At 61.4% G+C, this 57,441-nt stretch carries 47 protein-coding genes (2 of these 47 cut by a window edge); 17 read left to right on the top strand and 30 right to left on the bottom strand.

Features of this window, described 5'->3' with window-relative positions:
* Positions 1-1,392 carry the 5' portion of a cardiolipin synthase gene (gene cls / locus J5M57_RS15300; protein ID WP_207848648.1) on the bottom strand. The gene continues 48 nt to the left of window position 1, outside the view, so 1,392 of the gene's 1,440 nt are visible here — the first part of the coding sequence; it begins with the start codon at positions 1,390-1,392; the stop codon falls past the left edge of the window.
* 131 nt (positions 1,393-1,523) lie between these two features.
* Between cls and J5M57_RS15295 the strand changes: the two genes are divergently transcribed.
* Complete coding sequence (locus tag J5M57_RS15295) at positions 1,524-2,042, top strand: DUF3617 domain-containing protein (RefSeq protein ID WP_083367491.1); 519 nt, start codon at positions 1,524-1,526, stop codon at positions 2,040-2,042.
* Between the two features lie 81 nt (positions 2,043-2,123).
* Here J5M57_RS15295 and J5M57_RS15290 read toward each other — a convergent pair whose 3' ends face one another.
* From J5M57_RS15290 to folE2, 6 genes are read right to left on the bottom strand one after another with little or no spacing between them, the layout of a single operon-like run.
* Positions 2,124-3,455 carry a dihydroorotase gene (locus tag J5M57_RS15290; protein WP_207848647.1) on the bottom strand — a complete coding sequence of 444 codons (1,332 nt, stop codon included), beginning with the start codon at positions 3,453-3,455 and terminating at the stop codon, positions 2,124-2,126.
* Positions 3,456-3,458: 3 nt separating this feature from the next.
* Positions 3,459-4,019, bottom strand: a complete 561-nt coding sequence (locus J5M57_RS15285; RefSeq protein WP_025112617.1) for a carbonate dehydratase — start codon at positions 4,017-4,019, stop codon at positions 3,459-3,461.
* On the bottom strand, positions 4,016-4,891 hold the full coding sequence (locus J5M57_RS15280) for a metal ABC transporter substrate-binding protein (RefSeq protein WP_207848646.1): 876 nt from the start codon (positions 4,889-4,891) through the stop codon (positions 4,016-4,018). The genes J5M57_RS15285 and J5M57_RS15280 overlap by 4 nt, the downstream gene beginning before the upstream one ends.
* Before the next feature lie 11 nt (positions 4,892-4,902).
* Positions 4,903-5,769 carry a metal ABC transporter permease gene (locus tag J5M57_RS15275; RefSeq protein ID WP_207848645.1) on the bottom strand — a complete coding sequence of 289 codons (867 nt, stop codon included), beginning with the start codon at positions 5,767-5,769 and terminating at the stop codon, positions 4,903-4,905.
* On the bottom strand, positions 5,769-6,437 hold the full coding sequence (locus J5M57_RS15270; protein ID WP_207848644.1) for an ATP-binding cassette domain-containing protein: 669 nt from the start codon (positions 6,435-6,437) through the stop codon (positions 5,769-5,771). The genes J5M57_RS15275 and J5M57_RS15270 overlap by 1 nt, the downstream gene beginning before the upstream one ends.
* Positions 6,434-7,330, bottom strand: a complete 897-nt coding sequence (gene folE2 / locus J5M57_RS15265) for a GTP cyclohydrolase FolE2 (protein WP_207848643.1) — start codon at positions 7,328-7,330, stop codon at positions 6,434-6,436. Before folE2 ends, J5M57_RS15270 begins: the two co-directional genes overlap by 4 nt.
* Before the next feature lie 84 nt (positions 7,331-7,414).
* Between folE2 and J5M57_RS15260 the strand changes: the two genes are divergently transcribed.
* Entirely contained in the window at positions 7,415-8,617 is a 1,203-nt protein-coding gene (locus J5M57_RS15260) for an N-acetylmuramoyl-L-alanine amidase (protein ID WP_207848642.1), read from the top strand.
* Here J5M57_RS15260 and J5M57_RS15255 read toward each other — a convergent pair.
* On the bottom strand, positions 8,614-8,988 hold the full coding sequence (locus J5M57_RS15255) for a glutamine synthetase (RefSeq protein WP_207848641.1): 375 nt from the start codon (positions 8,986-8,988) through the stop codon (positions 8,614-8,616). The genes J5M57_RS15260 and J5M57_RS15255 overlap by 4 nt on opposite strands.
* A gap of 234 nt (positions 8,989-9,222) precedes the next feature.
* On the opposite strand from J5M57_RS15255, the gene zigA reads away from it, so the two are divergent.
* Entirely contained in the window at positions 9,223-10,428 is a 1,206-nt protein-coding gene (gene zigA, locus J5M57_RS15250; protein WP_207848640.1) for a zinc metallochaperone GTPase ZigA, read from the top strand.
* Positions 10,428-11,078, top strand: coding sequence for a DUF1826 domain-containing protein (locus tag J5M57_RS15245; protein ID WP_207848639.1), 651 nt, complete (start codon positions 10,428-10,430; stop codon positions 11,076-11,078). The genes zigA and J5M57_RS15245 overlap by 1 nt, the downstream gene beginning before the upstream one ends.
* Positions 11,079-11,089: 11 nt before the next feature.
* Here J5M57_RS15245 and J5M57_RS15240 read toward each other — a convergent pair whose 3' ends face one another.
* On the bottom strand, positions 11,090-11,446 hold the full coding sequence (locus J5M57_RS15240; RefSeq protein ID WP_207848638.1) for an NADH:ubiquinone oxidoreductase: 357 nt from the start codon (positions 11,444-11,446) through the stop codon (positions 11,090-11,092).
* Positions 11,447-11,474: 28 nt separating this feature from the next.
* Here J5M57_RS15240 and J5M57_RS15235 point away from each other — a divergent pair, with 28 nt between their 5' ends.
* Positions 11,475-12,446 carry a CobW-like GTP-binding protein gene (locus J5M57_RS15235; protein WP_207848637.1) on the top strand — a complete coding sequence of 324 codons (972 nt, stop codon included), beginning with the start codon at positions 11,475-11,477 and terminating at the stop codon, positions 12,444-12,446.
* Between the two features lies 1 nt (position 12,447).
* Here the strand turns inward: J5M57_RS15235 and J5M57_RS15230 are convergent, their stop codons facing one another.
* Positions 12,448-12,861: a DUF3301 domain-containing protein gene (locus J5M57_RS15230; RefSeq protein ID WP_064589885.1), complete on the bottom strand. Its 414-nt coding sequence runs from the start codon at positions 12,859-12,861 to the stop codon at positions 12,448-12,450.
* Positions 12,862-12,978: 117 nt separating this feature from the next.
* Between J5M57_RS15230 and pdxY the strand changes: the two genes are divergently transcribed.
* Positions 12,979-13,851, top strand: coding sequence for a pyridoxal kinase PdxY (gene pdxY, locus J5M57_RS15225; protein WP_064589884.1), 873 nt, complete (start codon positions 12,979-12,981; stop codon positions 13,849-13,851).
* A 93-nt stretch (positions 13,852-13,944) separates the two neighbouring features.
* On the opposite strand, the gene J5M57_RS15220 is transcribed toward pdxY, so the two are convergent.
* Complete coding sequence (locus tag J5M57_RS15220) at positions 13,945-14,427, bottom strand: acyl-CoA thioesterase (protein WP_003229693.1); 483 nt, start codon at positions 14,425-14,427, stop codon at positions 13,945-13,947.
* Positions 14,428-14,711: 284 nt separating this feature from the next.
* Between J5M57_RS15220 and J5M57_RS15215 the strand changes: the two genes are divergently transcribed.
* The gene (locus tag J5M57_RS15215; RefSeq protein ID WP_064589883.1) at positions 14,712-16,475 is read left to right on the top strand and encodes a cation:proton antiporter; all 1,764 of its coding nucleotides are present in this window, start codon (positions 14,712-14,714) and stop codon (positions 16,473-16,475) included.
* 21 nt (positions 16,476-16,496) lie between these two features.
* On the opposite strand, the gene J5M57_RS15210 is transcribed toward J5M57_RS15215, so the two are convergent.
* The 4 genes from J5M57_RS15210 to uvrD all read right to left on the bottom strand — a co-directional run bounded on the left by J5M57_RS15210 (position 16,497) and on the right by uvrD (position 20,856).
* Positions 16,497-16,904, bottom strand: a complete 408-nt coding sequence (locus J5M57_RS15210) for an SMI1/KNR4 family protein (RefSeq protein WP_047596914.1) — start codon at positions 16,902-16,904, stop codon at positions 16,497-16,499.
* Between the two features lie 135 nt (positions 16,905-17,039).
* Positions 17,040-17,915 (bottom strand): Tim44 domain-containing protein, encoded by an 876-nt coding sequence (locus tag J5M57_RS15205; protein WP_064589882.1) that lies wholly within the window; start codon positions 17,913-17,915, stop codon positions 17,040-17,042.
* A 175-nt stretch (positions 17,916-18,090) separates the two neighbouring features.
* Positions 18,091-18,531 carry an EamA family transporter gene (locus J5M57_RS15200; protein WP_064589881.1) on the bottom strand — a complete coding sequence of 147 codons (441 nt, stop codon included), beginning with the start codon at positions 18,529-18,531 and terminating at the stop codon, positions 18,091-18,093.
* Positions 18,532-18,672: 141 nt separating this feature from the next.
* Positions 18,673-20,856: a DNA helicase II gene (gene uvrD / locus J5M57_RS15195; RefSeq protein ID WP_003229685.1), complete on the bottom strand. Its 2,184-nt coding sequence runs from the start codon at positions 20,854-20,856 to the stop codon at positions 18,673-18,675.
* 201 nt (positions 20,857-21,057) lie between these two features.
* On the opposite strand from uvrD, the gene J5M57_RS15190 reads away from it, so the two are divergent.
* The 3 genes from J5M57_RS15190 to J5M57_RS15180 all read left to right on the top strand — a co-directional run bounded on the left by J5M57_RS15190 (position 21,058) and on the right by J5M57_RS15180 (position 25,407).
* Positions 21,058-23,988 carry a GGDEF domain-containing phosphodiesterase gene (locus tag J5M57_RS15190; protein WP_207848636.1) on the top strand — a complete coding sequence of 977 codons (2,931 nt, stop codon included), beginning with the start codon at positions 21,058-21,060 and terminating at the stop codon, positions 23,986-23,988.
* Positions 23,989-24,115: 127 nt separating this feature from the next.
* Positions 24,116-24,982, top strand: coding sequence for a transcriptional regulator HexR (hexR, locus tag J5M57_RS15185; protein ID WP_007962240.1), 867 nt, complete (start codon positions 24,116-24,118; stop codon positions 24,980-24,982).
* 212 nt (positions 24,983-25,194) lie between these two features.
* Positions 25,195-25,407 carry a hypothetical protein gene (locus J5M57_RS15180; RefSeq protein WP_207848635.1) on the top strand — a complete coding sequence of 71 codons (213 nt, stop codon included), beginning with the start codon at positions 25,195-25,197 and terminating at the stop codon, positions 25,405-25,407.
* Here the strand turns inward: J5M57_RS15180 and J5M57_RS15175 are convergent.
* Positions 25,349-26,311 carry a LysR family transcriptional regulator gene (locus J5M57_RS15175; protein ID WP_207848634.1) on the bottom strand — a complete coding sequence of 321 codons (963 nt, stop codon included), beginning with the start codon at positions 26,309-26,311 and terminating at the stop codon, positions 25,349-25,351. The genes J5M57_RS15180 and J5M57_RS15175 overlap by 59 nt on opposite strands.
* Positions 26,312-26,501: 190 nt before the next feature.
* Here J5M57_RS15175 and J5M57_RS15170 point away from each other — a divergent pair, with 190 nt between their 5' ends.
* Positions 26,502-27,917 (top strand): acetyl-CoA carboxylase biotin carboxylase subunit, encoded by a 1,416-nt coding sequence (locus J5M57_RS15170; RefSeq protein WP_025112637.1) that lies wholly within the window; start codon positions 26,502-26,504, stop codon positions 27,915-27,917.
* A gap of 11 nt (positions 27,918-27,928) precedes the next feature.
* Positions 27,929-29,737: a sodium-extruding oxaloacetate decarboxylase subunit alpha gene (gene oadA / locus J5M57_RS15165; protein ID WP_169842892.1), complete on the top strand. Its 1,809-nt coding sequence runs from the start codon at positions 27,929-27,931 to the stop codon at positions 29,735-29,737.
* 180 nt (positions 29,738-29,917) lie between these two features.
* Here the strand turns inward: oadA and J5M57_RS15160 are convergent, their stop codons facing one another.
* The 3 genes from J5M57_RS15160 to J5M57_RS15150 all read right to left on the bottom strand — a co-directional run bounded on the left by J5M57_RS15160 (position 29,918) and on the right by J5M57_RS15150 (position 33,389).
* On the bottom strand, positions 29,918-31,483 hold the full coding sequence (locus J5M57_RS15160) for an autotransporter outer membrane beta-barrel domain-containing protein (RefSeq protein ID WP_207848633.1): 1,566 nt from the start codon (positions 31,481-31,483) through the stop codon (positions 29,918-29,920).
* 251 nt (positions 31,484-31,734) lie between these two features.
* Complete coding sequence (locus tag J5M57_RS15155; RefSeq protein ID WP_169842894.1) at positions 31,735-32,571, bottom strand: amino acid ABC transporter permease; 837 nt, start codon at positions 32,569-32,571, stop codon at positions 31,735-31,737.
* A complete protein-coding gene (locus J5M57_RS15150; protein ID WP_064589875.1) occupies positions 32,568-33,389 on the bottom strand; it encodes an ABC transporter substrate-binding protein in 822 nt (273 codons plus the stop codon). The genes J5M57_RS15155 and J5M57_RS15150 overlap by 4 nt, the downstream gene beginning before the upstream one ends.
* Before the next feature lie 112 nt (positions 33,390-33,501).
* Here J5M57_RS15150 and J5M57_RS15145 point away from each other — a divergent pair, with 112 nt between their 5' ends.
* Positions 33,502-34,401 carry a homocysteine S-methyltransferase family protein gene (locus tag J5M57_RS15145; protein ID WP_169842895.1) on the top strand — a complete coding sequence of 300 codons (900 nt, stop codon included), beginning with the start codon at positions 33,502-33,504 and terminating at the stop codon, positions 34,399-34,401.
* A 98-nt stretch (positions 34,402-34,499) separates the two neighbouring features.
* Here J5M57_RS15145 and J5M57_RS15140 read toward each other — a convergent pair whose 3' ends face one another.
* The 3 genes from J5M57_RS15140 to J5M57_RS15130 are packed head-to-tail and all read right to left on the bottom strand — an operon-like array spanning position 34,500 to position 36,263.
* Positions 34,500-35,171 (bottom strand): GNAT family protein, encoded by a 672-nt coding sequence (locus J5M57_RS15140; protein ID WP_169842896.1) that lies wholly within the window; start codon positions 35,169-35,171, stop codon positions 34,500-34,502.
* 12 nt (positions 35,172-35,183) lie between these two features.
* Entirely contained in the window at positions 35,184-35,630 is a 447-nt protein-coding gene (locus J5M57_RS15135) for a GNAT family N-acetyltransferase (protein WP_207848632.1), read from the bottom strand.
* 9 nt (positions 35,631-35,639) lie between these two features.
* Positions 35,640-36,263 carry an FMN-binding negative transcriptional regulator gene (locus tag J5M57_RS15130; protein WP_207848631.1) on the bottom strand — a complete coding sequence of 208 codons (624 nt, stop codon included), beginning with the start codon at positions 36,261-36,263 and terminating at the stop codon, positions 35,640-35,642.
* 92 nt (positions 36,264-36,355) lie between these two features.
* Between J5M57_RS15130 and J5M57_RS15125 the strand changes: the two genes are divergently transcribed.
* Entirely contained in the window at positions 36,356-37,912 is a 1,557-nt protein-coding gene (locus J5M57_RS15125) for a PLP-dependent aminotransferase family protein (protein ID WP_207848630.1), read from the top strand.
* Positions 37,913-37,944: 32 nt separating this feature from the next.
* Here J5M57_RS15125 and J5M57_RS15120 read toward each other — a convergent pair whose 3' ends face one another.
* The 8 genes from J5M57_RS15120 to aspA form a co-directional block, all read right to left on the bottom strand.
* The gene (locus J5M57_RS15120; protein ID WP_207848629.1) at positions 37,945-42,486 is read right to left on the bottom strand and encodes a hypothetical protein; all 4,542 of its coding nucleotides are present in this window, start codon (positions 42,484-42,486) and stop codon (positions 37,945-37,947) included.
* A 28-nt stretch (positions 42,487-42,514) separates the two neighbouring features.
* Positions 42,515-47,119: a DUF6543 domain-containing protein gene (locus tag J5M57_RS15115; RefSeq protein WP_207848628.1), complete on the bottom strand. Its 4,605-nt coding sequence runs from the start codon at positions 47,117-47,119 to the stop codon at positions 42,515-42,517.
* Between the two features lie 151 nt (positions 47,120-47,270).
* On the bottom strand, positions 47,271-48,371 hold the full coding sequence (locus J5M57_RS15110) for a polyamine ABC transporter substrate-binding protein (RefSeq protein WP_169842902.1): 1,101 nt from the start codon (positions 48,369-48,371) through the stop codon (positions 47,271-47,273).
* The gene (locus J5M57_RS15105) at positions 48,368-49,393 is read right to left on the bottom strand and encodes a histone deacetylase family protein (RefSeq protein WP_064589866.1); all 1,026 of its coding nucleotides are present in this window, start codon (positions 49,391-49,393) and stop codon (positions 48,368-48,370) included. The genes J5M57_RS15110 and J5M57_RS15105 overlap by 4 nt, the downstream gene beginning before the upstream one ends.
* 269 nt (positions 49,394-49,662) lie before the next feature.
* Entirely contained in the window at positions 49,663-50,658 is a 996-nt protein-coding gene (locus J5M57_RS15100; RefSeq protein WP_207848627.1) for an AraC family transcriptional regulator, read from the bottom strand.
* A 203-nt stretch (positions 50,659-50,861) separates the two neighbouring features.
* Positions 50,862-51,866, bottom strand: a complete 1,005-nt coding sequence (locus tag J5M57_RS15095; RefSeq protein ID WP_207848626.1) for an asparaginase — start codon at positions 51,864-51,866, stop codon at positions 50,862-50,864.
* Between the two features lie 170 nt (positions 51,867-52,036).
* Complete coding sequence (locus J5M57_RS15090) at positions 52,037-53,482, bottom strand: alanine/glycine:cation symporter family protein (protein WP_064589863.1); 1,446 nt, start codon at positions 53,480-53,482, stop codon at positions 52,037-52,039.
* Between the two features lie 486 nt (positions 53,483-53,968).
* Positions 53,969-55,393: an aspartate ammonia-lyase gene (aspA, locus tag J5M57_RS15085; RefSeq protein ID WP_003229645.1), complete on the bottom strand. Its 1,425-nt coding sequence runs from the start codon at positions 55,391-55,393 to the stop codon at positions 53,969-53,971.
* Positions 55,394-55,573: 180 nt separating this feature from the next.
* Between aspA and J5M57_RS15080 the strand changes: the two genes are divergently transcribed.
* From J5M57_RS15080 to J5M57_RS15070, 3 genes are all read left to right on the top strand, one after another.
* Positions 55,574-56,482, top strand: coding sequence for a LysR substrate-binding domain-containing protein (locus tag J5M57_RS15080; protein WP_064589862.1), 909 nt, complete (start codon positions 55,574-55,576; stop codon positions 56,480-56,482).
* Between the two features lie 332 nt (positions 56,483-56,814).
* Positions 56,815-57,306, top strand: coding sequence for a 5-(carboxyamino)imidazole ribonucleotide mutase (gene purE / locus J5M57_RS15075; protein ID WP_003229641.1), 492 nt, complete (start codon positions 56,815-56,817; stop codon positions 57,304-57,306).
* Positions 57,307-57,316: 10 nt separating this feature from the next.
* A protein-coding gene (locus tag J5M57_RS15070) for a 5-(carboxyamino)imidazole ribonucleotide synthase (RefSeq protein ID WP_207848625.1) crosses the window boundary here: on the top strand, positions 57,317-57,441 show its 5' end (the start). 958 nt of this gene lie beyond the right edge of the window; 125 of the gene's 1,083 nt are visible here — the first part of the coding sequence; its start codon is at positions 57,317-57,319; its stop codon lies off the right edge, out of view.

Raw genomic sequence — 57,441 nt, 5'->3', positions numbered from 1 at the left:
CAGGCGGTGGATCTCCCGGCTTTCTTCTTTGGCGACTTCGTAAGCCTGTTCGAAGTCCTCGTTGAGCATGTGTTCCACGTGGGCGGCGAACTCGCTGTCTACCGTCAGCAGCATCACTTCGAAATTCAGCCGGAACGACCGGTTGTCCAGATTGGCGCTGCCGATGGCACTGATCTCGCTGTCGATCAACACCACTTTCTGATGCAGGAACCCCGGTTCGTAGCGGAACACTCGTACCCCGGCGCGCACCGCTTCGAACGCGTAGAGGCTGGAGGCGGCGTAGACGATGCGATGATCGGGACGCGAGGGCAGCAGCAGGCGCACATCGACGCCGCGTAGCACCGCCAGGCGCAACGCGGCGAATACTGCCTCATCGGGAATGAAATACGGGCTGGTGATCCACACCCGTTCCGTCGCCGCGTGGATGGCTTCGACGAAGAACAGTGAACAGGTTTCGTAGGCATCCGCCGGGCCGCTCGCCAGCAATTGGCAGAGCACGCCATCTTCCGGGTAGACATCCGGCAGGATCAGCGGTGGCAACGTGCGGGCAGCCCAGAACCAGTCCTCGGCAAACGACTCCTGCATGCAGGCCACCACCGGGCCACGCACCTGAACATGGGTATCGCGCCATGGTGCCAGTGGCGGCTTTTCGCCCAGGTATTCATCACCGACGTTGTGCCCGCCGACAAAGCCAAGCACACCATCGACCACGACGATTTTGCGATGATTGCGGAAATTTACCTGGAAGCGATTGAGCCATCCGCCGCGCGTGGCGAAGGCTTTGACCTCGACACCGCCATCGCGCAGCGCCTGCACGTAGCTGTGGGGCAGGGCGTGGCTGCCGATGCGGTCGTAGAGCAGATGAATCGCCACGCCTTCGGCGGCTTTTCTCAGCAGCAGATCGCGCAGGCTTTGACCGAGCCGGTCGTCATGGATGATGAAGAACTGAATCAGCACGGCTTCACGCGCCTGCTCGATGGCCTGGAAAATAGCCGCGAAGGTCGCGTGACCATTCACCAGCAATTGCACTTCGTTGTTCGCCAGACACGGCATGCGCCCCAGCTTGGGCATGGCGCGCAGCGAGGCGTAGGCATTCGAAGCGCGGGCGGTGAGGGCCTCTTCAACCCACGGCCGCCAGTTCAACTCGGAAATCGCCTGGCGCATCTGTTCGTTGGCCTGACGCCGCGCCTTGATGTAACCGTCGAACGTGCTGCGGCCAAAGACCAGGTAAGGGATGAGTGTCAGGTAGGGGATGAAAATGAGCGACAATGCCCAGGCGATCGAGCCTTGCGCGGTGCGTACGGTCAGCACCGCGTGGATAGCGGCGATCAAGCCGAGGCTGTGTATCAGGGCGATCAGATAACCGAAAATGTGCGGTCCAAAATAATCCATGGGGCAGCCTTGCTCCTGAAGATTCAATGCGTAACAGACCATGTTCCGGCGCGATTGTCGCTATTTAATTGGCCCATGAACCGAAGCCTTTGGCCGACGTCTAACGGCCACTACTGATCAGGAGTTTTTCGATGAACGTTCGTCTGCTGGGTTTGGCGCTGGGCCTGGGTTTGGCAATGCCGGTGGTTGCGCAGGCGCAAATGCTGCAGCCGGGTTTGTGGGAAATGACTTCGAGCAACGTCAAGGTCGATGACCAGCCGATGGATGTGCAATCGATCCTCGGCCAACTGCAAGGCCAGATGACCCCGCAGCAGCGGGCAGCGCTGGAGAAGAACGGGATCAACATCGGCGGCAAGGGCATTCGTGCCTGCCTGACGCCGCAGCAGGTCGCAACCAACGATATCCCGCTGGCCGATCCGCAATCGGGCTGCAAGCAGCAGATCACCGAGCGCACCGGCAACCAGTGGAAATTCCGCTTCAGTTGCCCGAAAGCGCAAGGCACCGGTGTGGCCACCTTCGTCAGTGATCGTGAGTTCACCACTGTAGCCAATGGTACGTTCAATGCCATCGGGATCAACCAGAAAGGCAGTCTGGAAACCCGCGCGGTGTGGTTGGGTCAGGATTGCGGCACGGTTAAGCCAAGAGCTTGAAACTTCGCGAGCAGGCTCGCTCCCACAGTTGGAATGCATGTCCAATGTGGGGCGAGCCTGCTCGCGAAAGCGTCTTGCTGATCAGCGCATGAACCGCAACGGCAAGCCCTGACACCCCTCATTCACCCGCCCGCCATCCCAGGCAATCTGTCCCGACACCAGTGTCGTATTCACCCGATATCGGAACGTCTTGTGAGCAAACGGCGTCCAGCCGCACTGTGACAGGATCGGTTGCCGAGACACTTCCAGCGCCGCTGGCTCCACCAGCACCAGATCCGCCCAATACCCTTCACGCAAATAACCCCGATCCGGAATCGCAAACAGATCCGCCACGCGATGGCTGGTCTTCGCCACCAGTGTGGTGATTGGCAGCACGCCATCGGCCACCAGTTCCAACAGCGCTGGCAACGCCTGTTGCACCAGCGGCAAACCGGAGGGCGCCTCGGCATACGGTCGCTGCTTTTCCGCCCAGGTGTGCGGTGCATGATCACTGCCGATCACATCCAGTCGATTGCTCAACAAGGCCTGACGGAGCGCGTCCCGGTCCGCCTGGGTCTTGATCGCCGGGTTGCATTTGATCAGGTTGCCGAGGGCTGGATAGTCACGGTCATCGAACAGCAGATGATGCAGGCAGACTTCGGCCGTGATGTGTTTCTGTGCGAGCGGCTTGTCTTCGAACAACGCCAACTCGCGGGCGGTGGTCAGGTGCAAGACATGCAGGCGGGTGCCATGCCGTTTCGCCAGTTCTACGGCCAGTGATGAAGAGCGGTAGCAAGCCTCGGCATCGCGCACCAGCGCATGAATATTCGCCGGCAGGTATTCGCCCAGTTGCTCGCGCAGACGGGCAGCGTTGGCCTCGATGCTCGGCGTGTGTTCGCAATGGGCCAGCAGAATAGTCGGCACGTCGGCGAACAGGCGCTCGAGAATCTGCGGATCATCCACCAGCAGGTTACCGGTGGAGGCGCCCATGAACACTTTGACCCCGGCCACTTCGTAGGGGTTGAGTGCGGCGACGGTGTCGAGGTTGTCCCGACTCACACCGAAGTGGAAGCCATAGTTGGCCACGGAGTTGATCGCCGCCCGGCGCTTTTTATCGGCCAGCGCTTCGAGGGTGAGTGTGGCCGGTTGGGTATTGGGCATGTCCATGAAACTGGTGATGCCACCCGCCACTGCCGCTCGAGACTCGGTGTGAATGCTGCCCTTGGCCGGCGCGCCCGGCTCGCGAAAATGCACTTGGTCGTCAATCATGCCCGGCAACAGCCACCGGCCACGGGCGTCGATTTCCACCCGGGCGTTTTCGCCATCGATGCTGCGCGCGATCTTGACGATGCGGCCATGGCTGACCAGCAGATCGCCGTCGTACTCGCGCCCTTCGTTGACCAGTCTGGCGTTGCGAATCAGCACGCTGCTCATGGTTCAGAACTCGTTCTGCAAGGCTTTGTAGCCGCGCACCAGATCGACATTGGTGCGTGCCACGTCTTCGGAAAACTCCGAAGCACTGACACTCACCGGCGGGAACTGCGAGAGGTCGGTGTTGGGGCCGATGCGGGTGGTGGAGGGCACGTAGAACGCGTCCGGCAAATCGCGGCCATCAACCACCGAGTTATGCCGCACCACGCAGCCGTCTCCGACCACGCAATTGAACAGCACACTGTTGAAGCCGATGAACACCCGGTCGCCGACCACGCACGGACCGTGCACGATCGATCGGTGAGCGATCGAGGTGAATTCGCCGATGGTCACGGCAGCACCGGATTTGGAATGGATCACCACGCCGTCCTGGATGTTCGAATTGGCGCCGATGGTGATCGGCTCCATAGCACCGGAGGCGTCCACCTCATCCGCGCGAATCACGGCATAGGGACCGACGAACACGTTCTCGCCGATGACCACCTTGCCGCAGATGATCGCGGTTTTATCGACGTAGGCCGACTCGGCAATTTGCGGCAGATCGCCTGAAGGATTCTTGCGGATCATGGTTGGCTCAGCGCGTTGTAAAGGGTGTTGAGGTTGTATTCGAACAGCCCGGCAAAGGTACTGGCCGGACCACTGGCGGCGAGGGCATCGGAGTACAACGTGCCGCCGATGTGCGCGCCGCTCTCCTCGGCGATCTGCTTGAGCAGGCGCGCGTCCTTGATGTTTTCCATGAACACCGCTTTGACCTTGGCCTGACGGATCTGCGTGATCAGTGCGGCGACTTCGGCGGCCGAAGGTTCACGCTCGGTGGACAGGCCTTGGGGCGCCATGAAGTCAATGCCGTAGGCCTGACCGAGATAACCGAAGGCATCGTGGCTGGTGACGATCTTGCGATTACCCGGCGGTAGCGAACCGAGCTTGGCCTTGGCTTCGGCGAGCAGGGCGTAGATCTGTTTCAGGTAGACCTGACTGTTGCGTTGGTAGTCGGCCTTGTTCGCCGGATCGGCAGCAATCAGCGCCTTGGTGATGTTGGCGATGTACAACTCGGTGTTGGCCAAGTTGTGCCAGGCGTGCGGGTCGGGAATGGTTTCGCCGTCTTCATCGAGCGAACGCGGAATCACACCGTGGCTGGCACTGATGAGTGGAGCCTGGGTGCCGGTGCTGGTCACCAGGCGGTCGAGCCATGGTTCGAAACCGAGGCCGTTCTTGATGATCAACTTGGCCTTGAGCAGTGCTTTGGCATCGTCCGGTGTCGGTTCATAGGTGTGCGCATCGGCGTCCGGACCAACCATGTTGGTGATCTGGATATGCTCACCGCCGACCTGATGGACCATGTCGGCAAGGATGCTGAAGCTGGTGACCACCGGCAATTTCTCCGCCGCCGACAACGACATCGACAGCAGCAAGCTGAACAGCACGAGTAGAGCGCGCATCGGAAAACACCTCATTGGGATGTGAGCGAAGGTGGGCGGCGCAGCAGACCGTGGACCGGTCCGAACACCACGGACAGCAGATAGGCGAAACCGGCGACCAGAGCGATGGCCGGGCCGCTGGGCAGCGAGTAGTCGAACGACAGCAGCAAGCCGACCCACACCGACAGGCAGCCGATAAACGCCGCAATGGCGATCAGCGCCGGCAGACGTCGGCTCCAGAAACGGGCAGCGGCGGCTGGCAACATCATCAGGCCGACCACCATCAATGCACCGATGGCCTGGAAGCCGATCACCAGATTGAGCACCACAAGGGTCAGGAACACGCCGTGGGCGAGAGGGCCGAGACGACTCAAGGTTTGCAGGAATAGAGGGTCGAGGGTGTCGAGCAGCAGTGGTTTGTAGATCACCGCCATGGCGATCAGGCTGAAGGCCGAGACCCATAACATGCCGTGAAGAGTAGGGCCGTCAACCGCCAGTGCCGATCCGAACAACAGGTGCAGCAGGTCGAGGCGTTTGCCGGCGATCCCGAGAATCAGCACGCCGCTGGCGAGAGAGATCGGGTAGATGGCGGCGAGGCTGGCGTCTTCGCGCAATCCGGTGCGACGGGTAATCCAGGCGGCCAGTCCCGCCATGCTCAGGCCGGCACCGAGACCTCCGAGGGTTAACGCGGGCAGACTCAGACCGGCGAACCAGAAGCCCAATGCTGCGCCGGGAAGAATGCCGTGGGCGACGGCGTCACCGATCAGGCTCATGCGCCGCAGGATCAGAAACACGCTAAGTGGCGCTGTGCTGCAGGCCAATACCAATCCGCCGATCAGCGCTCGGCGCATGAACACGAATTCGTTGAACGGTTGCCAGAGGTGGGCGACGGTGAGCATTAGGCCACCTGCGTATGGGGTGTTTGCTGGATCAGATCAGCGCTGGCGCCAAACGCGCACTCACGGTCTTTGATCAACAACGTCTGCGGGATGTGTTGGCGGACGGCGGCGAGGTCGTGGCAGACCACCAGCAGAGTTCGGCCTTCGGCGTGCCAAGCGTGGATGTGTTGCCACAGTAGTTGCTGGCCCAGCTCATCAAGCGCGGCGTGGGGTTCGTCGAGAAGCAGTAATGGCGCGTCAGCCAGACTCAAACGGGCGAGCAACGCGCGTTGCAGTTCGCCACCGGAGAGGGCCATCAGCGGGCGCTTCTCGAGGCCGCTCAGGTGCCAGTGATCGAGTGCATTGGCGAGGCGTTGCGCGCGCAGTTGTGTCGACAATCTTCGGCCCCAGAAACCGGCGGCCACCAGCTCTTGCAGGCTGATGGGGAACTGCCGGTCGAGGTGTTGCTGTTGCGGCAGGAACGACAGGCCCCCTTGGCGTGGAACCCCTAAGGCAACTTTTCCGGATAACGGTTTCTGCAATCCGGCGATGACTTTCAGCAGGCTGCTTTTACCGCAGCCGTTGGCGCCGATGATGGCGGTCAGGCTGCCGCTGTCCAGCGCGATGGTCAGTGGTGAGGTCAGCGGTTGGCCCGGGGCGCCCCAGCTCAGGGTATGGCAGCGGATCATGCGAGCTCCCGGTGCCAATGACTCTCGGCGACGGCATCGTGGGCGTGCAGGCTTTCGGCGTGAATCACCCGCAGGTGGAATCCGCTGACACCGGGAGAGCGGCGCAGGGCCAGGTTGAGTCGGCGGGCGGCATCTTCGCAGAACATCAGGTTCTGCCCATTGGCCAGCGCGAAGGCTTGTTCGTCGGCGCGCTTCACCGCGGTTTGCACGGCAGTGCCGAGCGCGGCTTCGGCGTCGTTGATGATCACGCTCAGGGGCAGTTCATCGATGAACTCATCCAGATGCATGTGCAGTTGTGCGGTGCTGCGTTGGCTGTGCGGAGTGGCGACGATGCCGTGACTTGATCCGAGCCAGGCCAGAACCTCGGCGTGCTGTAGTGGCTTGTTGGCAAAGTCATCGATGAATTGCTGCTGGATCAACTGCCGCGCTAATGCCGCTGAGCATGGGCAAGTTGAGGAGTAGGGCACTTCGAGTTTCAGTTCCACGTGGAACACTTTGTTTTTCAGGCTCGCGGAAATGCTCACTGGATAGCTTTTCCACCCGGCCAGCGGACTGACCAACGCGGGTCTTTTCAGCAGCACTTCGCTATGGATATTCAGGTAGGCATTGCTGGATAAACCATCGTGGCTCTCCAGGAAATCATCCAGTACCTGACGCAAAACCCAAGGAGAAAGGTTCTGCTGCTCAAGTGTCGCCAAGGCCAGATACAACCGTGACATGTGAATGCCGCGTGCTTCGCCATCATCGAGGCTGACGCCCGCGTCAGCCTTGGCGCTCAGGCGTTGTCCCTCCAATAAAACGGGCAAAGCGATTCCGCGCATTCCCACCCACTCGAGCGGTAGTGCTTGGCGAGCGGCTTGAGCGGCGATATCCGGAAGTGTCAGCGAATTCATGTTCAGGACCATCGTGTTGATTGAATTGAATGTTACATTATAACAATTCAAACCACGATGCCTTTTTCATGAACGGGTTTTCATATGCACAGACGCCACTTGCTCAATTTGTTCCTGGCCAGCGCAGCTTTCGCTTTGCCGTTCAGTGTTTCGGCTACCCAAGTACGTAATGCGCGACTCTGGCGTTCGGATGAAAAGCTGCGATTGGTCTTCGATTTGAGCGGTCCGGTGCGTTACAAAACCTTTGCTCTGAGTGCACCGGAGCGCTTGATCATTGATCTCTCCGGGGCGAGTTTGAGCGGTGACTTCAGTCAGTTGGTATTGGCGGATACGGCAATTCGCTCCATCCGATCCGGACATTTCGGTCAGGGTGATACGCGGATTGTTCTCGATCTGAACAATCCAGTGCTATTGAACAGCTTTCTGTTGGCGCCTCAGGATGGCCAAGGCCACCGCTTGGTGCTGGATCTGGTGAATGCCGAACAGGCCTCAAACACGGCAATGGTTCCACGTGAAACACCTTCTAGTAAGGCTCACGCCAAACGCGACATCGTTGTCGTAGTCGACCCAGGACATGGCGGTAAGGACCCCGGCGCGGTCGGTGCCAAGGGTGAGCGGGAAAAAGATGTGGTGTTGTCCATCGCACAATTGCTCGCCAAACGCCTGAAAAGGGAGAAGGGGTTCGACGTGAAGCTGGTGCGCAACGACGACTTTTTCGTGCCCCTTCGCAAGCGTGTGGATATCGCCCGTCAGCACAAAGCCGACATGTTTATCTCTGTGCATGCCGATGCGGCGCCGCGTCTGACGGCGTCAGGCGCATCGGTGTATTGCCTGTCCGAAGGCGGCGCGACGTCAGCAACCGCGCGCTTTATGGCGCAGCGCGAGAACGGCGCGGATCTGCTCGGCGCGACCAGCCTGCTCAATCTCAAGGACAAGGACCCGATGCTCGCCGGCGTGATCCTCGATATGTCGATGAACGCCACCATCGCCGCCAGCCTGCAACTCGGCAGTACCATACTTGGTAGTTTGGAAGGCATTACCACGCTGCATCAGAAGCGCGTGGAGCAGGCGGGATTTGCCGTATTGAAGTCGCCGGATGTGCCGTCGATTTTGGTGGAAACCGGCTTCATTTCCAATGCGCGTGACAGCCAGCGACTGGTCACCGCCCGGCACCAGCAGGCTATCGCCAACGGATTATTTGAAGGATTGCAGCGCTATTTTCAGAAGAATCCGCCGATCGACAGCTATATCGCCTGGCAGCAGGAGCAGCAAAAGACACAGGTTTAGCAGCCAGTGATGCGGCTGCAGGTGAACTTCGCACTGCTGCCTCCCGAGCTGGAAAAGCGATTGATCGTCGTCCAGCCGACTCGACGGGTGTAGCCGACCCAGGCTTCCCCGTCAGAGGCGATCCCGGTGAAGAATGTCAGTTGGCCGAAACGGCTATTGGTCTGCGCCCAGTAACGTTTGTCATCCTTTTCAAAGCCCCGCAGGTAAATCGTGCTGCCCACGGTGTTCACGCTGTAGGCATTGCCTTGCGCATCGACGCAGGCCAGCAGATTGGCGCTGCGTGTGCAGTGGGCGAGCGTTGGCGTTTGTCCCCAGGCGGCACCCGACAGCAATGCAAGGCTCAACAACGAGCATTTCAGGGCAATTTTCATCACGGTTCTCGATGGCTGCATGCATGCAGCTTCCGGCTCTTTATCGGCTTGGGCAAGGGCGGGGCTGGCTTATTTGTATTGTTATACTATAACATAAAATTGAATTGAGCCTGCCCTCGCCGATTTCTGGCGTCTGCTTCCACGACAACATTGTTTTGAAGCCTAAGAACGCGGTGCGTTACGCCAATACCCGGCGTAAACACCCATCGGCCACTCCCTGAAGAGGATTATCCAATGTCATCGCCACTTCCCGTGACCGTTCTTTCGGGCTTTCTCGGTGCCGGAAAAAGTACACTTTTGAATTACGTACTACGTAATCGAGAGGGCTTGCGCGTCGCGGTCATCGTTAACGATATGAGCGAAATCAATATTGATGGCAGCGAAGTTCAGCGCGATGTCAGCCTGAACCGTGCTGAAGAAAAACTGGTGGAGATGAGCAACGGTTGTATCTGCTGTACGTTACGCGAGGACCTGCTGGAAGAAGTCAGCAAACTGGCCCGCGAAGGCCGTTTCGATTATCTGCTCATCGAATCCACCGGCATTTCCGAACCGCTGCCGGTCGCGGAAACATTCACCTTCCGCGATGAACAGGGCCAGAGCCTCGCTGACGTTGCGCGCCTCGACACCATGGTGACGGTAGTCGATGGGATGAACTTCCTCCTCGACTACCAGGCGGCCGAGAGCCTCGCTTCCCGGGGAGAGACCTTGGGAGAGGAAGACGAACGCTCGATTACCGACCTGTTGATCGAGCAAATCGAGTTCGCCGACGTCCTGCTGATCAGCAAGATCGACCTTATCAGCCGCCAGGACCGTGACGAGCTGACAGCAATCCTCAAGCGCCTTAATGCCCAAGCGGAAATCATTCCGATGGTGATGGGCGAAGTACCGCTGGAGAAGATCCTCAACACCGGCCGTTTCGATTTCGACAAGGCCGCTCAGGCTCCGGGCTGGCTGCAGGAGTTGCGCGGTGAACATGTGCCGGAAACTACCGAGTACGGCATTGCTTCCACGGCTTACCGCGCCCGCCGACCGTTCCACCCGCAGCGCTTCTACCACTTCATCGACCGCCCATGGACGAACGGTAAATTGCTGCGCTCCAAAGGTTTCTTCTGGCTCGCCAGCAAGGCCACGGAGGCGGGCAGTTGGTCGCAGGCTGGCGGCCTGATGCGCCACGGTTTCGCAGGGCGCTGGTGGCGTTTCGTCCCGAAAGACCAATGGCCGCAGGATCAGGAAAGTACGGCAGCGATCATGAAAAACTGGACACCGAGCGTCGGAGATTGCCGTCAGGAACTGGTGTTCATTGGTCAGAACATCGATTTCCTACAGCTCACTGCCGAGCTCGACTCCTGCTTGCTGACAGATGCGGAAATGGCCGTCGGCGCCGAAGGCTGGCGCATGCTGCCGGACCCCTTCGGCCCTTGGCACGATGAGGCTGCCTGATGCTTGCGCTCAAACTCCAGCAAAACCGCGTGCGCAATCAGTACCAGGGTGTGACACCGAAAACGCTGACGCGAATCCTTGAGGACGACGTCAACCTCGCGGTCTGGCAGCGCCAATTGCCCTTGCACATCGCTGATTTCGCAGAGTTGCTGCTGTCGCTCAATGATCCCCTGGCGGAATCGCTCTGCATCGAATTGCCGGATGAAGACGCCGATCCCGACCTCGGCGCACTGGCTGCCGGGTTTCGTGATCTGGAAGGCTACGAAGGCTTTATCGCCGATCTGCAATGGCTGGTCAGTGCCTTCGCTTGCCTGTTGGGCGCGCGCCGCGTTGGCCTGCGTCTGCGGGTACTGGATAAGGCCATGTGCCCGCGTTTTCATGTCGATCATGTGCCGGTGCGCTTGATCACAACCTACGGCGGGATCGGCAGTCAGTGGCTCAAGGAAGGGGTGATGGATCGCGAGCAATTGGGTCAGGCAAACGCCGAACCACGGGACATGGCGAACATCCAGCAACTGCAGAGCGGTGACGTGGCGCTATTGAAAGGTGAGAAGTGGCACGGCAACGAAGGCTTCGGCCTGATTCATCGTTCTCCGCAACCGGCAGCGGGCGAACAACGCCTGCTGCTGACCCTCGATTGGCTCGGCTGACGGCTCAAGGCTCAAGGCTTGAGCCACTTGCCCTGGCTCTGGCCTTCGCAATACGGCCGCAAATACACCGTGTCGGAGGCGACCCCGTAATAGTGGATATCCTGGCGATAGGGCATATTGGCAACTTGCGCGTTACTGCACACGCCGAACGCGCCGCTGGGGCATTGATCGGCATACTGCACATCGACGTTCTGCCCGGCCAGGGTCGGTTTGCAGAAGCCATCGCTGAACAGTTTCTCGGGGATATTGCGGTTCTGCTGGCAGACCTTGACGTCGAGCCGCTCGCCCTGGCTGTGCACAACGCAGGCTTGAGCCAAGGCTTCGCTCGACAGCAGCATCAACAGCAACGACCATCCCATCCAACGCATGTCCAATCCCCTCAGAAAACGCCTAGCCATGTTGCAGAACATTCCTACTCATGTGATCGCCGGCCCTTTGGGCGCCGGCAAGACCAGCCTGATTCGCCAGCTCATGGCGCAACGGCCGGAAGGTGAGCGCTGGGCGGTGCTGATCAACGAATTCGGCCAGATCGGCCTCGACGCCGCACTGCTGACCCGCGACAGCGATGGTATCGCACTGGGCGAGGTCGCCGGGGGCTGCTTGTGTTGCGTCAATGGCGCACCGTTCCAGATCGGCCTCGGCCGTTTATTGCGTAAAGCCCGGCCGGATCGACTGTTCATCGAGCCGTCCGGTTTGGGCCATCCGGCGCAGTTGCTCAAGCAGTTGAGTGAAGCACCATGGCTGGGTGTACTCGCGGTACAGCCTTGTGTGTTGGTGCTGGACGCCCAGGCGCTTGCGGCCGGGAAGTCTTTGCCGGCCGCTCAGCAGGACGCTCTGGCCAGTGCCGGTCTGCTGTTGCTGAACAAGGCCGAAAGTCTGGGTGACGCGGTGAGGCAGGCCATCGCCGAGCGCCTGCCACCAGTCACGTTGATTTGGACGCAACAAGCGCAATTGCCTTTGCGCGCGTTGCCAGGTGTGGCGGCGCAAGCGGTTGCGGGTGTGGATAACTTCGTCGAGCCCAAGGGGTTGGGGTCGATCCCGGCACTCTGGAGTGACCCGGCCGTGCCGATTTGCCTGAGTCAGGCGCAGGAGGGTGGCTGGAGCATCGGCTGGCGTTGGCACCCGGGCCAGACGTTCGATACGCAACGCGTGAGCGAATGGCTGCGAGCCCTGAATTGGCGGCGGGCCAAACTGGTTATCCACAGCGCCGAGGGTTGGGTTTCGGCCAACGCTCTGGATAACGCCGGGCTCCAGTGGCAGCTCAGCGAATGGCGCCGGGATTCACGTATCGAGCTGATCTTCACCGATCCGCAGAATGTCGATGATTTGCAGGCAGGCCTGGCGCATTGCCGGGTTCAAGCGGATTAGTTTATGGCTTCCACTTGTTGTGTTCCTGGCGCCACTGGCTCAACTCGATCACTTCGGCCCGTGGGCGACTGACTTCGACCACCGGCGGCGTCTCGTCGAACGGGGCCGGGTAGGGCGCCAGTTCGATCTGCGCACTGTGCGCGCCAAACTGGGTGATGGTGCCGTTGTGGCGGGTTTCGCCGGTCACGGTGAACTCGAAGTTGTAGACCCGGGCCAGACGCCGCCGACCGCTGGCATCCTTGATCAAGCCGATTTTTTTCAACGCGACGTTACCGTCCAGCAGCTCGACGCCGACGTTGATGCAATGCTGCTTGACCCGCTCCAGCGCCCGTTCGCGCAAGCCGTGGTTGTGCCATAGCCACGCACCGGCAGCGGCGAACAGCATCAGCACGAAGATGTTTTCAAGGGTCAGCATCAACAGGAAACTCCAAAAGATAAGCCCAGCTTAACTGCGTCGCCGGTCTGTCGTACAGGCTGTGTTTCGTCGCATACTGCGCGGCTTGAATTTCAATCGTTTTACGGAATAACCCGAATGAAACGTACGCCTCATCTGCTCGCCATTCAGTCCCATGTGGTCTTCGGCCACGCCGGCAACAGCGCCGCGGTTTTTCCGATGCAGCGGGTCGGGGTGAACGTCTGGCCGCTCAACACCGTGCAGTTTTCCAATCACACCCAGTACGGGCAATGGGCCGGTGAGGTGCTGGCGCCGCACCAGATTCCCGAGCTGGTCGAAGGCATTGCTGCCATCGGCGAGCTGGGCAACTGCGACGCAGTGCTTTCCGGTTATCTGGGCAGCGCGGCGCAGGGCCGGGCGATTCTTAGTGGCGTCGAGCGCATCAAGGCAGTCAATCCAAAGGCCTTGTACCTGTGCGATCCGGTGATGGGTCATCCGGAAAAAGGCTGCAGTGTGCCGGCCGAAGTCAGCGACTTCCTGCTGGAAGAGGCGGCGGCGGTGGCGGACATCATGTGCCCGAACCAGCTGGAACTGGACAGCTTCTCCGGACGCAAGCCGCAGTCGCTGTTCGACTGCCTGGCGATGGCCCGGGCGCTGCTGGCGCGCGGCCCGAAAGCGGTGTTGGTCAAGCATCTGGATTATCCGGGCAAGCCGGCGGAGGGTTTCGAGATGTTGTTGGTGACCGCCGATGAAAGCTGGCACCTGCGCCGTCCGCTGCTGGCGTTTCCGCGTCAGCCGGTGGGCGTGGGCGATCTGACGTCCGGCCTGTTCCTGGCGCGGGTGCTGCTGGGTGACAGTCTGGTGGCGGCGTTCGAGTTCACCGCAGCGGCGGTGCATGAAGTGCTGCTGGAGACCCAGGCGTGTGCCAGTTATGAGCTGCAACTGGTGCGGGCGCAGGATCGCATTGCGCATCCGCGGGTGAAGTTCGAGGCGACGGCGATCAGTCTGTAATCGCGTTATCGTTCAAAAGATCGCAGCGTTCGGCAGCTCCTGCAGGGTTACAAGTTCCCTTTTAGGCGCTGCCGAAGGCGGCGATCTTTTGCTTTAAGCGTCGCCCTTGATCTCCTGATAACGCTTCTCCAGCTCCTGACGAATCTGCCGGCGTTGCTGGGCCTGCATGTAGCGGCGCTTGTCTTCGCTGTTCTGCGGTTGCAGCGGCGGCACGGCGGCCGGTTTGCGCTGGTCATCCACCGCGACCATGGTGAAGAAGCAGCTGTTGGTATGGCGCACCGAGCGCTCGCGGATGTTTTCGGTCACCACTTTGATGCCGACTTCCATTGAGGTGTTGCCGGTGTAGTTGACCGACGCCAGGAAGGTCACCAGTTCGCCGACATGGATCGGCTCGCGGAAAATCACCTGATCCACCGACAGCGTCACCACGTAGCGGCCGGCATAGCGGCTCGCGCAGGCGTAGGCCACTTCGTCGAGGTATTTGAGCAGGGTACCGCCGTGGACATTGCCAGAGAAGTTGGCCATGTCGGGGGTCATCAGTACCGTCATCGACAGTTGGGCGTTTCCGGGTTCCATAACGTTCTCACGGATCAAGGCTGGGGTGGCTGGAAGCACCTCTGCGGGTGCCTGGTCGCTTTTTCAAAAGCACCGTTATCGGGACGCCAGGCGACTGGCTGTCGTCACGCCGGGATCGATCTGTTTCCTTATATTGCACCGCCTTCCAGCCGCAAGTCGCGGTGTTAACCTGCAAAAGGCCCTGCCCAAGGCCAATTCCCACACAAAAAGCGGATTTTTTACCCTGCTTGCTCAGACCTTTCTGATGTCTGACGGCGGGTCACGTCATACAAGGAGCCCACACCATGCATGCCATCAGCTTTATTCAGGACCTGGCAGTGATCATGTTGGTCGCAGGTGTGGTCACCGTACTGTTTCACCGCTTCAAGCAGCCGGTGGTGCTCGGTTACATCGTCGCCGGTTTCATCATCGGCCCGCACACCCCGCCGTTCGGCCTGATCCACGACGAAGAAACCATCAAGACCCTCGCCGAGCTGGGGGTGATCTTCCTGATGTTCTGCCTCGGGCTGGAGTTCAGCCTGCGCAAGTTGTTCAAGGTCGGCGCCACGGCGTTTATCGCGGCGTTCCTCGAGATCGTGCTGATGATCTGGATCGGCTACGAGATTGGCCGCTGGTTCGACTGGAACACCATGGACTCGCTGTTCCTCGGCGCGATCCTGGCAATCTCCTCGACCACCATCATCGTCAAGGCGCTCAATGACCTGAAGATGAAGAACGAGCGCTTTGCCCAACTGATCTTCGGTGTGCTGATCGTCGAGGATATCCTCGGCATCGGCATCATCGCCTTGCTGTCGAGCATCGCCGTCAGCGGCACGGTCAGTTCGGGCGAAGTGTTTTCCACGGTCGGCAAGCTGTCGTTGTTCATGATTGTCGCGCTGGTTGTCGGCATTCTGTTGGTGCCGCGCCTGCTGGCGTATGTCGCCAAATTCGAAAGCAACGAGATGCTGCTGATCACCGTGCTCGGCCTGTGTTTCGGCTTCTGCCTGCTGGTGGTCAAGCTCGAATACAGCATGGTGCTCGGCGCTTTCCTGATCGGCGCGATCATGGCTGAATCGCGGCAGCTGCTGAAAATCGAGCGCTTGATCGAGCCGGTTCGCGATCTGTTCAGTGCAATCTTTTTCGTCGCGATCGGGTTGATGCTCGATCCGATGATCCTGCTGCAATACGCCTGGCCGATTGCCGTTATCACCGTGGCCGTGGTGCTCGGCAAGATGTTGTCCTGCGGCCTCGGTGCCTTTATCGCCGGCAATGACGGACGCACCTCACTGCGCGTAGGGATGGGGCTGTCACAGATTGGCGAATTTTCCTTCATCATCGCTGCGCTCGGAATGACGCTGCAGGTCACCAGCAACTTCCTGTACCCGGTGGCGGTGGCGGTATCGGTGATCACCACCCTGCTGACGCCGTACCTGATCCGTGCGGCCGATCCACTGTCGATCAAACTCTCTGCCGCCGTGCCCAAGCGCCTGGGGCGGGTGTTAGGGATGTATGGCGAATGGCTGCGCAGCATCCAGCCGCAAGGCGAGGGCGCGATGCTGGCGGCGATGATTCGGCGGATCCTGTTGCAGGTCGGGGTCAACCTGGCGCTGGTGATCGCGATTTTCTTCAGCGGTGCGTTTTTTGCCGGTCGGCTGTCGGTGTGGATGCAGGACTGGATCGGCGATCCGAGCTGGCAGAAAGCACTGATCTGGGGCGGGGCGCTGCTGCTGTCGCTGCCGTTTCTGATCGCGGCGTATCGCAAGCTCAAGGCGCTGTCGATGTTGCTGGCGGAGATGGGCGTGAAGCCGGAGATGGCCGGGCGGCACACGCAGCGAGTGCGCCGGGTGATCTCCGAAGTGATCCCGATCCTCTCGCTGCTGGTGATTTTCCTGCTGTTGGCAGCCTTGTCGGCCAGTATTCTGCCGACCAACAAGTTGCTGGTGCTGATCGCCGTGGTCGCGGCCGCCGTGGCGGCGCTGCTCTGGCGCTGGTTCATCCGCGTGCACACGCGGATGCAGGTGGCCCTGCTGGAGACCCTCGACAACCACAAGGAGTCGTCGGGGCATTGACCACCCGGGGCGTTGGGCGGATCAGCTTTCCAGCCAGACGTCCCGCGCCCAGTGCCACACCGATTCCCAGGATTCTTCGGTGATCAGCTCTTCTTCGCCGGACCACAGCACCACCGTGCCGTCTTCTTCGACGCAGTAGTAGTTGTCGCCGTCCTGGCAAATCGGGATCAGGTCACGCGGTACGCCGATGTCCCACGCATTGGCCGCGACATCCGGCAGGTAGGTGTGCGATTGCGGGTCGGTAACGGTCACCGGCTCGAGGCTGCCGTAAACCACGTCGCTGACAGTCAGCAGAAACTCTTTGAAGACGAACGGGATGTTGATGAAGAGTTCTTCTTCGATCTCCACCAACTGGTCTTCGTCAGGCAATTCCAGGGGAACCGGTACGGGTTCGTTGGCTTCGCGCAGTTGTTCGATGATTTCTTCCACGTCCGGGATCCTCTTGCTTGAATGGCGCGGTTTATATGGGCCGGTTTATACAGTAGCTCGCTATAGATGCAACCGTGAAATAGAAAACCCCAGCCGAGGCTGGGGTTTTATTACCGCATGCGCAGTGCAGAGGGATCAGCCGTTCTGGCGGATACCGGCGACCAGCCAAGGCTGGTTCTCGCCCTGGGGACGTTCCATGTTCCAGCTTTCGCTGAACACTTCGCCCTGGTCGAAGCGCGAAGTCTTCGACACGCCGCTGAAGGTCAGGGTGGCGATGGTCTTGTCGGCACGATCATCCACGCCGTCCAGCTGCACTTGCAGGTTGTCGATGTAGGTCGACTGGAAGCCGTCGCCCAGGTCCGCACGCTCACGCTTGAGGAACTCGAGCATTTGCGGGGTCACGAACTCGGCGATCTTGTCCATTTCGTTGGCGTCCCAGTGCTGCTGCAGCGACTGGAAGTGGCTGCGCGCAGCGGCGAGGAAGTTCTGTTCGTTGAACCAGGCTGGCGCGTTGATTACCGGACGAGCGGCAACCGGAGCAGCCGAACCACCGAAGATCGAGCCCATGGCAGCAGGCTTCTGCTCGAACACTTCACGCTGCATCGGCGCGCCGGCCGGAGCCAGATGCTCCTGCTGCTTGCGTCGACGGGCGGCGATGAAGCGGAAGATCACGAACGCGATCACGGCCATGATCAGGATGTCGAAGATCTGCATGCCCTGGAAGCCGCCGCCCATGAACATGGACGCGAGCAGGCCACCGGCGGCGATACCGGCCAGCGGGCCGAGCCATTTCGAAGCGCCGCCAGCCTTGGCAGCGGCACCGGCAGCGCCGGCAGCACCTGCGGTCGCTGCTGCGCCGCCCATGCCTGGGGAAGAAGGAGCCATCTGGCTGGTCTGGTGCGTCGGCGCAGCGCCGGCGCTTTTGCCACCACCGAAGCGCTTGGCGTTGGCGTCGAGGCTCATCGTCAGGCCGATGCACAACGCCATGGCGATGCTAAGAAAACGTTTCATAAAGGGAATTCCCGTTTGTGGAGACACGCGCGCCATGTTGCACAGCTGAAGTGTTACTGGCTAGCGAGAGAGTGTTTCGGGCTTTTGCCTGACAGGTTACGTTCAGCTCGGTCGAGGCAATAAGGCTATGTACTTTTGTCTGTAGGAAAATGGGATAGGTTCAGCAAGAAATGGCTTAGCGACGAAACGCCAGCATCACCACACCGGCTGTGATCAGGCCGATGCCGCCCCATTGGCGCATGTCGAGTTTCTCGCCCAACAGGATCACGCCGAGCACCGCCACCAGCACTACGCTGAGCTTGTCCACGGGCGCGACCAGCGAAGCGGGGCCGACTTTCAATGCACGGAAATAGCACAGCCACGACGCGCCGGTACCCAGACCGGACAACAGCAGGAACAGGTAGCTCCTGGCGGAAATCGATCCCAAGGACTGATATTGGCCCGTGGCATACAAAATCAAGGCCAGACTGACCAGGACCACGATGGTGCGCAGCAGGGTGGCGAAGTCGGAATTGACGTTTTCAATGCCGACCTTGGCGAAGATCGCCGTCAGCGCGGCGAAAGTCGCCGAGAGCAGGGCCCAGAATGTCCACGAAGAAAAGAAGCCTGAGCCCATGGATATGTCCTTGTTAGATCATCCAACGCCGACCCCTGTGGGAGCGAGCTTGCTCGCGAAAGCCACACTGCGGTTTAGCAGATCAACCACGGTGATGTCATTCGCGAGCAGGCTCGCTCCCACAGAAAAGCGAAACCGGCGTCAGATCGCTTCCAGCTTCGCGTACCCGAGCATCAGCCACTTGCTGCCTTCACTGAAATTCACCTGCACCCGCGCCTGCGCGCCGGCCCCTTCGAAGTTCAGGATCACACCATCGCCGAAGATCGAGTGACGCACCGCCTGGCCGAGGCTGAAGCCGGTTTCCGGAATCTCGCTGCCACTGAACAGGTTGCTGCCGCTCATCGACTGGTTGCCGCCGAACGGTCGGCTGACGCTGTTCGACAGACGTACTTCCTGAATCAAGCCTTTCGGCACTTCACGGACGAAACGCGAGACCTTGTTGTAGGTTTCGCTGCCGTACAGGCGTCGGGTTTCAGCATAGGTCATCACCAGATTCTGCATGGCCCGGGTGATGCCGACGTAGGCCAGACGGCGTTCTTCTTCAAGGCGACCCGGTTCTTCCAGGCTCATCTTGTGCGGGAACAGGCCTTCTTCCATGCCCACCAGGAACACGTAAGGGAATTCCAGACCTTTGGCGCTGTGCAGGGTCATCAACTGAATGCTGTCTTCGTGCTCGTCGGCCTGGGTATCACCGGCTTCCAGCGAAGCGTGGCCGAGGAACGCCGCCAGTGGCGTCAGCTCTTCGTCTTCTTCGGTGTTCTCGAAGTTGCGCGCGGCGCTGACCAGTTCCTCAAGGTTTTCCACCCGGGCCTGGCCTTTCTCGCCTTTTTCCGCTTCGTGATAAGCGATCAGCCCCGATTGCTCGATGACAGTCTGGGTCATCAAGTGCAGCGGCATCTCCATGCACTTGGCGGCGAGGTTCTCGATCAGTTCGATAAACGCACCCAGCGCACCGGCGGCGCGACCGGTCAGGCCTTTATTGGCGACCAGCTGGCGCATCGCTTCCCACATCGACACATCGCTGTGGCGTGCATGGTCGCGGATCGCTTCGACGGTTTTTTCGCCAATGCCACGGGCCGGCACGTTGATCACCCGCTCCAGCGCGGCATCGTTGCCGCGACCTTCGAGCAGACGCAGGTAGGCCATGGCGTTCTTGATTTCGGCACGCTCGAAGAAGCGCTGGCCGCCATAGATGCGGTATGGAATGCGTTCGCGCAGCAACGCTTCCTCGAGAACGCGTGATTGGGCGTTGGAGCGGTAGAGAATCGCGATATCGCTGCGGGCAAGGCCGGTTTTCAGCGCACTTTCGATGGTTTCGACAACATAGCGCGCTTCATCATGTTCGTTGAACGCGGCATACAGGTTGATCGCTTCGCCGTCGCCGCCGTCGGTCCACAGCTCTTTGCCCAGACGCCCGGTGTTGTTGGCGATCAGGGCGTTGGCCGCCTTGAGGATGCCGGCGGTGGAGCGGTAGTTCTGCTCCAGACGAATGGTCACCGAATCCGGGAAGTCGGACGAATACTGATGAATGTTCTCGATTTTCGCGCCGCGCCAGCCGTAGATCGACTGGTCGTCGTCGCCGACTACCATCAGGCTGTCGCCGCCCTTGCCGAGCAGACGCAACCAGGCGTACTGCACGGCGTTGGTGTCCTGGAACTCGTCCACCAGAATGTGCCGAAAGCGCTTTTGATAATGCGCCAGCAGGCCCGGGTGATCGCGCCACAGGTCGAGGGCGCGCAGCAGCAGTTCGGAGAAATCGATGACACCGGCGCGCTGGCAGGCAGCCTCGTAGGCCTCATAGATGCCGCGCATGGTGGCCAGGTACAAATCGCCGCTGGCCTGAATGTGTTGCGGACGCAGACCTTCGTCTTTCTGCCCGTTGATGAACCACTGGGCCTGACGGGCAGGCCAGCGTTGTTCGTCCAGCCCCAGCTCGCGGATCACCCGCTTGACCAGGCGTTGCTGGTCGTCGCTGTCGAGAATCTGGAAGGTCTGGCTCAGACCCGCTTCCTGCCAGTGCGCCCGCAGCAAGCGGTGCGCCAGGCCGTGGAAGGTGCCGACCCACATGCCGGCCGGGTTGATACCCAGCAACTGCTCGATGCGGTGACGCATCTCGGCAGCGGCCTTGTTGGTGAAGGTCACCGACAGAATGGAGTGGGGCGAGGCGTTTTCGACCTGGATCAACCAGGCGATACGGTGCACCAGCACTCGGGTTTTACCGGAGCCGGCACCGGCCAGGACCAACTGACGGCCAACGGGGGCTGCTACGGCCTGACGTTGGGCATCGTTGAGGGAGTTCAGCAGAAGGGAGAGATCATCGCGCATCGGGGCATTCTAGGGTGCGCCGCAGGCCCGGGCAAACCGAGCTTTGCATTAGCCGATGAAAGTGCTGCCGATGACGACCGGTCGGTCACTGGCTACAGGCGTCGGCCCGTCTCGCTTTGCGGGTTTTGCCGGTGATCGGGCGGGCAAACGTTTCCTGCAATTTGTGATCTGGAGCAGTTTGGCAACGGGGTCGGCTTGTGTATGCTCCGTCCACGTTTCGGGCCCATGCTCACTCTTATAAGAACAAAAACATTGCAAAAGACCCTCAGCTCAGACCTGTCGGGCCCCTCTGTGGAACCCCGGGTCATCCGCAAGCATTACGCCACCGAAATGGCGGTTGAACGCACGCGCCTGCTGTATCAGGGCTCGCTGCTGCCCACGTTGTTCATGTTACTCAATGGTCTGGTCTGCGCCGGTTTGCTCTGGAGTCCGCAGCGCTATTTCGTGGTCAGCATCTGGCTGGTCTGGTTGTTGTCGCTGGTGGCGCTGCGGGTGATTCAGGTTGCGGCGTTCGATTCGGCGATTCCCGACCGTCAGGCCCAGCCGATCTGGTTCCGCATGTTCCTGCTCGGCTCGACCATGACCGGCCTGACCCTGGCCGGCGCCGGCATCGCGCTGGTGCCCGCTGACAACTTCATGCAGCAAGCCTGGGTGTTCGGCCTGATCGGCGCCGCGACGCTGTCGGCCAGTGTTGCCTACGCCGTCAGCCTGCCGGCGTTTCTGTCCTTTACCTTGCCGTGCCTGCTGCCGGCGATCGGTTACCTGTTCTGGGGCGGTGACGAGCAGGCGCGTGGCTGGGGCTGGCTGGGCCTGATCCTGCTCGGCTCGCTGAGCGTGGTGGCGTGGCAGGTCAACCGGTTGATTGATCGCGGGTTGTTGCGGCGCTTTCAGAATCAGCACCTGATCGAGCATTTACAGCAGGCTCAGAGCTGCAGCGAGCAGCTCAATCAGGCGCTGGGCAAAGAGGTCGAGCAACGGCGATGTGCCGAAAGTGCATTGCGCGAGGCGCAGGTCGAGCTGGAAGACCGGGTGGCGCAGCGCAGCCGCGAACTGGACGTGGCCAACCAAGCGCTGAGCAAAAGCGAAGCCCGGCTGGCCCTGGCATTGAAGGCCAGCGAACTGGGGCTGTGGGACTGGAACCTGCAAACCGACGAAGTCCACCACACGCAGATCCAGGAACTGTTCGGCCTCGCGCCGGAATACGTCACGGCGATCCTGCGCGACCTCAAACCACGCCTGCACCCCGAAGACGTGCCGCCGCTCAAGCAGGCGCTGATCGAGCACTTGAAGGGCCGCACCGAGGACTATCAGATCGAATACCGCGTGCGTCATGGCGACGGCCATTGGGTGTGGATCGAGGATCGCGGCCGCGCCGTGGAGCGCAGTGACAATGGGCGGGTGATTCGCATGGTCGGCACCCGGCGCGACATCAGCGTCAGCAAAAGTCTCGAAGAACAACAGCGGCTGGCGGCCACGGTGTTTGAAGCAGCCAGCGAAGGCATCGTCATTCTCGACCCGAACTATGCGTTGATCGCGATCAATCAGGCGTTCAGCCGGGTCACCGGTTATGACATTGAAGACATGCTCGGGCGCAATGTCGTCGAACTGCCGTGCAGCCGTGATGCGCGGCGGCACTATGTCTCGATCCGCCACGCGCTGGAGCAGCACGGCAGCTGGCAGGGCGAGCTGGTCGAGACCCGCAAGAACGGCGAGCTGTATCCGCAGTGGCTGCAGCTCAACGCGGTGCGTGACAGTCGGGGAAATGTCAGTCATATCGTCGGCTTCTTCGCCGATCTTTCAGCGCGGCGCGAATCCGAAGAACGCATGCGCTACCTGACCCACTACGATGAACTCACCGGGCTGGCCAACCGCTCGCTGTTCCGCGAGCGCCTGCACGAGGCCCATCAGCGCGTGCGTCAGGGCGGACGCCGCAGCCTGGCGTTGCTGCACATCAATCTGGATCGTTTCAAGTTGCTCAACGACAGCCTCGGTCACGAGGTGGCGGATCAGTTGCTGCAGAAAATGGCTCGGCGCCTGGTCAACGCGTTGCCGGAGGCCGACACCATCGCCCGACTGTCCGGCGACGAGTTTGCCGTGCTGTTCGATGCCTACGGCAACCTGTCGAGCCTGGCGCGGGTCGCGACGCGGCTGTCGAGCAAGCTACGCCTGCCACTGACAGTCGAAGGGCATGAGCTGGTGGTCAGTGCCTCGATGGGTATCAGCATGCTGCCGGACAACGCCCGGGAGATTTCCGCACTGGTCAGTCAGTCGAACATGGCCATGCAACACGCCAAGCATCTGGGCGGCAACAATTTCCAGTTCTACACCGACAGCCTGCAGGCCAGCACCCTTGAGCGCTTGCAGTTGGAAAACCAACTGCGCAAAGCCATCGAGGACAAACAGCTCAAGGTGTTCTACCAACCGAAGCTCTGCCTGCAGACCGGACGTCTGAATGCGGCGGAAGCGCTGGTGCGTTGGGATCATCCGACCATGGGTCGGGTGCCACCGGGGGATTTCATCGGTCTGGCCGAGGAAACCGGATTGATCGGGCCGATCGGCGAGTTCGTGTTGCGCCAAGCCTGCTGGCAGGCGTGCGAATGGCAGCGTCAGGGGCTGGCGCCGATTCGCGTATCGGTGAACCTGTCGGTGCATCAACTGCGTCAGGGCAAACTGGTCAGTCTGGTGCGTCAGGTGCTGGAAGAAACCGGTCTGGCGCCGCACTACCTCGAGCTGGAACTCACCGAAAGCCAGTTGCTCGACAGCGTCGAACACATCATCGCGACCTTCCAGCAACTGCGTGATCTGGGGGTGAAACTGGCGATCGATGATTTCGGCACCGGCTATTCGTCACTGAGTTACCTCAAGCGCATCCCGGTGGATTACGTGAAGATCGATCAGGCGTTCATTCGCGGGCTGGGTCAGGGCAGTGAAGATGCGGCCATCACCCGGGCGATCATCGCCATGGCGCATGGGCTGTCGTTGAAAGTGGTAGCCGAAGGGGTCGAGCGTTCCGAGCAGCTGGATTTTCTACGCACCGAGCACTGCGATGAAGTGCAGGGCTATCTGATCAGCCGTCCGGTGGAGGCCGAGCGTCTGGCCGGGCTGTTGCGTGAACAGGGCAATCCGCTTTAAGGGCTACATGCACCCCATCGCGCCTGATATGGGGACATGGAGTTACGCATTGAGCAGGCAAAAAGCCAATTCATGTAGTATAACTACAAGCGTGCTACATCCTTGCCCATAAGAAGAGTCCAGCCCCTTGAATCTGCTGCAACACATCGCCCAGTCACGTCACCTGTTACGCAAGTCGGAGCTCAAGGTCGCCGACCACGTGCTGCTTGACCCTGCGGCCGTGATGCACAGCTCCATGGCCGACCTGGCCCACAGCGTCGGCATCAGCGAGCCGACCATCGTGCGTTTCTGCCGGGCCATCGGCTGTTCCGGTTTTCAGGATCTCAAGCTCAAACTGGCGCAAAGCCTGGCTGCCGGTGCCAGCTTCGGTCAGTTCGCGATCCACGAAGACGACTCGGTCGCCGACTACAGTCTGAAGATTTTCGACACCACGCTGCACACCCTGATGGAAGTGCGCGAGAAGCTCGACCCGGTGGAATTGCAGCGGGCGGTGACGTTGATGTCCCAGGCGCAGCGGGTCGAGTTCTACGGCTTCGGCGCGTCGGGCGCGGTGGCGGCGGATGCGCAGCACAAATTCTTCCGTTTGCTGCTGACGGCGGCGGCGTACTCCGACCCGCACATGCAGGCGATGTCGGCGGTGACCTTGAAGCCGACCGATGTGGCGATCTGCATTTCTCAATCCGGGCGCTCCAAGGACCTGCTGATCACCGCCAACCTCGTTCGCGAGAGCGGCGCATCGTTGATCACCCTGTGCCCGAGCCAGACGCCGTTGGCCGAGCTGTCGACCGTCAACCTGGCGATCGATGTGCACGAAGACACCGAAATCTACACGCCGCTGACCTCGCGCATTGCGCATCTGGTGGTGATCGACGTGCTGGCGATGGGCGTGGCCATGGCGCGCGGGCCGAGCCTGGTCAATCACCTGAAGAGCGTTAAGCGCAGTTTGCGCAGCTTGCGGCTGTCGCCCAAGGCCGTCAAAGCCCTGGATGACTGAGGCCTGGTTTTGTGGCGAGGGAGCTTGCTCCCGATGGGGCGCGCAGCGGCCCTGAAAAGGCCGGGCCTGCTTCGCAGTCCAGCGGGAGCAAGCTCCCTCGCCACACTGACACGCAATCTGCAAAGTTTCATCGCACTGTCATCCTCGCGCAGCCAAACCGTCATCCCTCGCGCCTATCGTGAAACTCCCGTACTCGCCTTGGGAGACTCGAAATGGCTCAGCCCTACGAAGAACGCAACAGCGCCGCGAAAACCCGTCGTCAACAGGAAGACCAGCGCCGCATGGAATTCCGTCGCGCCATCGAAGATCGCTTCGAACTCCGTCAGCTTCAGAGCGAAATTAGCGATTTTCCCGGGGATATCGAACTCAACTACTGGCAAGCCGCATCGGCAGCTTCCCGTCGAAGCGCTCAACCAGTGCGCTGATCTGCACCCGCTCGCTGCGGATAAACGCCAGGAAGGCGTGCGCTACCGGTGACAGCCGCTTGGCTTTGGCTTGCACCAGGCACCAACTGCGAAACAGCGGTAACTCTTCGACCGGCAGCTCGACCAGGCCGCCGGTCGCCAGCTCCAGGTTCAGGGCGTGGCGCGTCAACAGCGCCAGGCCCAGACCCGCCGCCACGCATTCGCGCTGGGCTTCGGCAGACGCCACTTCCTGCGTCTGGGTGAAGTGCACGCGCTTCTCCTTGAAGTATTCCTCGCAGGCCAGTCGCGTGCCCGAACCCGGTTCGCGGATCAGCAGCGTGTAGGGCTCAAGATCCTGCAGGCGCAGCGGCCCCATGTGCGCCAACGGATGGTCCGGGCGCGCCACGGCGACAATCGGATTGTTCAAAAACGGCAGAAATTCCAGGCCCATGTCCTGCGGCACCATCGACATGATCACCAGATCGTCGCGGTTGTCCGAAAGGCGGCGAATCACTTGGCCGCGGTTGACCACGGTCAGTTGCAGGTTCACTTCCGGGTGCTGGCGCTTGAAGGCGGCGAACAGGTGCGGCACGAAGTATTTGGCGCTGGATTCCACCGCCAGCTTCAATTGCCCTTGCAGCGAGCCCTGCATGTCCGACAGCTGCATGTCGAGGTTTTCCAGACGGCCGAAGATGTCCCGGCTGGCGCGCTGCAGAGCTTCGGCGGCCTCGGTCATGTAGAGTTTTTTGCCGACATAATCGAATAATGGCTGGCCGATCAGCTCTTCCAGTTGACGAATCTGTAGGCTGACGGCCGGTTGTGTAAGAGACATTTCATCGGCGGCGCGGCTGTAAGAGCGCAAATCACACACTTCGTTGAAGATCTGCAATTGACGTAATGTCATACGCATCAAGGACTTACGCATTTCTTATAGGCTCTGACGGCAGGCTGATGGTTTAACTATAAGTCTTTACTTATGCCTGACCCAATTTTTATTCATTTTTGTTAATCCCTTGTGGGGGCTAGTGTGGGGCTGCGACTAAATTGAAACATTTAGTCACGCGTCGACCTGGGTCTAGCAGGTCGTGGTGCCACCGGCTCAAGGGAACCTCCAAGTGATAACAAAGATCCTGATCGCCAACCGTGGTGAGATTGCCGTACGAATCGTGCGAGCCTGCGCCGAGATGGGCATTCGCTCGGTTGCGATTTTTTCCGACGCCGACCGCCATGCCTTGCATGTGAAGCGTGCGGACGAAGCCCACAGCATCGGTGCCGAGCCACTGGCCGGCTATCTGAACCCGCGCAAGCTGGTGAACCTGGCGGTGGAAACCGGTTGCGATGCACTGCACCCCGGTTACGGCTTCCTGTCGGAAAACGCTGAGCTGGCAGACATCTGTGCCGAACGCGGCATCAAATTCATCGGCCCGTCGGCGGAAGTCATTCGCCGCATGGGTGACAAGACCGAAGCCCGGCGCAGCATGATCAAGGCCGGTGTGCCGGTCACGCCGGGCACTGAAGGCAACGTTGCGGACATCGAAGAAGCCTTGGCCGAGGGCGACCGTATCGGTTACCCGGTGATGCTCAAGGCCACTTCCGGTGGTGGTGGTCGCGGTATCCGTCGCTGCAACAGCCGCGAAGAGCTCGAGCAGAATTTCCCTCGGGTGATTTCCGAAGCGACCAAGGCCTTCGGTTCGGCAGAAGTGTTCCTGGAAAAATGCATCGTTAACCCCAAGCACATCGAAGCGCAGATTCTCGGCGACAGCTTCGGCAACGTGGTGCACCTGTTCGAGCGTGACTGCTCGATCCAGCGCCGCAACCAGAAGCTCATCGAAATCGCTCCGAGCCCGCAACTGACCCCGGAACAGCGCGCCTACATCGGCGACCTGTCGGTGCGTGCGGCCAAGGCGGTGGGCTACGAGAATGCCGGCACCGTGGAGTTCCTGCTCGCCGAGGGCGAGGTGTACTTCATGGAGATGAACACCCGGGTGCAGGTGGAGCACACCATCACCGAAGAAATCACCGGGATCGACATCGTTCGCGAGCAGATCCGCATCGCCTCCGGCCTGCCGCTGTCGGTGAAGCAGGAAGACATTCAGCACCGCGGTTTCGCGTTGCAGTTCCGCATCAACGCCGAAGACCCGAAAAACAACTTCCTGCCGAGCTTCGGCAAGATCACCCGCTACTACGCTCCCGGCGGTCCGGGCGTGCGCACCGACACGGCGATCTACACCGGTTACACCATTCCGCCGTTCTACGACTCGATGTGCCTGAAACTGGTGGTCTGGGCGCTGACCTGGGAAGAGGCCATGGATCGTGGCCTGCGCGCCCTCGACGACATGCGCCTGCAAGGCGTGAAGACCACCGCCGCGTATTACCAGGAAATCCTGCGCAATCCGGAATTCCGTAGCGGCCAGTTCAATACCAGCTTCGTTGAAAGCCATCCTGAACTGACCAACTACTCGATCAAGCGCAAACCCGAAGAGCTGGCCCTGGCTATCGCCGCCGCCATCGCCGCCCACGCAGGCCTGTGAGGAATATAAGAATGAGCAAGAAGATCTTTGTCACCGACACCATCCTGCGCGACGCTCACCAATCGCTGCTCGCCACCCGCATGCGCACCGAAGACATGCTGCCGATCTGCGACAAGCTCGACAAAGTCGGCTACTGGTCGCTGGAGTGCTGGGGCGGTGCGACGTTCGACGCTTGCGTGCGTTTTCTCAAAGAGGACCCGTGGGAGCGCCTGCGCCAACTGCGCGCCGCGCTGCCTAACACCCGTCTGCAAATGCTCCTGCGCGGGCAGAACCTGCTTGGCTACCGTCACTACAGCGACGATGTGGTCAAAGCGTTCGTCGCCAAGGCTGCGGTCAACGGCATCGACGTATTCCGCATCTTCGATGCGATGAACGACGTGCGTAACCTGCGCGTCGCGATCGAAGCGGTGAAAGCGGCCGGCAAACACGCCCAGGGCACCATCGCCTACACCACCAGCCCGGTGCACACCATCGACGCTTTCGTGGCGCAGGCCAAGCAAATGGAAGCCATGGGTTGCGACTCGGTGGCGATCAAGGACATGGCCGGTCTGCTCACGCCGTACGCCACCGGCGAACTGGTCCGCGCGTTGAAAGCCGAGCAGTCGCTGCCGGTGTTCATCCACTCGCATGACACGGCGGGTCTGGCGGCGATGTGCCAATTGAAAGCCATCGAAAACGGCGCCGACCACATCGACACCGCGATCTCCAGCTTCGCTTCGGGGACCAGCCACCCGGGCACGGAGTCGATGGTTGCTGCGCTCAAGGGCACCGAATACGACACCGGTCTGAACCTTGAACTGCTGCAGGAAATCGGTCTGTACTTCTATGCCGTGCGCAAGAAATACCACCAGTTCGAAAGCGAATTCACCGCCGTCGACACCCGCGTGCAAGTCAACCAGGTGCCAGGCGGGATGATCTCCAACCTCGCCAACCAGTTGAAAGAACAGGGTGCTCTCAACCGCATGGCCGAAGTGCTGGCGGAAATCCCCCGTGTGCGTGAAGACCTCGGCTTCCCGCCGCTGGTGACCCCGACGTCGCAGATCGTCGGCACCCAGGCGTTCTTCAACGTGCTGGCCGGCGAGCGTTACAAGACCATCACCAACGAGGTCAAACTGTACCTGCAGGGCGGCTACGGCAAGGCCCCGGGCGTGGTCAACGAGAAGCTGCGTCGTCAGGCCATCGGCAGCGAAGAGGTCATCGACGTGCGTCCGGCCGATCTGCTCAAGCCGGAAATGACCAAGCTGCGGGCCGACATCGGCGCACTGGCCAAGTCTGAAGAAGACGTGCTGACCTTCGCCATGTTCCCGGACATCGGACGCAAGTTCCTCGAAGAGCGTGCCGCCGGCACCCTCGTGCCGGAAGTGCTGCTGCCGATCCCTGAGGCCGGCGGTGTGGCGAAGGCTGGCGGCGAAGGCGTGCCGACCGAGTTCGTCATCGATGTTCACGGCGAAACCTACCGCGTCGACATCACCGGTGTCGGCGTGAAGGCCGAAGGCAAGCGTCACTTCTACCTGTCCATCGACGGCATGCCGGAAGAAGTGGTGTTCGAACCGCTCAACGAATTTGTCAGCGGTGGCAGCAGCAAGCGCAAGCAAGCGTCGGCCCCGGGCCACGTCAGCACCACCATGCCGGGCAACATCGTTGATGTGCTGGTCAAGGAAGGCGACACCGTCAAGGCCGGCCAGGCTGTGCTGATCACCGAAGCGATGAAGATGGAAACCGAAGTCCAGGCCGCCGTGGCCGGCAAGGTCACCGCCATTCATGTTGCCAAGGGCGACCGGGTCAACCCGGGGGAAATCCTGATCGAGATCGAAGGCTGAGATAACCGCCGCGATTCAACGTTTTAAACCTCGGGGGGGCATGTGCTCCCCTTTTTTTTCGCCTGCAATTTACCTGCATCAAGACCCTTTGCAGGCGTGAGCCTGCTCGCGATAGCAGAGGTCGACTGATCTACCGTTATCGCAAGCAAGCTCACTCCTGCAACGATGGCGTTCAGTGCGTCAGAACGCCAGGCGCCACTGGCCCATCACGCCATAGCTGCGGCTGTCGCTGCCGGCCTCGCCAGTGACGCCAACGCCCAAGGTATGGCGCGCGGACAAGGTCAGATCGAGACCCGCATCCAGCAGCGTGCGGTTGCGGTCCATCTGCGCACCGGTGACCTCGAAGCTTTTGCCGCCCCTGAGCAGTTGCTGACGTGTTGTGCTGTCGAGTTCGCCGTAGGTGTGTTTCACGCTGGCGCTGAGACGCGGCGTCAGTTGCATGCCGTTGGCCAGATGACTGGTTTTCGCCAGGCGCAGGCCGACGGTGCTGCTCGGATTCGCGCGTGTCTGACCCTCCACTTTCAGCGCCGCGTCGCCACCTGTCTCGCTATAACCGTCACGCTGGTAGCGCTGATACCCGACACTGGCGAACGGTTCGATGCTGAGGTTGCCACGGCCCACGTTGTAGCCGACTTCGGCAAACAGCTGCTGGGTATTGGCGTTGTACTTGCTCTGCAGTCGGTCGCTGAAACCGCTGAAGGCGACATGCCGTTTGCCGCTGCCATCGTGCCTGCCATAGGACGCACCCAACCGCAGAGCGAACGGCCCGTCCTGACGCAGGGCATAGGCGCCGAGGTGCCAGCTGTCGAGATCGCCATCGAACTGCCTGGCATCCAGTCGGGTCTGCGACTTCGCGCCGATCAGGCCGAAGTGCCATTGCTCGTCGAAGCGCCAGTCGGCCCCCAGGATCAGGCCTTCAGTAGCGTGTTTCAGCGCGCTGTCGAAATCACGATCGACCTTGCCGCCATGTCCCAGTGCTTGCAGCCAGACGCGGCCGTCACCGTGACCTTTGCGATTGTCCAGTTGATGCATCGCCGAGAGCATGCTGGCACTGACCGGAGCGGCGCTGCTCAGGGTGGCTTTGGCAAGGTTGGCGTTGCTGCCGGCGGCAAGTTGTTCGAGTGCCAGGCTGGCCGCTGGTGGGCTCGCGCCTTGCAGGGCGCTGATGGCGGTGTTGGGTAACGCGGCAGGACTAGTGGGCTGCGCCGGCGGATGAGATGGCCCAGGCTCTTGCGGTTGCTGAGGTTGCTGAGGTTGCTGAGGTTGCTGAGGTTGCTGAGGTTGCTGAGGTTGCTGAGGTTGCTGAGGTTGCTGCGGTGGGGTGGGATCTTTTACCAGGCTTTTGGCGAGTTCCTGAGCATTTTTGCTGCTTGCCAGATGCTCGAGAGGTTTGTCGCGCAAGGGCTCAAACGGCATGCCCTGATCGGGTGTCTGCTGCTCTCTGCTGTTGGCGGAGGTTTGCGCCAGCGTTTCGCCGAACAACGTCTGGTCCGGTGCGAGGTTGCCCGGCGGGTCGATAGCGGTTGTTGCAGGGCTTTGGCTGAGCACTTCTTCAGTCGCCGAGAGGTCGCCTGACGCTGTGGGTGGTTTTGGTGTTCTTTTCCGAGGTTTTTTCGGTTTGTCTTCAACTGCGTTTTCGACGACCGGAATGTCCGGCTGTTGTGCACTGGCGACGTTGCTCCATCCGATTGCCAGTGCAATCGCCACGGCGAGTTGGAGGGGGCGAAGCGAGTAGTGTCCGGGCATGAATCGGGCCTCACTGGATAGGAGACCCCACTCTATTTTTGCCGCAGAAAATCCGATGTCGGCCGCGTCTCGCAGCCTTGCAGGCGATATCCGAGCCTGCCCGTAGAAAATGACGGCAAGACCTGCGACCGGTGTTTTTACTCAAGCCTGACCAGGCCTTTTCCTACGGCAGATCCAGACGCCGCCGGCTGTTCAACACGCAGAAACGCATCAAGCGTTGAACGCCAGCGTGCGTTTGCCAGCGGCTTTACTCAGCTGCGGCGCACGTAGGCCTTGCCGTAATGGCGTTCCATCCGCGCCTGGATCAATTCCAGACCGATCGACATCAGCCAGTAAATGATCGCCGCGGTGGTCAGCATCTCGATGTAGCGGTAGCTCGAGCGCCCGTAGGACTGAGCCAGGAACATCACTTCCCACACGCCCATCACCGAGATCAGTGACGAGTCCTTGAGCATCGAGATGAACTGGTTGGTGGTCGGCGGGATGATGGTGCGCATGGCCTGGGGCAGGGTGATGCGCCAGAAGATCACGCTTTCGCGCATGCCCAGCGCCAGTGAGGCTTCGCGCTGACCATAAGGCACGCCGAGGATGCCGGCGCGGAAGATCTCGCTGAGGTACGCGCCATAGTTCAGCGACAAGGCGATGATCCCGGCCACCACCGCACCGGGCACGACGCCCAGTTGCGGCAGGCCGAGGTAGATCAACAGGATCTGGATCAGCAGCGGCGTGCCGCGAAAGAACGAGGTATAGAAACTGGCGATGCCGAATGCCACGGCGCTTTTCGACAGGCGCGCCAGGGCGGTAATGAAGCCCAGCGCGGACGAGGCGACGATGGCGCAGGCACAGAGAAACAGGGTCAGCGCTGCGCCTTGCAGAAAGCCGTTGGGCGCCAGGTGCACACCGAGCAGGTTCGGTAATTTGTCGAGGATGATCGACAGCTTCAGATCGAAGCTCAGGAAAAAACCGGCGAACAGGCTGCACATCGCCGCCCACGTCAGATACAGGCGTGTGCGGAAACCGAACAGCCGTTGCAGGCGTGATTCAGCCACCGGTTGCGGCGGCTGTGGAGGTGTCGGGAAGGCAGTCATTGGCTGATATCGGCGCCGATCCATTTTTGCGACAGCTTGCTCAGCGTGCCGTCCTGTTTCAGTTGCGCAAACACCTCGCGCACCTTGGCGTCCCACTGCGCGTCACCCTTTTCGATGGCCACCGAGTTCGGCTCCGAATACAGCGGCGCGCCGGCCAGTTTGAAGCGCTGGTCCTGATTCAGACGTGGCTGCGCGGTCACCAGGTTGGTGAGGATGGCGTCGAGTCGCACACCGGCGCCCAGGCCCAGGTCCTGGAAGGCGACGTTGTCAGTATCGTACGGGGCGATCTGCACGTCCTCGAACGGATACTCCAGACGTGTGTCCTCGGCGCCTTCAATGACCAGATTCTTGTTCAGATAACTTTCATAGCTGGAGGCGCTGGTCAGGCCGACTTTCTTGCCGCTCAGGTCCTTGGCGCCGTGGATGCGATCATCCTTGGCGTTGACCACGATCACTGCCGGAGAGGCGTAATACTCCACCGGGAAGTCGAACACTTCGGCGCGGGCCTTGCTCGGGGTCATGGAGCAGATGCAGATGTCATAGCGCCCGCTCCAGCGGCCGGCGGCGATGACGTCCCAGGACGGCGTTTCCAGGCGCAGCTTGACCCCGAGTTTGTCCGCCACGGCTTTGGCGACATCCACATCGAAACCGTCGAGCTGGTTCTGGTCATTGAGGAACGAGAAGGGTGGATAGCTTTCCATCAGCACGCCAACCAGTTCTTTTTTCTGTTCGACACGATCAAGTGTGGCGCCACCGAAGGCTTGGGTGGAGGCGGCCAGAACGGTCAGGCCCAAGGCCAGTAGTGGTTGAAGTTTCACAGTCGACACCTGAAAAAAAAGAGGTTGTTATTAACCGGATGGTGCGTATTAAATAGTTATAAGAACTACTCTGGTAGTGAGTTATTTTCATAAGCATATGAGCGAATCGCATATGGGCACAGCAAACACGGTAATTCTGGATGGCGGCATGGGCCGTGAGTTGCAGCGCGCCGGCGCACCGTTTCGTCAGCCCGAGTGGTCGGCGCTGGCCTTGATCGAGGCGCCGCCAGCGGTCGAAGCGGTGCACGCCGCCTACATCGCCAGCGGCGCCAATGTGATCACCAGCAACAGTTATGCGCTGGTGCCGTTTCACATTGGCGAAGCACGGTTTGCCGCTGAAGGCGCGGCGCTGGCGGGATTGGCCGGGGAGTTGGCGCGGCGTGCGGTGCAGGCGTCGGGCAAAGCGGTGCGGGTTGCCGGCTCGTTGCCGCCGCTGTTCGGTTCCTATCGTCCGGACCTGTTCGACGCGGCGCGGGTGAACGAGTTGCTCGCGCCACTGGTGAACGGCCTGGCACCCCACGTTGACCTGTGGCTGGCGGAAACCCAGAGTTCGATCATCGAGGCGCGTTCCATCCGCGCGGGTCTGCCCAAGGACGGCAAGCCGTTCTGGCTGTCGTTTACCCTGAAGGACGAAGACACCGATGAGGTACCGCGTCTGCGCTCCGGTGAACCCGTGGCGGACGCGGCGGCGGTAGCGGCCGAGTTGGGCGTCGAGACGCTGCTGTTCAACTGCAGCCAGCCGGAAGTGATCGGTGCGGCGATTGATGCGGCGCGCGACACCTTCGAACGCCTGGGTGTGCAGATTCACATCGGCGCGTATGCCAATGCGTTTCCGCCGCAACCCAAAGAGGCGACCGCCAACGACGGTCTTGATCCGCTGCGCGATGATCTGGATCCGCCGGGGTATTTGCATTGGGCGCAGGACTGGCAGCGGCGTGGCGCCAGCCATTTGGGCGGCTGCTGCGGCATCGGCCCGGAACACATTGCGGTGCTGGCGCAGAAGCTGGTGTAAATAACCATCCAAAGATCGCAGCCTGCAGCAGCGCCTACATGGGGTTGATGTTCACCCTGCAGGCGCTGCCGAAGGCTGCGATCTTTTGCTTTGACGATTTAACTCCGGCATTCAACCAAGCCTTTCAGCTGCCCGTCGGGCGTCTGATTTTCATCGGACAGCCACCGCTCGAACCCCGCCGCAATCGCCGGCCACTCCGAATCCAGAATCGAGAACCACGCGGTGTCGCGGTTCTGGCCCTTGACCACCATGTGCTGGCGGAACACGCCTTCGAAGCTGAAGCCCAGGCGCTCGGCGGCGTATTTGGAGCGGGCATTGCCGTTGTTGCACTTCCACTCCAGGCGCCGGTAACCCAAGGCGAACGCGTATTTGGCGAGCAGGTACACCGCTTCGGTGCTTTTCGGTGAGCGCTGCATCGGCGCGCCGAAGGTGACGTGGCCGATCTCAATGCGGCCCTGAGCCGGGACGATCGACATCAGGCTCAGAATGCCCTGCACCTGCCCCGTGGCGCGGTCGATCACACTGAAGAAATACGGATCGCTGCTGGCGGCATGGTTGTTCAGCCAGTCATTGAAAACGCTGCGCTGCGGGAACGGCCCATAGGGCAAATAGTCCCAGAGTTTCGGGTCGGCGCCGGGGCCTTCGAGGGCGTTGAACAGCTCGTCGCCGTGGCGTGCCGGGTCGAGTCTTTCCAGGCGGATGAAGCGACCTTCGAGCAGTTTGCTGGTGGGCGACGGAACGCCTTTCCAGTCGGCAAGTGAAGTGGTCATGTACGCGGCTCCTTAAATGGCTTTGCGAAACTGGATGAATCCGGGGTGTTCGGCGATGCGCTCGTAGAGCTGGATCGCGGTGGCGTTGGTCTCGTGGGTCAGCCAGTGGACTTTGCAGCAGCCATCGGCCTTGGCAGTGGCGTAGACGTGCTCGATCAGCAGGCGACCAACCCCCGTGCCGCGCGTCTCTGGTGCCACCAGCAGATCCTGCAGGTAGCAGGAGTTTTCAATGCTCCAGTTCGAGCGGTGGTAAATGAAATGCACCATGCCCACGGCTTTGCCATCGGCCCAGGCGAGGGCGGCGTGGGTCGGTTCGCTCGGTTCAAGGAAACGCTGCCAGGTGCTGTGGGTGACGGCGTCCGGCAACTCGGTGTTGTAGAAGCGCAGATAGGCTTGCCACAACGGCAGCCAGGCGGCGTGATCACCGGCAGTCACCGGGCGGATCTGGATCTGACTCATGCTGTTTCCTTAACGCATCAAGTGGGCGAGGGTCTGGTCATTGATGTCCGGGCTGGCGGCCAGCCCTTCGCGCACGCCGGCGATGTCTTCGGCGCTGCGGTTCTGGCTGAGTTTGCGCTTGCCTTCGAGGCGGTCGATGGGGATGGCGAAACCGACGATGGCCTTGAGCATGCCGTCGATGTAGTCGGCAGGCGCGTCATCGACCTTCCACGGTTGCGCGCGACCGGCTTCATGGCGATCAGTGAGGGTGCTGACGATGTCCAGCAGGCGCCCGCCATCGCTGAAGGTTTCGGCGTGGCCGTAGGCGTGCACGGCGACGTAGTTCCAGGTCGGCACGACTTTGCCGTGCTCGGCCTTGCTCGGATAAAAGCCCGGGCTGACGTAGGCGTCCGGGCCGGCAAAGATCAGCAGGGCTTCGGCGCCGTCGCGCAGGTCTTTCCATTGCGGGTTGGCTTTGGCCAGGTGCCCGTACAGTGTGCCGTGCTGACCTTGTTCGCGATGCAGCAGCACCGGCACATGGCTGGCCTGCAGGCCGCTTTCACCGTGGGTCACGAGAATCGCGAGGCGGGTGGCGAGGATCAGTTCGTGGAGTTGGGACAACTCGTCGATGGCAAAAGCGCGGGGCGTGTACATGGAGAGATTTTCCTTGGCGAATGCCTGCATCCTAGGCAGGCTATTGGACTGTTGTAAGAGCCATTGATGACCAATTTCATAGGTCCATTGCCATGCCCGAAGCGCCCACGCTGTCCATGCCATTCAATCCGGCGGGAATCGAACTCGACCGTCGTCAGGGCTTGAGCCGCCAGTTGTATCAAGCATTGCGCTTGCGCGTACTGGACGGACGTCTCGCCAGTGGTACGCGGCTGCCGGCCAGCCGCGACCTGGCGGCGGCGCTGGCGATCTCGCGCAACAGCGTGGTGCGTGCTTACGATCAGTTGTACGCCGAAGGCTTTATTGAAGGCCGGGTCGGCGACGGCACTTACGTTGCGCAATTGCCCCAGGCGGCGTTGCCGGCGAAAAAACTATCCACAAAAGTATCCACAGGGTTTTCAACAGGCTTACCCACAGCCTTATCCACAAATTGGCTGGATTTACCTGTGGATCCATCCAGCAAAGTTATCCACAGCGACGCGCTGACTCGGGTCAAAAACAATCATTTGGCCCGTCCACCCAGTGGTCCGCCCCGGGCTTTTCGGGTCGGTGTACCGGCATTCGATCTGTTCCCTTTCGACGTCTGGGCCAAGCTGAATGCGGCTTTCTGGCGCAAACCGGATTTGCAGCAACTGTGTTACGGCGATCCGGCCGGCGACGCGCGGCTGCGCGGGATGATCGCGGCCTATTTGCGCAGCTCCCGAGGCATGCAGTGCACGGCTGAGCAAATTGTGATCACCAGTGGCGCGCAGCAGGGGATTAGCCTTTGTGCACAGCTGCTGGTGGAGCCCGGCGACGGCGTGGCGATCGAGAATCCGGGGTATCGCGCGGCCGGGCATGCCTTCGCCGTGGCCGGTGCCCGGTTGCATGGGGTGGCCGTGGACAGCGAGGGCATCGACTGCCAGCAATTGGCAGGGCTGACCGATTGCCGCCTGACCTATGTCACGCCCTCCCACCAGTACCCCACAGGAGTGGTGATGAGTCTGGCGCGGCGCCTTGAACTGCTGGCCTGGGCCGAGCGCACGCAAGGCTGGATCGTCGAGGATGATTACGACGGCGAATATCGCTACAGCGGTGCACCACTGGCGCCTTTGGCTGCGCTCGATCGACAGGGACGGGTGCTGTATGTCGGCACCTTCGGCAAGGTCGCGTTCCCGGCGTTGCGCCTGGGGTATCTGGTGCTGCCACCGGGATTGGTGGATGTGTTTGCCCAGCGGCGTGCGGTGGATGTGCGCCATTCTGAAGTCAGTACCCAGGCGGTGATGGCCGAGTTCATGGCCGCCGGGCATTTTCAGAGACATATCCGAAGGATGCGCCGAGCCGCCCTGAGCCGTCGCGACACCTTGCTCAGTGGCTGGCCAGCGGATATTCCCGGAGTCGGTCCGTTACCCACCGTGGCGGCCGGCCTGCACCTGACGGTGCCGGTCGACAGCGTGGCCCGTGAACGGACGCTGATCGAAGAGGCGGCCAGCGTCGATGTGGAGATCAATGGCCTGAGCAGCTATTGGCTGCCCGACTCGAGCACCGCGCCGGATCGACGCGCCGGGCTGGTGATAGGGTTTGCCGCGGTGCCCGAAAAAGCCATCGAGGCCGCACTGGCACGCCTGCGCACGGCCTGGCGCGTGGGTTGAAGCGGGTCTGCTGACCCGCTAGGTTCATGACCTCAGCGACGCGCTTCCAGTTTGAAGAACAGCGCCGGATCACTGATACGTCGCAGCACATAGTCGATCGGAGCCAGCTCGGTCAGGGCCTGTTGGCGTTCAGTGCTGAACTGCTGCAAATGGACGTCGGCGATTTTCAGGTGCGCTGCGGTGAATGCCTCCAGCGGAGCTTGCATCGAATCGTAGTGAAAATGCGCCAGCCACAAAGGCTGATCGCGGTGGGTGGTATCGAGGATCCGGTATTCCTGAAAGTAGTCCCGGCGTTTCTTGGTCCTGATCCGCCCCTGCGGGTTTTTCTCGATGCGCACCTGATGATTGTCCAGCAGCCATTGCACGTACGCCTGGCGGGGCTGGCGCTCCTTGAGCAGCGCAGCGCGGACACTGATGCCCTCGGCGCGCAAGCGCTCGGCGGCGCTTTGCAGCTCCGCCGGCAGGTTGCCCACCGGGAAGCGTGTGCTGCCGCTTTCGCGCATCCGCGCCAGTGCCTGGCGGACCGCTGTCGCGGACTGTTCCAGGCGCTGCGCCTGTTGATCAAACAGATCCTGCATGTCGGCCGGGATGCGATTGGGGCGGAACGCGTCCTTGCGTGTCTGATCGATGAAACCCTGCACGTTTTCGTTGAGCGTCAGGCCATTGGCGATGGTGTCGGTATCGTCCGGTAGTGGTTCGGCGGCGGGGCGAGGGCGTGCCGGCAGGATGTCGTGGAACGCCGGCTCGGTGGCGGTCGAAGGCTTGGCGGGATTCGGGTCACGGGGCCGGCTCTTGGTGACCTTGGGGGCCGGACGAGACGGGCCGGCAATGGCGGGTTTCGGCGTGACCGGCTTGACCGGCGCAGGCTCTGGGGTCTCGGGCAACAGCAGGCTCAATTGCTCCTGTGCCACCTGCCGGAAATCACCGATCAGTCTGCGGACTCGATTGACCTCGGCCGGTTCGATCTTGCCCGGGTACTCGTCGGGGAGCTCCCTGAAGCGCTGATCGGTATCGGCATAGACGTCGAGCAGTCGGCTGAGGGTGTCGATGCGTCCGGCCACCGGCTCACTGCTGTCTGACCTCTTGAGCTGTGCAGCATGCTGATGGGTGGCGGTCGCTGCTTCGATAATCAACCGACCCACGGCATCGCGCTGGGCGCCACCGGTACTGGCGCCGCCGCGCAGGCACAACTCATGGGACATGCCGATTTCGTTGGCCTTCAAATCCCACTCGGTGAAGGCCGGCAGCATGTCGCGCAGGCGTTTGGCCGCGCTGATGCCGGCGCTGCCGGTGGCTTCCAGATCCTCCAGCGAGGTTCGCGCCAGTTGCAGGCGAGCGACCATGTCCTGACTCAGTGCCAGCGTCTGTTTGACCGTGGCGATGTGCTCCTGCAAACCGGCTTCTGCCTCGATGACACTGTTCCCGCTCAGCTTCTGGTTCAAGGTGGCATAGGCATTGCGCTGCAGGGTGAACCACAGGTTGAGGTTTTTCTGCAGGTGCGTCGTCATGTTCAACAAGTCATAAAAGTAGCCGACGCTACCACCCTTGAGGCGCCATTCCTGAAGGTTTTTCAGTGCCTGCTGGTAATCGGTGATGAGCTTTTCCACTTGGGCGAGGTAGCGCCGGGTCGCCTCTTCGTGAGCCACACCGGTGGTGTTCATGATCTCCGCCTGAGCGGTTCTCAAGGCCTCGTTGCCGATCGATTCCTGACGTTTGAAGGCGTTCAGGGTGGCTTCCAGTTGTTTGCGCTGTTGCTCCTTGACCCAACGCTGCGCGCGCAACTGGCTTTGCAAGCTTTGACCACCGGCTCCCCCGCGCAGGCGCAGGCGAGTATCGACAACCCATTGGCCCTGAGTGTCATGCGCCAATAGCGGGCCGGGCTCTGGCGGGCTGCCCGGAAACTCGATCTGGATTTGTTGCTCGTCGTTTTCGACGACGCCGTACCAGCGCTCGCCGACTTGTGCGTAGAGGCGATCACCGCGGCGATACAGGTGCCCGGTGCCGTATTCGATTTTTTCCAGGGTCGTGTCCGTCAGGTCAAGCGGCGTCACGCTTGCCTTCAGCAGGTAGGCGAGCAATGCGTCGGCCGAGCGGCGCGGAACGGAGCCCCGTGCTTCCAGTGAAGAACAATGGCTCGTCGGCAGTTCACCGGTCAGCGGCGTGGGGATGCGGGTCACCCTGGGCGCTGCCGGTTGAGCGGCGGCGGGCACGGTGGTGGGCACTGCGCTTTCAACCGGGGCGGGTGTGTGGCGTCGGCCGCTTCGCCGGGAAACGGCCGCGCGGTGAGCCAGGAGCAGCCCCAGGCTCAGCAGCATATCGCCGAAGGCATCCCATTCGGCGAGCTTGTCGCCCCGCTGGCGTGCCTGCAGCGCCTGTTCGACTTCACTGATGCTTTGCCAGATCCAGACCGCAGCACCGGCCGGGCCACTGAGAAAATTTGCGGCGACGTTGAACAATGCCCAGCCGCTGTCGCGCAGCAGTGTCCAGCGCCGCTCGGCGTTGGACTGAGATTGCCGGTCGGCGAGTTCGGCCATGGTCTGGGCATGGGTCTTGAACAGGATGCCGAATACGTCGCCGTGCAGCTCTTTTGATGAGAGCTGGACCGGGCCGGTCCAGTCTGTCCCGGTCCACGGCTCGGACAGCAACTGCGCGCCCGTCCACGGGCTGGGCAGACCAACAGGAAACGTATATTGCGCGTATTTGAAACTGGTAGCCGAATCCGGCAGCCACGCCAGCACCGAATCCCGCAACTCCCCGGGCTGATGCAGGGCGTACACAAGATTCTGCGCAGAAGGAAACTGCAACAACGGCTGGTCGAGCAGCGGGCGATACAACAGGCACGGTCCGCTGTCCGCCTGACGTGGGCCGATCAGGAACATGTTGGCCACCGTGTCGCCTTCGGTGTCCCCGGCGCGCAAGAACGTCAGGGGACGAATGACCACCGGCTGCAGATGACCAGGCGTCGGTTTGAGCCACTCGCGAACATACGCGTAGCCCCGCTCATCGATACCGCCAATCCCGCGAATCTTGCATTCCAGGGCAATCAGCGGCAGCAGGGCATGCAGCTGGCGCAGGTAAAAATGTTTCTGCAGGGAGGCTTGCTCGGAATCATTGATCAGTTTGTCCTTGAGCAATTGAGGGTAGGTCTGGCCGATGTCGACTTTTTTCGCCATTTCCGTCAGGTACGCGCTGTCCAGCCAGGCGGGAAGCGGCTGCGGCGGGTTGAAGCGCAGGGTGGCCATATAGGGCGGCGAGTTCTGCAGCGCGAAGTCGCCCAGGTTTTCGCTATAGCTGTCGAGCGGGTTGGGCAGGGTCAAGCCACCGGACTCGAAACTGTTGGTGATGGTGATTTCCAGTGAGTCCAGGGGTAACCCGGCGGCGGTTGGCTGGTCGGCAATGATCGCGTCGCGCATTCGCTGCTGGGCGAAAGCGTCGATCGCCGGCAGATGGAACAGCTTTTTATCGACGTGCTTGTACAGCTTGCCCAGAGCATTGACGGAGCGGCTGTAGTGATCCATGTCGGCAGCGCTGGCGCCGGCCAGCCATTCGGGCATCGCCTCATCAAGCGCCTCCAGCGTGTCTTTTTCATCGTTGCTGGAAGGCGGGAGTGCGGGCGGCAGGCTGTCGGCATTGGTAGCGCTGGCGATGGACTCGCGAGTGAGTTCGGCAATGGCCTCAAGTTGGCCGGCGATCAAGGCCCAGGCCATATGGTCGAAAAAATTGCCTTCGGGTTCGAACAGTCGCCACTTCATGTCACGCCCGTCCAGACGTTCTTCGAGGCGCCCGGGCAATGAAGCGCCCAAGGCGTCCAGCGACTCGAACGATTCATAACCGCTGTCCACGGTGTACATCATCACCAGGTCGCGCTCGCGATAACGTCCTGTCAGCACCGCAACGCCGCCGACCACCAGGTGCCGGGTCTGATCCTTGGCGTCCATAGTGTCGATGTCGATCAGGTGCACCCTGATCGTTGCGAGCGCCGGTTGCCGGCCGTCCCGTTGCTGCTTGTCGGGAAAATGCGAAACGGCCCGGGCGACATGGCACTGGTCGGCATCCCAGCCGTTGACGGTCTGCACATCAAGGGATTTGCGCAGGGCATCGGACAGTTCCTGCCAGCGCGGCACTTTGTGAACGGTGCTGTTCCAGAAGGCCAACTGGCGTTCGCGATAGGCGACGAACAGCAGCGGGTTGTAATCGTTGAGCAGGGTGGCGATGGCTTCGATGCTGATATCCAGATGCACCACGGGAGACGCCTGCGGGTCGGCTGTCAGAAAGTGTTCGCCCTCCAGGTAATTGGCGTCGGTGTCGGTGAAGAACTGGCGCACCAGCGCCTGGGTCAACGATTCGAATACGATCGGCAGCGCGCGGACCTTGCCGTTGGCCCATTGCCAGCGAGGAGTGCCGATCAGGGTGTGATCGGGATCCAGGGACTGATCCGCAAACTGCTTTTTCAAGGCCACGCGCAGCATATGCGCGGCGACCTCATCGATCGTGGGGCCCTGACTGATCTGTTGCAGCACCAGGTTGTTGATCAGTTGGACGGGCACGCGGGTGTTGTCGGTGTGTTCGGTCATCGTCAGCTTCCTTTTTGACGTTTCGGAATTACGAAAAAAACAGTTTGCGGGCCAGTTGCGCGCTGATCTCGCTACGGTAAATGGCGATCACTTGCGTGTTTGTAGTGTCCGCACTGATCTCGAAGGCGCCTGCCAGCAACCGTTGGCCGCTGGTTTTCAAATGGGCGGCGGTGAAGTTTTCCACCGGTCCGTCGGGTGCGGCGTAGTGGAAGTGCGCATACCACAGCGCCTTCTGCGTGCCGTGATCACGGATTTCGTATTCCTTCAGGTAATCCTTGCGCGGCCCTTTGAGCCGGCGCCGTCCGGCAGTGGGCACGATGTCGATTTCGTTCTTGCTCAACAACCATTCGATGCGCGCAGCGGTAGGGGGTTGCTGTTTGATCATTTCGATCCGTATCCGCTGGCCTTCGGCGTTCAGCCGATCCCGGGCCTGATGCAGTTCGGTCTTCAGCTTCGTGGCAACCGGGCGCTGGCTTGCGGTTGTGCCGGGGAGGTTCAAGGCCCTTTCCAGGGCTCTGGCGCTTTGATCGAAGTGTTCGCTTTTCTGGCGAAACAGGTCCTCGATTTCTACCGGGATGCGCCCGGCTTTTTTTGAGCTGGCTTCGGTTTGCCGAATGAAGCCTTCCACACCGTCAAGCAGGCTCTGCCCTTCGGTCAGCTGTGCAGTGAGGGGCACTGGCGCGGCGGGGCGCCGGCGTCTGGCCGGGACGCGTTCGACCCAGACGCCCGGCGTCTTTTCGTGGAAGGTGGCGATGACTCTGCCGGTCATCGGCGCGCGCACCTCCAACAGGACCGGCTCGCCCGGCTGCGCGGGTCGTACTTCACCGACCACCGTGCCTTTGAAGCGTGTCTTGACCACGCGTTTGCGAGGTGCACGCGCAGGTCTTGAGGGCCCGGGGCGAGGTTCCGCGGGGACATGCTCGCGCAACAATTGCGCCAGATGGTCTTCGGTGAGTGTCTGAAACTCGCCGATTCGCTTGCGCATATGCTGGAAGGGCTCATCCAGCACGGCGTCCTTGTGCTCGAGGGCGAAGTCCTCCATCGCTTGATCAATGGCGACAAACTGTTCGAGCAGCCCGTCGAGGGCTTCGTTACGTTCGCTGAGGCTTGCGGGGTTTTCCTCCAGCATCAGTTCCTGTGAGGTCTGGATCACCAGGTTGGTGGTGTCGAGCAGGCGGGAAAAGTCAGCCCGGGCCTCATTCAGTGCGGCGGTATCACCTTCCTTGAGACACACTTCACGGGCCAGCGACACTTGTAGCGACTTGAGGTCATTGAGGCTGAAGGTCGGCAACCGCTGGCGATACTGCACGATCACTTCGGCTGCATCGCGGCCGAGTCGCTCCAGGGCCTGAAACTTTGATCGGGCGAATTCAATTTTGCTGATGACGCCTTCAGTCAGGTCGACCATTTGTTGATAGGTCGCACGGTCACCGGCGGCACCGTTGATTTCTTCGGCCTCCAGCAGGGCCAGAGTATCGCGCAAGGTCTGAACGAAAGCGGGGTTCTTCTGATCAAGCCATGTCTGGTTGAAATGCAGCTGGGTGTCGAGCATCGTGGTCATGGCTTTACGATAGTTGGGCACGGTCTGCAGCAGGCTCAACGCCTTGAGCTGTTCCATCGGCGCCTCGTATTGAAGTGTGCGACGGTCAAGCTGTTCCAGAAACGCTTGTCGTAACCCAGGCAATGTCTGGTCGTTGGCATCCCTCATTTTCTGGTGAGCGGCCAGCAGTTCGGTTTTTGCTTTGGCGCGCTCGTCATCGAAGTCGGAAAGTTGCTGTTTTAGCTCGACGATGCGTTGCCGGTTTTGCTCTTTCACCGCTTTGCGCCTTGCCGACAAGCCACCGCCGCGCAGGCGCAGACGGGTGTCGACGAACCACTGTCCGGCGGCGTTGCCGATCAATGCGGGGCCTCTGCGTGCGGGCTGTTGCCGGGTATCGATCATCGATACCGCACCCGTTTCATCAACGGCCACTTCAAACCAGCGCTCACCGATCGGCGCATAGTAGCGGGCGCCGAGGCGATGAAGGTGGCGGTGAAGACCGCTGCTGCTATCGGGTGGCACCAATAATGAGGGACGGGTGACAGCGAAGCGTTCCAGCGTTTGCGCAAGGCTCAGGGCCGCATCGGTCAGCACGCTGGTGTGATGTTGCGCCGGGGCCGACTCACCCGCGATATCGGGCAAGTGCACAATGCTGATCGGCGCCGGCGGTTTTTCCGCCAGCACGGTTTGCGAGGCATTCGAGTCCATTTTTTCGCTGCCTCGGGCGTTCGACTGACGGGTACTGGCGCGATGGGCGAGGACCATCGCGAGGATCAGCAACAGGTCGGTCATGGCGCTGGCCTGCTGCTGTCGCTCACCTCGTTCGCCAGCGTCGAGGGTCTGCTGGACGTCGTCCAGCACCTGCCAGATCCAGGCAACGGTGCCGACCGTGCGGCCGAGAAAAGGCAGCGCCGCATTGAAGATCATCCATGCATCCTGCTTGAACGTCGCCCAGCGGTTTTGCGCATTGGACACCGATTGTCTGTGCGCCAGCTCGACCAGCGTATCGACGTTGGCCTTGAACAGGAAAACCAGATAATCGGTGGCGATGACGCGCGAGCCAAGGGTCAGCGTGCCGCCCATCTGTAGCGGGGTCAGCGGGTCTGCCAGCAACTGCGCGAGCGACCAGACCGAGGGCAGGCTACCGGTGAACACGTAGTTGGCATAGTTGGCCCGCACCCCGTCGGGCAACCAGGCCAGCACCGATCGACGTAGCGTTGCCGAGTGCTTGATCGCGTAGATCAGGTTGGCGGGTGTCGGATATTGGCTCAGGGGCTGGTCGAGCAAGGGCCGGTAAAGCAGGCAGGGTCCCTTGTCCATGTGCCGGGGGCCGATCACGAACATGTTGGCCACTTCGTCCGCAGCGCCGATCAGGCGCCAGCCGGGGTTGAACGCCAGTGGACGGATGACAATTTCCTGACCGTCGACCCAGCGATTGGCTTCGAGCGCCTGAACCACGGCAGCCACATAGCGATAGCCCAACTCATCGATACCGTCCTGGCCGCGGATCTTCTGCTGCAAGGCCAGCAGCGGCAGTTCGACTTGCAAGTGACGGGTGAACAGATTCTGCCGGCGCAGGCTTTCCACCGGGTCATCGAGCAGCTTGTCCTTGATCAGTGCCGGGTAGGTCTTGCCGATGTCGACGCTTGTGATCAGCGCTTCGAGGTAGGCCAGCGTCATCCACGACGGCAACGTTGCCGCGCTTTTGCTGCGCACGATCTTGTTGCCCAGCGGCACGGCGATCAGGTTTTGCAGCGCCAGGTCGACCAGGCTCAGTGTGGTGCGTTCCGGCTCCGTCAGCGGCACGAAAGTGCCCCAGACTACGACGCTGTCGACCTCGATCTCGATGTCCGCCAGATTCACCGTCGCCGCATCGGCGTGCTCCTTGAGCATGGCTGCGCGCAGGCTATCCAAAGCAAACTCGCGAATCGGCTTGATGCCGTCCTGAAATGACTGGTCGTTTGTCTGGGTGCGAACGGTCGCCAGATCCATCAAGTGCCGGCTGTACGCCGTGAGGTCGGCGGGGGAAGCGTTGATCATCCAGTCCGGCAAATTTTGCTCGACCCGATTGAATTGCGAAGAGGCGTGTTTATCCGTGGGGTCGAGTTCATTGTTGGCGCGGCTGATATGCGGGGCCGGATCGCGTTTCGCGGCATCGCTGTCCTTGGCCAGTGCGCCGATGGCGTCGGCCTGCAGAGCAATCAGGCTGCACGCCAGATGATCAAAGTAATTGCCTTCGGGTTCGATCAAACGCCATTGCAGCGCGTTGTCAGGTTTCTCTCTGTCGGTGTACCTCACCAGGGACTCGCCGAGGGTCTGCAGCGTGTCGTAGCGTTCGAAGCCACCGGTCACGGTGTGCGCGAGGATCAGGCTGCGCGACCCTGCGGTTCCGATCAGTACGGCCATGTCGAGGGTGTTGAAGCGGGGCGCGCCGCCCTTTGTGTGGCCGAAGTCGAGGTCGATCAGGCAGGCGCGTGATTGATAGGGGTCGTTTGCCGTGCGCGCATTTTTCTCCGGGTGGCTGAACAGGTGGCGCGTCATGCTGACTTCGTCTTGGGTCCATTCCGGCCCGGCGTCGACGTTCCAGCAATCGCGCAGAGAGTTGGATAACCGTTTCCAGCGCGGCGTCGAGGGTTGCACGAGCTGATTCCAGTAAGCGATTTGCTGTTCCTGAAAGGCGAAAAACAGCAACGGCGCGAGTTCGTTGATCAGGTGCCCGATGACCTCAATGCTCACGGGCATCTGCACCGGAACCGGCGCAGTGGGGTCCAGAGTGAGGTAGTGCTCACCATCGAAATAAAACACCGGGGTCGACGCTACGCCATGACGTACCAGCGCATCGGTCAGTGATTCGTAGTGTGATTGTCCTGGGCTGATGTGCTGTTCGTGAACACGCCAGGTGGGCGTCACTACCAGCGCCAGACGGGGATCGATGTCGAGTTGCGGATAAAGGGTTTTCAGGGCCGGCAGCAACGCCTGAGTAGCGACTTCGCGGATCGAAGGACCGGTCACCAATTGCGTAACCAGATCGTCCTGATCGTCCTGTTCGTTGGTGAGGCCGAGGTCGGCGGCTGGGCTGGAATCTTCGGTCATGATCACATCCTGTGTGGGGAGGCACCGTCGGGTGTTCGGTGCACATGACGTTCCACGGTAGTGACGCCGGCAGAAGGGCAGGTGGTAGATAAATATTGCGGGTAAAAAAAGACCTGCGTGAACGCAGGTCTTTCGGGTGCGGCGGCCGGCGTCAGGTGCCGGACTTGATCTTGGTCCAGGCCCGGGTCCGCGCCCGCTCGGCATCGCGGGGCAATGGCTGCAGGGTGTACAGCGTATTCATCGCCGCATCGGTCGGGTACAGGTTGGGATTGTTGCGGATCGCCGGATCCACCAGACCGGTGGCGTCCTTGTTCGGGTTCGGATAGCCGACGAAATCGCTGACCGGCGCAATCACCGCCGGTTGCAGCAGGTAGTTGATGAAGGTGTAGGCGTCTTCCGGGTTTTTCGCGCCCTTGGGTATCGCGAGCATGTCGAACCAGATCGGCGCACCTTCCTTGGGCAGGCGCATGTCGACCACCACGCCGTTCTTCGCTTCCTTGGCGCGGTTGGCCGCTTGCGAGAAGCTGCCGGAATAACCGACCGCGACGCAGATGTCGCCGTTGGCGATATCGGCCATGTACTTGGAGGAGTGGAAGTAGGTGATGTACGGGCGGATCTTCATCAGCAGCGCTTCAGCCTTGTCGTAATCCGCAGGCTTCTTGCTGTTGGGATCGAGCCCCAAGTGTTGCAGGGCCAGCGGCAGGATCTCCGACGGCGAGTCGAGTAGGGCCACGCCGCACTGCTTGAGCTTGCTGATGTTCTCTTCCTTGAAGATCAGATCCCAGCTGTCCACCGGCGCGTTATCGCCCAGCGCGGCCTTGACCTTGGCCGGGTTGAAGCCGATCAGGATCGTGCCGTACATGTACGGTACGGCGAACTGGTTGCCCGGGTCGTTGGCCTCGATCAGCTTCATCAGTTTCGGATCGAGGTGATTCCAGTTCGGCAGCTTGCTGCGATCCAGCGGCTGGAACACCCCGGCCTCGATCTGCTTGGCGAGGAACACGTTGGACGGCACCACCACGTCATAACCGGAGTTGCCGGTCAGCAGCTTGGCTTCCAGCGCTTCGTTGGTGTCGAAGATGTCGTAGACCAGTTTGGTCTGGGTGTTCTGTGCCTTGAAGTCTTCCAGCGCCTTGGGCGTGATGTAGTCGAACCAGTTGTAGACGCGCAAGGTGCGTTCTTCGGCGTGCACAGCGCTGCTCAGCAACGCCGCACACAGGGCTGGCGCGATGAGGTGCTTGAAGTGGTTCATTGTTCGAACCCTTCCAGCACGTTCACCGCGTTGATGCCGATTTCCTCCACCGCGTAACCGCCTTCCATGACGAACAATGTCGGCTTGCCGAGGGCGGCGATGCGCTTGCCCATGGCCAGGTAATCCGGGCTGTCGAGTTTGAACTGCGAGATCGGATCGTCCTTGAACGTGTCGACACCCAGCGACACGACAATGATGTCGGCGCCGTAGCGGTCGATCTCGTTGCAGGCCTGTTCCAGCGCCGCGCTCCACACGTCCCAGCCGGAGCCGGCCGGCAGCGGGTAGTTGAAGTTGCAGCCTTCACCGGCGCCTTCGCCGCGCTCATCGTCGTAGCCGAGGAAGAACGGAAACTCGGCTTCCGGATGGCCGTGGATCGAGGTGAACAGCACGTCGCTGCGTGCATAGAAAATCGACTGGGTGCCGTTGCCGTGGTGGTAGTCGACGTCGAGGATCGCGACTTTCTTGTGGCCCTGATCAAGGAACGCCTGGGCGGCGATGGCGGCGTTGTTGAGGTAGCAATAACCGCCCATCAAGTCGCTGGCGGCATGGTGTCCCGGTGGACGGCACAGGGCAAAGGCACTGCGTGCGCCGCGCTGGATTTCCGCCTGGGCAGTCAGCGCCACTTGCGCTGCGCTGTAGGCCGCTTGCCAGGTGCCGGCGGTGATCGGTGCGCCGCCGTCGAAGCTGTAATAGCCGAGCTGGCCGTGCAGGCTGGTCGGTTTGATCTGCCGCAGCGTGCGCGCCGGCCAGGTGTAGGGCAGCAGGTCGCCGTCGGTATTGAATTCGGTCCAGCGCTGCCACGCACCCTTGAAGAAGTCGAGGTAGTCGCGGCTGTGGATCCGCGCGATCGGCTCCAGGCCGAAATCCTTCGGTGCCTCGACCGGGCCCAGGTGCTGGTGTTGGACCCGTTGCAGCACGTGGTCGGCGCGCGAAGGCATCTCGAAGCACGGCTTGAGCTGGCCGTCGATGAGTTCGCAGCGGCCATGGTGCAGGTGGTGATCGTCTGAGTAGATCGTCAGCATTTGTTGTTCTCCGCAGGGCTGATTCGGTTACCCCCAGTGTTGCGGCGCGCGGCGAATCGGAGAACGGCAGGAAAGGCCAAAAGGGGATCGATATGGCCAAAAGATCTGACCGTTATTCGCCCCTTGCTGGCGTAGGTTTGCACCTGCCATGGGCAGGAAATACACAATCCTTGTAGGAGTGAGCCTGCTCGCGATGGCGGTCTGTCGGCCAACATAAGTGTTGAATGCTGGATGGCAATCGCGAGCAGGCTCACTCCTACAGGAGGTTCTCAGTGCGGGCGAAACTGACTCGGCGCAACACCGCTCCAGCGCACGAACGCGTGGCGGAAGCTCGCGGTCTCGCTGAAACCCAGGGTTTCGGCGATGCGGTAGATCGGCAACTGATCCTCACACAGCATCTGCTTGGCGCGTTCGAAACGCAGTTCGTCGAGCAGTTCCTGATAACTGCTGCCCATGTCCTTGAGGTGGCGCCGCAAGGTGCGTGGCGAGCACTTCATCTGCTGGGCCAGGCCTTCGAGCCCCGGCGCGGCATTCAACTGGGCGCTGAGCAACTGGCGGATGCGCCCGAGCCAGGCCTGGCGGCCGGTGAATTCGAGGTTCTGCTTGCGGCAGCGCTCGGCCATCGCCTGATGGGTAATGGCGTCGGCCAGTGGCAGCGGTTGCTCGAGCCAGCGGCGGTCGAAGGCGAAGGCGTTGTCCCGGGCGGCAAAGTGCAGTGGGCTGGCGAAGTGTTCGGCGTAGCTGTCGCGGTAATCCGGCGCGGCGTGCTCGAATCGCGTGGCGAGCAGCGGCAGCGGATGACCCAGCAAGTCATCGCAAATGACTTTGAGCGAAACCAGGCAGAACTCGGCGTTGAACACCGCCATCGCCGGACTCTCGCGGTAATCGGCGGCGACGAACCAGACGCGCTCGCCATCGTCTTCCAGACTCAGTTCGAAAAGTGTTCCCAACAGCGCCGGATAACGGATCGCCAGGCGCAAAGCGTCACCGAAGGTGGCACAGGTCAGCAGCGCGTAACCGAGGATGCCGTAGCAGGACACGTGCATGCGCCGGCCCAGTTCGAGGCCGATGTCGTGCTTGAGCGCGACCGCGTTGGCGCAGACCTGCATTTCCTGATTGGTGGTGATGCGCGTGTCGGTGCGGTTCAGATCCGCGGCGCTGATGCCGCTGCCCGTGAGCAAGGCGTCACTGGACAGGCCTTGATCCTTGAAGGTGTTGAGCACCAGCGAGACGGCGTTGAGGGTGGTGAGGTGGGAGTGCAGCATAAGATCTTCCAGCCTTGGGGGTGGCTGGAGCGCAGCAAGTTGCATGCCGGACGCCGATCAAACTGTGGGAGGGCTATTGTGGCGAGGGAGCTTGCTCCCGCTCGACTGCAAAGCAGTCGCAATATTGTGGAGGCGCTGCGCGCCCCAGCGGGAGCAAGCTCCCTCGCCACAGGGGCTCACTCCTACAGGGGGGGTGCGTGGTGTCAGATCAGCTCGCCACACAGGTCGAGTTCGATCAGTCGGCGCACTTCAGCCGATTCCAGACCCGCGCCCAGCAACGCCTGCAACTTGCCGAACGCCGCTTCGCGGGTCATGCCGCCACCGGACAACACGCCCACGCCACGCAGCCGGCTGCCGGCCTCGTAAACGTCGAGCTCGACTCCGCCTTCATGGCACTGGGTGACCGCGACCACCACCACACCGCTGTCCCGGGCACGGCCGAGGCTGGCGAGGAACTCGGGGTTGTCGCTTGGTCCGGTGCCGCTGCCGTAGCACTCCAGGACCAGGCCCTGGATGCCGCCGTCGAGCAGGCCGTCGACAATCCCGGCGCTGATGCCGGGGAACAGCGGCAGTACGGCGACATTCGCCAGGTGTTTCGGCTGGTTATAGTTCAGCGCTGCCGGGATCGACGTGGCTTTCACCCCGCCACCTTGACGCTCCAGGCGCTTGAACGGATGCCGGCCGAAGCTGCGCACTTTTGCGCAACGGGTCGGGTCCAGCAGCTCGCCGTGGAAGTACAGGTGCACGCCCGGCGCCAGGCCCTGGCCGAGCGCAACCAGTGCGCCGCCGAGGTTTTCCCAGGCATCGCTGTCAGCCACGCCCGCCGGCAGCATGGAACCGGTGAAGCACACACGCGCCTGCAGGCCGAGCAACTGGAAACTCATCGCCGCGGCGCTGTAGGCCAGCGTGTCGGTGCCGTGCAGGATCAGCACGCTGTCGCAGCCTTGCACGTCCACGGCATCGACCACCGCTTCACGCAGTTGCTGCCAATAGGCCGGGGTCATGTTGGCGCTGTCGATCAGCGGCGACATTTCCCGGAAGCGCCACTGCGGCACCACCCGCTCAGGCTGGCTGTGCAGGTAGTCGCGCATACGGGCTTCGAAACCGGATGCCGGGGCCAGCCCGTTGGCACTGGCCTGCATGCCGATGGTGCCACCGGTGTAGAGCACCATGACCTGTTGGGCGGCGGGGAAGGAATTGGCAATCATCTGAAGGTCTCCACAAGAGATGACATTGTAGGAGTGAGCCTGCTCGCGATAGCGGTTCATCATTCAACATTGATGTTGGCTGAAAGACAGCTATCGCGAGCAGGCTCGCGCCTACAGGTAGTGCATCACAATAACTGACGGGCGCAGGGGATGCGCCCGTCATTCACCTGTCAGCGTTGCGCTGCAGGGACGCCTTGCGGCTCGACTTCGCTCTTGCCGGCGGCTGGCGCGTCGGCCGGCCAGGCCTTCAGGTCCAGGTCCAGATCGGCAAACTTGCTGGAGTCGAACACGGGCTGCTTGACGCCGGCGCGGCGCTGCTCGTCGTAGTCGCGCATCACACGCATGCCGACTTTGAACAGCATCGCCAGGGCCATCAGGTTGACGAAGGCCAGGCAGGTCATGGTGATGTCGGCGAAGGCGAACACCGTCGAAAGGTCCTGCATCGAACCCCAGACCACCAGCGCCAGCACCAGGCCGCGGAACGCCATCAGCGCAGCGCGGTTGCGGGTGAGGAATTGCAGGCTGTTCTCGCCCAGGTAGTAGTTGTAGAGGATGCAGGTGAAGACGAACAGCGACAGCGCGACGCTGACGAAGATGCGGCCCCAGTCACCGACCACGGCGGCCAGCGAGTTCTGGGTCAGGACGATGCCGTCACCTTCGAAGCCCGGGGTGTAGAAGCCCGACAACAGGATCAGCAGCGCGGTGCAGGTGCAGATCACGAAGGTGTCGAGGAACACGCTGAAGGCCTGAACCACGCCTTGGGCGCCCGGGTGTTTCACCGAGGCCACGGCGGCGACGTTCGGCGCACTGCCCAGGCCCGCTTCGTTGGCGAACACGCCACGCTTCACGCCCATGACGATGGCGCTGCCGAGCAGGCCGCCGAAGGCCGGGTCGAGACCGAAGGCGCTCTTGAAGATGGTTTCCAGCATGGCTGGCACGTGTTCGATCTGGGTGCCGATCACGTACAGGGTCACGCCGATATAGGCCAGGGTCTTGACCGGTACCAGCAGGTCGGACACCGCCGCGATGCGCTTGATACCACCGATGAAGGTGATGGCCAGCAGCACTGCCAGGACGATCCCGGTGTGACGCGGGTCGAAGGCAAAGGCGTTCTGCAGCGAGTGGGTCACGGTGTAGGACTGCAGGCCGATGAAGGCGAAGCCGTAGGTGACCAGCAGCAGGATGGAGAACACCACCGCCATACCTTTGAGCTTCAGGCCGTGCTGGATGTAGTAGGCCGGGCCGCCACGGTACAGGCCGTCGCCATCGGCGCGCTTGTAGACCTGAGCCAGGGTGCATTCAAAGAAGCTGCTGGACATGCCGACCAGTGCGGTCACCCACATCCAGAACACCGCACCTGGCCCGCCGAGGGTCACGGCGATGCCGACACCGGCGATGTTGCCTGCACCGACACGGCCGGCAAGGCTGAGCATCAGGGCCTGGAACGAGCTGAGTTGCCCGCCGCTGCTTTTCAGGCTGTCGCGGAACACCGCGAACATGTGGAAGAAGTGCCGCAATTGAACGAAACGCGAGCGAATCGTGAAGTAGCTACCGAGCCCGACAATGAGCACGATCAGTACTTTCCCTGAGAGGAAGTCGTTAATGACTTCGAGCATGGATTTTTCCTCGCTGTTTTTTGTGTAAGCAAATGCTGGATGTTCAGAAACATCGCGTTACACCGGTTTGCGCACGGCACAACAGGTGAGGCGAAGGTTTCGTCCCGGATCCATTTCGCGGGTTTGTTATTAGTTCGGGTTTCGCATGGGTTATGGCCTCGTTACCGACGACCGCTCACGCGAAGAGGGGCGGCACTATACCGATCAGTGCGGCGCCCGTCTGCACGCTCGTGGTGCAAGCGACGAAACGAGGGTGCTGCAAGATCAAAAGATCGCAGCCTTCGGCAGCTCCAACAGGGGTACATCGATCATGTAGGAGCTGCCGAAGGCTGCGATCTTGGCGGTATCAGATACACAAAACATTTAACGTCCTGCCCGCAAAGAAGTTAAAAAAAAGGGCTTGGGGACTAAATCCCCAAGCCCTCAAAAGGTGAGAGGTGTCTAGTCCCTCGACCTGGTGAGCGGTGCTACAAGTAATGCGTCGGCTCAGGCTTTGAGCGGAACCAGACGCGGAGCAATCATGTTTTCCGGGCGCAGGATGTCGGCGAGCATGGCTTCGTCGAGCAGACCTTCTTCGCGCACCAGTTCCAGCACGCCGCGGCCGCTTTCAAGGGCGATACGGGCGATGCGGGTGGCGTTTTTGTAGCCGATGTACGGGTTCAGCGCGGTGACCAGACCGATCGAGTGCTCGACCAGTTCGCGGCAGCGTGCTTCGTTGGCGGTGATGCCGACGATGCAGTGCTCGCGCAGCATGTCCATGGCGCGTTGCAGCAGGCGGATCGAGTCGAGGATCTTGAACGCGATCAGCGGCTCCATCACGTTCAGCTGCAGTTGGCCGCCTTCGGCTGCCATGGTCAGCGCCAGATCGTTACCGATGACCTGGAAGGCCACCTGGTTAACGGCTTCCGGAATCACCGGGTTGACCTTGCCGGGCATGATCGAGCTGCCTGGCTGACGCGCCGGCAGGTTGATTTCGTTGATGCCGGTGCGCGGGCCGCTGGACAGCAGGCGCAGGTCGTTGCAGATCTTCGACAGCTTGACCGCGGTGCGCTTGAGCATGCCGGAGAACAGCACGAAGGCGCCCATGTCGGAGGTGGCTTCGATCAGGTCGGCGGCGGGCACCAGCGGTTGACCGCTGATCAGCGCCAGACGCTGAACAGCCAGCGCCTGATAGCGCGGGTCGGCGTTGATGCCGGTGCCGATCGCGGTGCCGCCCAGGTTCACTTCAGTCAGCAGTTCCGGGGCCAGCGTCTTCAGACGGGCCAGGTCTTCGCCCATGGTGGTGGCGAAAGCACGGAACTCTTGACCCAAGGTCATCGGTACGGCGTCTTGCAGTTGGGTACGACCCATCTTCAGGACGTGGTTGAATTCTTCACCCTTGGCTGCGAAGGCCTGAATCAGGCTGTCGAGGCTGGCCAGCAGCGCGTCGTGACCCAGCAGCAGACCCAGGCGGATCGCGGTCGGGTAGGCGTCGTTGGTCGACTGCGCCATGTTGACGTCGTCGTTCGGGTGCAGGTACTGGTACTCGCCTTTCTGGTGACCCATTGCTTCGAGTGCAATGTTGGCGATCACTTCGTTGGCGTTCATGTTGGTGGAGGTACCGGCGCCACCTTGAATCATGTCGACCACGAACTCTTCGTGGAAATCACCGCGGATCAATCGGGCACAGGCTTCGCTGATGGCAGCGTGCTTGGCTTCGCTCAGATGACCCAGCTCACGGTTGGCGTCAGCGGCGGCCTGTTTGACCATCGCCAGACCCACAACCAGTTTCGGGTAATGCGAAATCGGAACACCGGAGAGACGGAAGTTGTTCACCGCTCGCAGGGTCTGGATGCCGTAATACGCTTGAGCCGGTACTTCGAGGGCGCCAAGCAGGTCGTTTTCTGTGCGGAAAGATGCAGCGGAGGACATGATAGAAATCATCTCGATATGGACCCGGTCTGTGCCGGAACGCTGCGAATGCTAGGCTTGTGGGATTTTTTGGGCCAATGCTGTTAAACACTGCCCTATGCACATTCGGCATAATGCCCGTGTGACGCCGCGTGCGCGGCAGACGTGTGACCTGTTTTGGTGCGTTCCCGGGAGGGCGTGATGAATCTGGAAAGCAAATGGCTCGAGGACTTCAGTGCTCTGGCCGCGACCCGCAGCTTCTCGCAGGCCGCCGAACGGCGCTTCGTGACCCAGCCGGCATTCAGTCGGCGGATCCGCAGCCTCGAAGCGGCGCTGGGGCTGACACTGGTCAACCGCTCGCGCACGCCGATCGAGCTGACGGCGGCCGGGCAGCTGTTTCTGGTGACCGCGCGCACCGTGGTCGAACAGCTCGGTGAAGTGCTGCGTCATCTGCATCACCTCGAAGGCGGGCAGGGCGAAGTGATGCAGGTCGCCGCCGCGCACTCGCTGGCGCTGGGCTTTTTCCCGCGCTGGATCGCACAACTGCGCAACGAAGGACTGAACATCGCCACGCGGCTGGTGGCGACCAACGTTGGCGATGCGGTGCACGCGTTGCGCGAAGGTGGCTGTGATCTGATGCTGGCGTTCTACGACCCGGACGCGGCGATGCAGATGGACCCGGAAATCTTCCCGTCGCTGCACCTGGGCCAGACCGAAATGCTCCCGGTGTGCGCTGCGGATGCCGACGGCAAGCCGCTGTTCGATCTCGAAGGGGATGCCAGCGTGCCGTTGCTGGCCTACAGCGCCGGGGCGTTTCTCGGGCGTTCGGTGAACGGCTTGCTGCGTCAGCGGCAGCTGCGTTTCACCACCATCTACGAAACCGCGATGGCCGACAGCCTGAAGAGCATGGCCCTGGAAGGCCTCGGCATTGCCTGGGTGCCACAACTGAGCGTACGTGCCGAACTGGCCCGCGGCGAGCTCGTGGTCTGCGGCGGCCCGCAATGGCACGTGCCGCTGGAGATTCGTCTGTACCGCTGCGCGCTGGTGCGCAAGGCCAATGTGCGCCTGTTGTGGCGCAAGCTGGAAGGCGGTGCCGCCCAAAACTCTTGAATCCGCCCGCAGTCCCTGTGGGAGCGAGCCTGCTCGCGAAAGCGGTGTGCCAGACAACATCAATGTTGACTGACACCCCCTCTTCGCGAGCAGGCTCGCTCCCACAATGGAATTTAGGGCGTGTCTTGGCTGACCTTCAAGTCAATAAAACCGGGCGTTTCGCTCATTTGACAGATGGTCGTTTCGGGGGCTGTTTATTGGCTTCTTTGCGGTATACTGCGCGGCCTTCGGCCGGTACATCCGGCCATTTTTCGTACAATCAAGCCACGCAATCCTGCGTGGCTTGTTGTTTTTGACGCGCCTGCGGGCGCCCAGAGAGAAGAGGCGCGACGATGAGTGCACTGGTTGGCGTGATCATGGGCTCCAAGTCCGATTGGTCCACCCTTAGCCACACCGCCGATATGCTGGAAAAGCTCGGCATCCCGTACGAGGTCAAGGTGGTTTCCGCTCACCGTACCCCGGATCTGCTGTTCCAGTACGCCGAAGAGGCTGAGGGCCGCGGCATCGAGGTGATCATCGCCGGTGCCGGTGGTGCGGCTCACCTGCCAGGCATGTGTGCGGCCAAGACCCACCTGCCGGTGCTGGGCGTTCCGGTGCAGTCGTCGATGCTCTCGGGCGTCGATTCGCTGCTGTCGATCGTGCAGATGCCGGCTGGCATTCCGGTTGCCACCCTGGCCATCGGCAAGGCCGGCGCGATCAACGCCGCGCTGCTCTCGGCGAGCATCCTCGGCGCCAAGCATCCACAGTTCCACGCGGTACTGAAAACCTTCCGTGCCGAGCAGACAGACAGCGTCCTGGACAATCCAGACCCACGTATTGCCTGAGGTTGTTGAGATGAAGATCGGTGTAATCGGTGGCGGCCAGTTGGGCCGCATGTTGGCGCTGGCGGGCACCCCGCTGGGCATGAACTTCGCTTTCCTCGACCCGGCGCCGGACGCTTGCGCCGCTGCACTGGGCGA

The organism is Pseudomonas sp. 86_A (assembly GCF_017491705.1).
Taxonomy (GTDB): Bacteria; Pseudomonadota; Gammaproteobacteria; order Pseudomonadales; family Pseudomonadaceae; genus Aquipseudomonas; species Aquipseudomonas koreensis.
This window is presented reverse-complemented; position numbering and strand designations above follow the sequence as displayed.

Excerpts from the sequence above, each read along its gene's own strand:
- J5M57_RS15295 (WP_083367491.1), top strand. The coding sequence starts at position 1,524 with ATGAACGTTCGTCTGCTGGGTTTGGCGCTGGGCCTGGGTTTGGCAATG.
- J5M57_RS15290 (WP_207848647.1), bottom strand. The coding sequence starts at position 3,455 with ATGAGCAGCGTGCTGATTCGCAACGCCAGACTGGTCAACGAAGGGCGC.
- J5M57_RS15285 (WP_025112617.1), bottom strand. The coding sequence starts at position 4,019 with ATGATCCGCAAGAATCCTTCAGGCGATCTGCCGCAAATTGCCGAGTCG.
- J5M57_RS15280 (WP_207848646.1), bottom strand. The coding sequence starts at position 4,891 with ATGCGCGCTCTACTCGTGCTGTTCAGCTTGCTGCTGTCGATGTCGTTG.
- J5M57_RS15275 (WP_207848645.1), bottom strand. The coding sequence starts at position 5,769 with ATGCTCACCGTCGCCCACCTCTGGCAACCGTTCAACGAATTCGTGTTC.
- J5M57_RS15270 (WP_207848644.1), bottom strand. The coding sequence starts at position 6,437 with ATGATCCGCTGCCATACCCTGAGCTGGGGCGCCCCGGGCCAACCGCTG.
- folE2 (WP_207848643.1), bottom strand. The coding sequence starts at position 7,330 with ATGAATTCGCTGACACTTCCGGATATCGCCGCTCAAGCCGCTCGCCAA.
- J5M57_RS15260 (WP_207848642.1), top strand. The coding sequence starts at position 7,415 with ATGCACAGACGCCACTTGCTCAATTTGTTCCTGGCCAGCGCAGCTTTC.
- J5M57_RS15255 (WP_207848641.1), bottom strand. The coding sequence starts at position 8,988 with ATGAAAATTGCCCTGAAATGCTCGTTGTTGAGCCTTGCATTGCTGTCG.
- zigA (WP_207848640.1), top strand. The coding sequence starts at position 9,223 with ATGTCATCGCCACTTCCCGTGACCGTTCTTTCGGGCTTTCTCGGTGCC.
- J5M57_RS15245 (WP_207848639.1), top strand. The coding sequence starts at position 10,428 with ATGCTTGCGCTCAAACTCCAGCAAAACCGCGTGCGCAATCAGTACCAG.
- J5M57_RS15240 (WP_207848638.1), bottom strand. The coding sequence starts at position 11,446 with ATGCGTTGGATGGGATGGTCGTTGCTGTTGATGCTGCTGTCGAGCGAA.
- J5M57_RS15235 (WP_207848637.1), top strand. The coding sequence starts at position 11,475 with ATGTTGCAGAACATTCCTACTCATGTGATCGCCGGCCCTTTGGGCGCC.
- J5M57_RS15230 (WP_064589885.1), bottom strand. The coding sequence starts at position 12,861 with ATGCTGACCCTTGAAAACATCTTCGTGCTGATGCTGTTCGCCGCTGCC.
- pdxY (WP_064589884.1), top strand. The coding sequence starts at position 12,979 with ATGAAACGTACGCCTCATCTGCTCGCCATTCAGTCCCATGTGGTCTTC.
- J5M57_RS15220 (WP_003229693.1), bottom strand. The coding sequence starts at position 14,427 with ATGGAACCCGGAAACGCCCAACTGTCGATGACGGTACTGATGACCCCC.
- J5M57_RS15215 (WP_064589883.1), top strand. The coding sequence starts at position 14,712 with ATGCATGCCATCAGCTTTATTCAGGACCTGGCAGTGATCATGTTGGTC.
- J5M57_RS15205 (WP_064589882.1), bottom strand. The coding sequence starts at position 17,915 with ATGAAACGTTTTCTTAGCATCGCCATGGCGTTGTGCATCGGCCTGACG.
- J5M57_RS15200 (WP_064589881.1), bottom strand. The coding sequence starts at position 18,531 with ATGGGCTCAGGCTTCTTTTCTTCGTGGACATTCTGGGCCCTGCTCTCG.
- uvrD (WP_003229685.1), bottom strand. The coding sequence starts at position 20,856 with ATGCGCGATGATCTCTCCCTTCTGCTGAACTCCCTCAACGATGCCCAA.
- J5M57_RS15190 (WP_207848636.1), top strand. The coding sequence starts at position 21,058 with ATGCTCCGTCCACGTTTCGGGCCCATGCTCACTCTTATAAGAACAAAA.
- J5M57_RS15180 (WP_207848635.1), top strand. The coding sequence starts at position 25,195 with ATGGCTCAGCCCTACGAAGAACGCAACAGCGCCGCGAAAACCCGTCGT.
- J5M57_RS15175 (WP_207848634.1), bottom strand. The coding sequence starts at position 26,311 with ATGCGTAAGTCCTTGATGCGTATGACATTACGTCAATTGCAGATCTTC.
- oadA (WP_169842892.1), top strand. The coding sequence starts at position 27,929 with ATGAGCAAGAAGATCTTTGTCACCGACACCATCCTGCGCGACGCTCAC.
- J5M57_RS15160 (WP_207848633.1), bottom strand. The coding sequence starts at position 31,483 with ATGCCCGGACACTACTCGCTTCGCCCCCTCCAACTCGCCGTGGCGATT.
- J5M57_RS15155 (WP_169842894.1), bottom strand. The coding sequence starts at position 32,571 with ATGACTGCCTTCCCGACACCTCCACAGCCGCCGCAACCGGTGGCTGAA.
- J5M57_RS15145 (WP_169842895.1), top strand. The coding sequence starts at position 33,502 with ATGGGCACAGCAAACACGGTAATTCTGGATGGCGGCATGGGCCGTGAG.
- J5M57_RS15140 (WP_169842896.1), bottom strand. The coding sequence starts at position 35,171 with ATGACCACTTCACTTGCCGACTGGAAAGGCGTTCCGTCGCCCACCAGC.
- J5M57_RS15135 (WP_207848632.1), bottom strand. The coding sequence starts at position 35,630 with ATGAGTCAGATCCAGATCCGCCCGGTGACTGCCGGTGATCACGCCGCC.
- J5M57_RS15130 (WP_207848631.1), bottom strand. The coding sequence starts at position 36,263 with ATGTACACGCCCCGCGCTTTTGCCATCGACGAGTTGTCCCAACTCCAC.
- J5M57_RS15125 (WP_207848630.1), top strand. The coding sequence starts at position 36,356 with ATGCCCGAAGCGCCCACGCTGTCCATGCCATTCAATCCGGCGGGAATC.
- J5M57_RS15120 (WP_207848629.1), bottom strand. The coding sequence starts at position 42,486 with ATGACCGAACACACCGACAACACCCGCGTGCCCGTCCAACTGATCAAC.
- J5M57_RS15115 (WP_207848628.1), bottom strand. The coding sequence starts at position 47,119 with ATGACCGAAGATTCCAGCCCAGCCGCCGACCTCGGCCTCACCAACGAA.
- J5M57_RS15110 (WP_169842902.1), bottom strand. The coding sequence starts at position 48,371 with ATGAACCACTTCAAGCACCTCATCGCGCCAGCCCTGTGTGCGGCGTTG.
- J5M57_RS15105 (WP_064589866.1), bottom strand. The coding sequence starts at position 49,393 with ATGCTGACGATCTACTCAGACGATCACCACCTGCACCATGGCCGCTGC.
- J5M57_RS15100 (WP_207848627.1), bottom strand. The coding sequence starts at position 50,658 with ATGCTGCACTCCCACCTCACCACCCTCAACGCCGTCTCGCTGGTGCTC.
- J5M57_RS15095 (WP_207848626.1), bottom strand. The coding sequence starts at position 51,866 with ATGATTGCCAATTCCTTCCCCGCCGCCCAACAGGTCATGGTGCTCTAC.
- J5M57_RS15090 (WP_064589863.1), bottom strand. The coding sequence starts at position 53,482 with ATGCTCGAAGTCATTAACGACTTCCTCTCAGGGAAAGTACTGATCGTG.
- aspA (WP_003229645.1), bottom strand. The coding sequence starts at position 55,393 with ATGTCCTCCGCTGCATCTTTCCGCACAGAAAACGACCTGCTTGGCGCC.
- J5M57_RS15080 (WP_064589862.1), top strand. The coding sequence starts at position 55,574 with ATGAATCTGGAAAGCAAATGGCTCGAGGACTTCAGTGCTCTGGCCGCG.
- purE (WP_003229641.1), top strand. The coding sequence starts at position 56,815 with ATGAGTGCACTGGTTGGCGTGATCATGGGCTCCAAGTCCGATTGGTCC.